At 41.1% G+C, this 54,193-nt stretch carries 52 protein-coding genes; 26 read left to right on the forward strand and 26 right to left on the reverse strand.

Features of this window, described 5'->3' with window-relative positions; translation table 11 throughout:
* The 4 genes from FNH22_RS28045 to htpG form a co-directional block, all read right to left on the reverse strand.
* Positions 1 to 712, reverse strand: a 712-nt coding sequence (locus tag FNH22_RS28045) for a transposase (RefSeq protein ID WP_143401842.1), incomplete at its 3' end; no start/stop codon positions are given.
* Between the two features lie 338 nt (positions 713 to 1,050).
* Complete coding sequence (locus FNH22_RS28050; RefSeq protein ID WP_143401891.1) at positions 1,051 to 1,626, reverse strand: toxin-antitoxin system YwqK family antitoxin; 576 nt, start codon at positions 1,624 to 1,626, stop codon at positions 1,051 to 1,053.
* A 96-nt stretch (positions 1,627 to 1,722) separates the two neighbouring features.
* Positions 1,723 to 3,009 (reverse strand): M20/M25/M40 family metallo-hydrolase, encoded by a 1,287-nt coding sequence (locus FNH22_RS28055; RefSeq protein ID WP_143401843.1) that lies wholly within the window; start codon positions 3,007 to 3,009, stop codon positions 1,723 to 1,725.
* A gap of 143 nt (positions 3,010 to 3,152) precedes the next feature.
* Positions 3,153 to 5,051 (reverse strand): molecular chaperone HtpG, encoded by a 1,899-nt coding sequence (gene htpG / locus FNH22_RS28060; protein ID WP_143401844.1) that lies wholly within the window; start codon positions 5,049 to 5,051, stop codon positions 3,153 to 3,155.
* A gap of 327 nt (positions 5,052 to 5,378) precedes the next feature.
* Between htpG and FNH22_RS28065 the strand changes: the two genes are divergently transcribed.
* Positions 5,379 to 5,822 (forward strand): hypothetical protein, encoded by a 444-nt coding sequence (locus FNH22_RS28065; protein WP_143401845.1) that lies wholly within the window; start codon positions 5,379 to 5,381, stop codon positions 5,820 to 5,822.
* A 124-nt stretch (positions 5,823 to 5,946) separates the two neighbouring features.
* Here FNH22_RS28065 and FNH22_RS28070 read toward each other — a convergent pair whose 3' ends face one another.
* Positions 5,947 to 6,423: a DUF4293 domain-containing protein gene (locus tag FNH22_RS28070; protein WP_143401846.1), complete on the reverse strand. Its 477-nt coding sequence runs from the start codon at positions 6,421 to 6,423 to the stop codon at positions 5,947 to 5,949.
* 111 nt (positions 6,424 to 6,534) lie between these two features.
* On the opposite strand from FNH22_RS28070, the gene FNH22_RS28075 reads away from it, so the two are divergent.
* The 6 genes from FNH22_RS28075 (at position 6,535) to FNH22_RS28100 (ending at position 11,846) form a co-directional block, all read left to right on the forward strand.
* A complete protein-coding gene (locus tag FNH22_RS28075) occupies positions 6,535 to 7,230 on the forward strand; it encodes an HAD family hydrolase (RefSeq protein ID WP_143401847.1) in 696 nt (231 codons plus the stop codon).
* A 44-nt stretch (positions 7,231 to 7,274) separates the two neighbouring features.
* Positions 7,275 to 8,018: a tRNA pseudouridine(38-40) synthase TruA gene (gene truA / locus FNH22_RS28080; protein ID WP_143401848.1), complete on the forward strand. Its 744-nt coding sequence runs from the start codon at positions 7,275 to 7,277 to the stop codon at positions 8,016 to 8,018.
* Between the two features lie 170 nt (positions 8,019 to 8,188).
* Entirely contained in the window at positions 8,189 to 9,961 is a 1,773-nt protein-coding gene (locus FNH22_RS28085) for an ABC transporter ATP-binding protein (protein ID WP_143401849.1), read from the forward strand.
* Positions 9,962 to 10,103: 142 nt separating this feature from the next.
* The gene (locus FNH22_RS28090; RefSeq protein ID WP_143401850.1) at positions 10,104 to 10,727 is read left to right on the forward strand and encodes a hypothetical protein; all 624 of its coding nucleotides are present in this window, start codon (positions 10,104 to 10,106) and stop codon (positions 10,725 to 10,727) included.
* Between the two features lie 15 nt (positions 10,728 to 10,742).
* Positions 10,743 to 11,333: a hypothetical protein gene (locus tag FNH22_RS28095; protein WP_143401851.1), complete on the forward strand. Its 591-nt coding sequence runs from the start codon at positions 10,743 to 10,745 to the stop codon at positions 11,331 to 11,333.
* A complete protein-coding gene (locus tag FNH22_RS28100) occupies positions 11,334 to 11,846 on the forward strand; it encodes a hypothetical protein (protein WP_143401852.1) in 513 nt (170 codons plus the stop codon).
* A 121-nt stretch (positions 11,847 to 11,967) separates the two neighbouring features.
* Here the strand turns inward: FNH22_RS28100 and FNH22_RS28105 are convergent, their stop codons facing one another.
* Together FNH22_RS28105 and FNH22_RS28110 are read right to left on the reverse strand one after the other, a co-directional pair.
* Entirely contained in the window at positions 11,968 to 12,609 is a 642-nt protein-coding gene (locus tag FNH22_RS28105; protein WP_143401853.1) for a DUF6090 family protein, read from the reverse strand.
* Between the two features lie 6 nt (positions 12,610 to 12,615).
* Positions 12,616 to 14,406: an ABC transporter ATP-binding protein gene (locus tag FNH22_RS28110; protein ID WP_143401854.1), complete on the reverse strand. Its 1,791-nt coding sequence runs from the start codon at positions 14,404 to 14,406 to the stop codon at positions 12,616 to 12,618.
* A gap of 222 nt (positions 14,407 to 14,628) precedes the next feature.
* On the opposite strand from FNH22_RS28110, the gene FNH22_RS28115 reads away from it, so the two are divergent.
* From FNH22_RS28115 to coaE, 7 genes are all read left to right on the forward strand, one after another.
* Positions 14,629 to 15,729 carry a Glu/Leu/Phe/Val dehydrogenase dimerization domain-containing protein gene (locus FNH22_RS28115; RefSeq protein WP_143401855.1) on the forward strand — a complete coding sequence of 367 codons (1,101 nt, stop codon included), beginning with the start codon at positions 14,629 to 14,631 and terminating at the stop codon, positions 15,727 to 15,729.
* A 142-nt stretch (positions 15,730 to 15,871) separates the two neighbouring features.
* Positions 15,872 to 17,011 (forward strand): transcription antitermination factor NusB, encoded by a 1,140-nt coding sequence (gene nusB / locus FNH22_RS28120; RefSeq protein WP_143401856.1) that lies wholly within the window; start codon positions 15,872 to 15,874, stop codon positions 17,009 to 17,011.
* Positions 17,012 to 17,015: 4 nt separating this feature from the next.
* Entirely contained in the window at positions 17,016 to 17,321 is a 306-nt protein-coding gene (locus tag FNH22_RS28125; RefSeq protein WP_143401857.1) for a YtxH domain-containing protein, read from the forward strand.
* Positions 17,322 to 17,400: 79 nt separating this feature from the next.
* Positions 17,401 to 17,940, forward strand: coding sequence for a DUF1573 domain-containing protein (locus FNH22_RS28130; protein ID WP_143401858.1), 540 nt, complete (start codon positions 17,401 to 17,403; stop codon positions 17,938 to 17,940).
* Positions 17,941 to 18,039: 99 nt separating this feature from the next.
* The gene (yajC, locus tag FNH22_RS28135; protein ID WP_143401859.1) at positions 18,040 to 18,363 is read left to right on the forward strand and encodes a preprotein translocase subunit YajC; all 324 of its coding nucleotides are present in this window, start codon (positions 18,040 to 18,042) and stop codon (positions 18,361 to 18,363) included.
* Entirely contained in the window at positions 18,360 to 19,319 is a 960-nt protein-coding gene (locus tag FNH22_RS28140) for a hypothetical protein (protein ID WP_143401860.1), read from the forward strand. Before yajC ends, FNH22_RS28140 begins: the two co-directional genes overlap by 4 nt.
* Positions 19,312 to 19,926 carry a dephospho-CoA kinase gene (gene coaE / locus FNH22_RS28145; protein ID WP_143401861.1) on the forward strand — a complete coding sequence of 205 codons (615 nt, stop codon included), beginning with the start codon at positions 19,312 to 19,314 and terminating at the stop codon, positions 19,924 to 19,926. Before FNH22_RS28140 ends, coaE begins: the two co-directional genes overlap by 8 nt.
* A 33-nt stretch (positions 19,927 to 19,959) precedes the next feature.
* Here the strand turns inward: coaE and FNH22_RS28150 are convergent, their stop codons facing one another.
* From FNH22_RS28150 to FNH22_RS28160, 3 genes are all read right to left on the reverse strand, one after another.
* Entirely contained in the window at positions 19,960 to 20,553 is a 594-nt protein-coding gene (locus tag FNH22_RS28150; RefSeq protein WP_143401862.1) for a T9SS type A sorting domain-containing protein, read from the reverse strand.
* Positions 20,554 to 20,925: 372 nt separating this feature from the next.
* The gene (locus FNH22_RS28155; RefSeq protein ID WP_143401863.1) at positions 20,926 to 21,969 is read right to left on the reverse strand and encodes a lysylphosphatidylglycerol synthase transmembrane domain-containing protein; all 1,044 of its coding nucleotides are present in this window, start codon (positions 21,967 to 21,969) and stop codon (positions 20,926 to 20,928) included.
* Positions 21,970 to 22,719, reverse strand: a complete 750-nt coding sequence (locus FNH22_RS28160; protein WP_143401864.1) for a ScpA family protein — start codon at positions 22,717 to 22,719, stop codon at positions 21,970 to 21,972.
* Positions 22,720 to 22,898: 179 nt separating this feature from the next.
* Here FNH22_RS28160 and dxs point away from each other — a divergent pair, with 179 nt between their 5' ends.
* Positions 22,899 to 24,818, forward strand: a complete 1,920-nt coding sequence (gene dxs / locus FNH22_RS28165; RefSeq protein ID WP_143401865.1) for a 1-deoxy-D-xylulose-5-phosphate synthase — start codon at positions 22,899 to 22,901, stop codon at positions 24,816 to 24,818.
* 16 nt (positions 24,819 to 24,834) lie between these two features.
* On the opposite strand, the gene FNH22_RS28170 is transcribed toward dxs, so the two are convergent.
* The 4 genes from FNH22_RS28170 to FNH22_RS28185 form a co-directional block, all read right to left on the reverse strand.
* The gene (locus FNH22_RS28170; protein ID WP_185154458.1) at positions 24,835 to 25,092 is read right to left on the reverse strand and encodes a SemiSWEET family sugar transporter; all 258 of its coding nucleotides are present in this window, start codon (positions 25,090 to 25,092) and stop codon (positions 24,835 to 24,837) included.
* A gap of 202 nt (positions 25,093 to 25,294) precedes the next feature.
* Complete coding sequence (locus tag FNH22_RS28175) at positions 25,295 to 26,806, reverse strand: PA14 domain-containing protein (protein WP_143401867.1); 1,512 nt, start codon at positions 26,804 to 26,806, stop codon at positions 25,295 to 25,297.
* A gap of 313 nt (positions 26,807 to 27,119) precedes the next feature.
* Positions 27,120 to 27,851: a sulfotransferase family protein gene (locus tag FNH22_RS28180; protein ID WP_143401868.1), complete on the reverse strand. Its 732-nt coding sequence runs from the start codon at positions 27,849 to 27,851 to the stop codon at positions 27,120 to 27,122.
* Complete coding sequence (locus tag FNH22_RS28185; protein WP_143401869.1) at positions 27,838 to 28,770, reverse strand: aminotransferase class IV; 933 nt, start codon at positions 28,768 to 28,770, stop codon at positions 27,838 to 27,840. Before FNH22_RS28185 ends, FNH22_RS28180 begins: the two co-directional genes overlap by 14 nt.
* A 342-nt stretch (positions 28,771 to 29,112) precedes the next feature.
* Here FNH22_RS28185 and FNH22_RS28190 point away from each other — a divergent pair, with 342 nt between their 5' ends.
* Entirely contained in the window at positions 29,113 to 31,479 is a 2,367-nt protein-coding gene (locus tag FNH22_RS28190; RefSeq protein ID WP_143401870.1) for an ABC transporter permease, read from the forward strand.
* A 40-nt stretch (positions 31,480 to 31,519) separates the two neighbouring features.
* Here FNH22_RS28190 and FNH22_RS28195 read toward each other — a convergent pair whose 3' ends face one another.
* Positions 31,520 to 33,880 (reverse strand): ABC transporter permease, encoded by a 2,361-nt coding sequence (locus FNH22_RS28195; protein ID WP_143401871.1) that lies wholly within the window; start codon positions 33,878 to 33,880, stop codon positions 31,520 to 31,522.
* 283 nt (positions 33,881 to 34,163) lie between these two features.
* On the opposite strand from FNH22_RS28195, the gene FNH22_RS28200 reads away from it, so the two are divergent.
* From FNH22_RS28200 to FNH22_RS28215, 4 genes are all read left to right on the forward strand, one after another.
* A complete protein-coding gene (locus FNH22_RS28200) occupies positions 34,164 to 35,162 on the forward strand; it encodes a substrate-binding domain-containing protein (protein ID WP_143401872.1) in 999 nt (332 codons plus the stop codon).
* Between the two features lie 285 nt (positions 35,163 to 35,447).
* Positions 35,448 to 36,545 carry an adenylate/guanylate cyclase domain-containing protein gene (locus FNH22_RS28205; RefSeq protein WP_143401873.1) on the forward strand — a complete coding sequence of 366 codons (1,098 nt, stop codon included), beginning with the start codon at positions 35,448 to 35,450 and terminating at the stop codon, positions 36,543 to 36,545.
* Positions 36,546 to 36,646: 101 nt separating this feature from the next.
* Complete coding sequence (locus FNH22_RS28210) at positions 36,647 to 37,069, forward strand: hypothetical protein (RefSeq protein WP_143401874.1); 423 nt, start codon at positions 36,647 to 36,649, stop codon at positions 37,067 to 37,069.
* Entirely contained in the window at positions 37,069 to 38,388 is a 1,320-nt protein-coding gene (locus tag FNH22_RS28215; RefSeq protein ID WP_143401875.1) for a thiol-disulfide oxidoreductase DCC family protein, read from the forward strand. The genes FNH22_RS28210 and FNH22_RS28215 overlap by 1 nt, the downstream gene beginning before the upstream one ends.
* Before the next feature lie 23 nt (positions 38,389 to 38,411).
* Here the strand turns inward: FNH22_RS28215 and FNH22_RS28220 are convergent, their stop codons facing one another.
* On the reverse strand, positions 38,412 to 39,359 hold the full coding sequence (locus tag FNH22_RS28220) for a PD40 domain-containing protein (RefSeq protein WP_185154459.1): 948 nt from the start codon (positions 39,357 to 39,359) through the stop codon (positions 38,412 to 38,414).
* Positions 39,360 to 39,481: 122 nt separating this feature from the next.
* Entirely contained in the window at positions 39,482 to 40,093 is a 612-nt protein-coding gene (locus FNH22_RS28225; RefSeq protein ID WP_143401877.1) for a DUF3592 domain-containing protein, read from the reverse strand.
* A 429-nt stretch (positions 40,094 to 40,522) separates the two neighbouring features.
* Here FNH22_RS28225 and FNH22_RS28230 point away from each other — a divergent pair, with 429 nt between their 5' ends.
* A complete protein-coding gene (locus FNH22_RS28230) occupies positions 40,523 to 41,818 on the forward strand; it encodes a M20/M25/M40 family metallo-hydrolase (protein WP_143401878.1) in 1,296 nt (431 codons plus the stop codon).
* 59 nt (positions 41,819 to 41,877) lie between these two features.
* On the opposite strand, the gene FNH22_RS28235 is transcribed toward FNH22_RS28230, so the two are convergent.
* The 3 genes from FNH22_RS28235 to FNH22_RS28245 form a co-directional block, all read right to left on the reverse strand.
* Positions 41,878 to 42,303 carry a hypothetical protein gene (locus FNH22_RS28235; protein WP_143401879.1) on the reverse strand — a complete coding sequence of 142 codons (426 nt, stop codon included), beginning with the start codon at positions 42,301 to 42,303 and terminating at the stop codon, positions 41,878 to 41,880.
* 27 nt (positions 42,304 to 42,330) lie between these two features.
* Complete coding sequence (locus tag FNH22_RS28240) at positions 42,331 to 42,792, reverse strand: MaoC family dehydratase (RefSeq protein ID WP_143401880.1); 462 nt, start codon at positions 42,790 to 42,792, stop codon at positions 42,331 to 42,333.
* Positions 42,793 to 42,874: 82 nt separating this feature from the next.
* Positions 42,875 to 43,123 carry a hypothetical protein gene (locus tag FNH22_RS28245; RefSeq protein ID WP_143401881.1) on the reverse strand — a complete coding sequence of 83 codons (249 nt, stop codon included), beginning with the start codon at positions 43,121 to 43,123 and terminating at the stop codon, positions 42,875 to 42,877.
* A 172-nt stretch (positions 43,124 to 43,295) separates the two neighbouring features.
* Here FNH22_RS28245 and FNH22_RS28250 point away from each other — a divergent pair, with 172 nt between their 5' ends.
* Positions 43,296 to 44,663, forward strand: a complete 1,368-nt coding sequence (locus FNH22_RS28250; RefSeq protein ID WP_143401882.1) for an MBL fold metallo-hydrolase — start codon at positions 43,296 to 43,298, stop codon at positions 44,661 to 44,663.
* A 200-nt stretch (positions 44,664 to 44,863) separates the two neighbouring features.
* Positions 44,864 to 45,778: an ABC transporter substrate-binding protein gene (locus FNH22_RS28255; protein ID WP_143401883.1), complete on the forward strand. Its 915-nt coding sequence runs from the start codon at positions 44,864 to 44,866 to the stop codon at positions 45,776 to 45,778.
* A 13-nt stretch (positions 45,779 to 45,791) separates the two neighbouring features.
* On the opposite strand, the gene FNH22_RS28260 is transcribed toward FNH22_RS28255, so the two are convergent.
* From FNH22_RS28260 to FNH22_RS28270, 3 genes are read right to left on the reverse strand one after another with little or no spacing between them, the layout of a single operon-like run.
* Positions 45,792 to 46,490: a DUF2490 domain-containing protein gene (locus FNH22_RS28260; RefSeq protein WP_143401884.1), complete on the reverse strand. Its 699-nt coding sequence runs from the start codon at positions 46,488 to 46,490 to the stop codon at positions 45,792 to 45,794.
* A complete protein-coding gene (locus FNH22_RS28265; RefSeq protein WP_143401885.1) occupies positions 46,487 to 47,062 on the reverse strand; it encodes a hypothetical protein in 576 nt (191 codons plus the stop codon). The genes FNH22_RS28260 and FNH22_RS28265 overlap by 4 nt, the downstream gene beginning before the upstream one ends.
* A gap of 4 nt (positions 47,063 to 47,066) precedes the next feature.
* Complete coding sequence (locus FNH22_RS28270) at positions 47,067 to 47,576, reverse strand: cupin domain-containing protein (protein WP_143401886.1); 510 nt, start codon at positions 47,574 to 47,576, stop codon at positions 47,067 to 47,069.
* 196 nt (positions 47,577 to 47,772) lie between these two features.
* Here FNH22_RS28270 and FNH22_RS28275 point away from each other — a divergent pair, with 196 nt between their 5' ends.
* The 3 genes from FNH22_RS28275 (at position 47,773) to FNH22_RS28285 (ending at position 51,072) form a co-directional block, all read left to right on the forward strand.
* Positions 47,773 to 48,228 carry a 3-oxoacyl-ACP synthase gene (locus FNH22_RS28275; protein WP_255518178.1) on the forward strand — a complete coding sequence of 152 codons (456 nt, stop codon included), beginning with the start codon at positions 47,773 to 47,775 and terminating at the stop codon, positions 48,226 to 48,228.
* A 63-nt stretch (positions 48,229 to 48,291) separates the two neighbouring features.
* The gene (locus tag FNH22_RS28280) at positions 48,292 to 50,028 is read left to right on the forward strand and encodes an ABC transporter ATP-binding protein (RefSeq protein ID WP_143401887.1); all 1,737 of its coding nucleotides are present in this window, start codon (positions 48,292 to 48,294) and stop codon (positions 50,026 to 50,028) included.
* Positions 50,029 to 50,736: 708 nt separating this feature from the next.
* A complete protein-coding gene (locus FNH22_RS28285) occupies positions 50,737 to 51,072 on the forward strand; it encodes a T9SS type A sorting domain-containing protein (protein WP_143401888.1) in 336 nt (111 codons plus the stop codon).
* A gap of 679 nt (positions 51,073 to 51,751) precedes the next feature.
* Here the strand turns inward: FNH22_RS28285 and FNH22_RS28290 are convergent.
* From FNH22_RS28290 to FNH22_RS32195, 3 genes are all read right to left on the reverse strand, one after another.
* Entirely contained in the window at positions 51,752 to 52,453 is a 702-nt protein-coding gene (locus tag FNH22_RS28290) for a hypothetical protein (protein WP_143401889.1), read from the reverse strand.
* A 74-nt stretch (positions 52,454 to 52,527) separates the two neighbouring features.
* Entirely contained in the window at positions 52,528 to 53,286 is a 759-nt protein-coding gene (locus FNH22_RS28295) for a hypothetical protein (RefSeq protein WP_143401890.1), read from the reverse strand.
* A 411-nt stretch (positions 53,287 to 53,697) separates the two neighbouring features.
* A partial coding sequence (locus FNH22_RS32195) for a hypothetical protein (RefSeq protein WP_185154460.1) occupies positions 53,698 to 54,193 on the reverse strand: 496 nt, incomplete at its 5' end.

Raw genomic sequence — 54,193 nt, forward strand, 5'->3', positions numbered from 1 at the left:
ACATCCTTACAGCCATGATATAGTTGTGCTGTTTCTCTTCTAAATAGCTGAGTAACTCTTCGGTATAAAAGCCACTATCAGCACGTACCAAGCCTACTTTCTTACCCGCTAATGCCTGATCAAAAGTTTCCTTCATAAAGGCTTTACAGCTACTACTGTCTGCGGTATTACCCGGTCTGAGCCACGCATTGGCTACCATCCGGGTTTGTCCCACAAAAGCTATCAATGGGTGATGTGAGTTCCTGCCTCGTTTATTGGGGTTGTATCCTTTCGCACTACCTTGTTGATCTCCATAACGAGTGATCACCGTACTATCAAAATCTATTGTGATGTTATCCACTCCAATCTGATCAAAAAACCAATTTTGTAGTACAGGAAATACTTCGGTGTTTCTTTTCTGAGAGAACTTACCGAAGAAACGACTATATGTGCTTTGAGAGGGCATTTCATCCCAGTTGAAAATGGACTGCAGCACTTTATCATACCGAAGCCAATCACAATGAATATAACGAGAAGCTCCAGTCCAGATGCTCAGCCAAAAAGACTCTATTATATGTTCAGGTTTATAGCCTCGATTTGAACCTGGTTCTGGTAAATCAAGCTGGCGTAGAAAGCCTCTGATACCAGTCTGATCTATAAAGCGTTTCATTAAACTCATGCCTCCATAAGGCGTCACTTGTTTATCACTGTATCCTATCGGTAGGTTAACCATTTGGGTGAATTTAAAACTCCTTCAAAATCGCCCTTTAATTCCTTTATACAAAAAATTATTGCATTTTCTGAAATCCTATTGCATAATCGCGGTTAAACCTTCACATAAATGAAACAGCACTGCCTAATTGCTGAACAAAGATCAATTCATAAAGATGGCAATAATGATAAGCAGTAAATGTTATGTAAAAGGGGTTCCGGATCCCATGCTGACGTAGAACTCCTGTCGCAGTGCTTTTGATGACTCTTATTAAAGTACCAACATAGACTAAATCCCAAAATATTACAAATATGAAAACGATCAGACCTTAAGCCTAAAAACGTCTAAGCCTTAGCTTACTATTTCTTTACCAAAGCACCATCTTCATACTTGTATTCCAAAGTGACATTACCTTCCTGATCATACCACTTTGATACACCATTAAGTTTTCCGTTAGCATAGAGGCTTTCTTCCATTATGTTACCATTATCATAATACTTCTTCACGGTACCTTCTAATTGGCCATTGTCATATCGTCGACGCTCCACCACCCTGATATTTTTGTAGGCGATATAGTCACCATGATATTGATTGTTATGATAGTGGGCTTTCAATGTAAGCCTTCCCCGGTCATCAATTTCAAGGTGTGTCCCTTCCTTTACACCTGCCACGTAAGTGGTCATGGATTTCACCAACTCATTGAGGTGATATACCGTCCATGTACCGTGCAATTTTCCATTGAGGTAATTGCCTTCCTGCATCACTCCTCCTCCTGTTTTTTCCAGGGTTACACGGACCAGGTCCGGATTATCTTCGTAAGGCTCCTTTTTAGAACCTTCCGGTGCACTGGCTAATCCGCCAATAGTGGCATCACTAAGTTCAGGAGTTTGGTTACAAGCGATGAAAATGAAAGGAATCAAAAAAAGTTTTCTCATAACTCACAAAGGTTTGATGTTAAAAAAACAAATATAGCAGATAGCTCTTTTCACTGAAATTGATCCATCTGAATTTGACGCACTTTACCTGATTATTTATCGTGTAAGCCGGTAAATGAACAGCGCCGTTCTTTTGATCAGATCATTAAAGGTAGTCAGGTCCATGTATTCATTGGGAGAATGTGCACCACCACCCATGACACCAAGCCCGTCCAGGCCGTCTACATATTCTGCTATAAAGGAGATGTCTGCTGCCCCACGTTTTCCAGGGTCATAGGCCAGCACTTCTCCCTGTTCTAAATCCAGGCTAAGCTGATTAAGTTGTTTGAGAAGGTTCAGATTTCCATCTGTCGGCGGCATGGCAGGATAGCTGTCAGTAAAAGTTATGGTAGCAGAGGTATGGGGTAAATTCTCAGCCACTATCTTTCTCATACTTTCCCTTGCTTTTTCCTTTTGCTCCTCGGAGATAAAACGTAGCCCTCCTTTAACGGTCACTTTTTGAGCAACAATATTTGACTTTCCATAAGTGGTCAGTGTGGAAGCAATGTCATCTGATTGTACCCGAGTCCCTCCCGCGATAACACCCGGATTAAAAGTCAATAATGCTTCAGAGCTTAGCGCCTCGTAAAACTTGTACAATATTCTAGAGGCTTCAAATATCGCGCCTGCGCCTACTTTTTCATTAAATATACCGGATGAATGAGCTTGCTTTCCCGTTACCTCCAGAACCCAACCACTGGAACCTCTACGTGCCACGGTAGCATAGTTAAATCCGGAAGAAGTTTCAAAACCCAATGCGATATCACTACGTTTGGCCGCTTCCACAATATCACGACGACTAATTTCGATGGGTTTTCCGGCGCTTTCCTCGTCTCCGTGCAGCGCTGCTATGATCTGTGTGTCATCCAGTACACCCGCATTGTAGAGTGCTTTAAGGGCATACAGCATCACCACATCTCCGCCTTTCATATCATTGGCGCCTGGCCCGTAAGCTATGGTATCCTGGGTGGCCCACTTTTGAAATGGACTGTCTTTGTCAAAAACGGTATCCAGGTGACCTATTAATAATAACCGCTTGCCCCTGGTCCCTTTTCTCTCTATAAAAAGGTGCCCGGCCCGGTTAACATTTTCAGGCATGTCAATCCATTGCGTTTGGAACCCTATAGCATCAAATGCTTTTTGAAAAACTTTGCCGGTTTTCTTTACGCCGTCGTGATTATACGTACCGCTATTGATATTCACCACGTCTATCAGGAACTGCAATGCCTCAGCATCAAGTTCTTCGACTTCCTGAACAATCTGTTTTTCCTTACGGGTGAGCTTCTGGCCATGAATAAAAAATACCAGTAAGAATAGGGATGTAAATAGTATAATGTGTTTCATAGTAATATTAACTGACTTTTCAAGTCAAATTAACGGGTGATCTGGTGCGGTAAAAGGCTTACTTTACAAGCGGTATAAAAAGGAAAAGCGGCAGATCATAATTGATCCACCGCTTTTACGGGTTATTGAAGCATGGTTGCTTACTACTCCGCTGCTAGCTCTACACTCCGTTTAATGAAGTTGGTCAGATCAGCGCCTGTAAGCATATTCTGTGACAACATGGCTAGGTCGTATGCCTGCTTAGCCAGCTGTTGTTTTTTCTCTTCTTTTTTGGCTCGTAAAATCTTAGCTACCACCGGATGGTTGCCGTTGATAGTTACATCAAACTGGTCAGGCATGTTACCTCCCATCATAGCGTAATAGCCACCGCCACCCGTTTTAGACATATCTTTCATTCTTCGCATGAATTCGGACATTGTGACGGTAACTGGTAACTCATCCGGTGCCAGTGACTCTATACTCACCTTCATATTCTCGTTCCCTATAGCTGTTTCAAAAATACCTTTTACCTTGGTAGACTCATCTTCACTTAATACACTCTCTACCTTTTCATCCTTGTCTATGAGCTTATCTACCGTACTGGCATCCACTCTCTTCAACTGGGTTTGTTCCAGCTTTTGCTCCATAAAGTTGATGTAGTGGCTGTCCAACATACCGTCCATCAACAATACATCATAGGTCCTTTTCTTGGCCGCTTCAATAAAAGTATGTTGCTTTCCAGGCTCAGTGGTGTAGAGATAAACGATGTTTTTATCCTTATCGGTCTGGTTTGGTTCTACTTTCTGTTTGTACTCATCAAGTGTAAAGAATTCGCTCTCCGTGTTTTTCATTAAAGCGAAGTCTTTGGCTTTCTCGTAAAATTTATCTTCGCTGAGCATGCCGTACTTTACAAATACCCCAATATCATCCCACTTTTCTTCATAGGACTTACGATCCTTTTTGAAAAGCTCACTCAGTTTATCAGCTACCTTTTTGGTAATATGTGAATTGATCTTTTTAACGTTACTATCAGACTGCAAATAACTTCTGGATACATTCAACGGAATATCCGGCGAATCAATTACACCATGTAAAAGCATAAGGAATTCAGGCACTACATCTTTAACTTCATCTGTAATGAATACCTGACGTGAATAGAGTTGTATCTTGTTTTTCTGTACCTCAAAGTCATTCTTCACCTTGGGGAAATAAAGAATGCCTGTAAGATTAAAGGGATAATCCACATTAAGGTGAATCCAGAACAGCGGATCTTCCGTCATCGGATATAATTCACGATAAAACTTAAGATAGTCTTCGTCTTTCAGGTCAGAAGGTGACTTTGTCCATAAAGGCTCCGTCTCATTAATAATTCTGTCTTTGGTGACAGTCTTATACTTAGGCTTATCTTCTTCATCTTTTCCATCTTCCACACTTTCTTCAGTGGTTCCAAACTGGATCTCAACTGGTAAGAATTTACAATACTTATCCAGGATGCCTTTAATTTTCCATTCATCCAAAAACTCTTCTGAGTCTTCGGCAATATGTAGAATGACCTCCGTTCCACGATCTTTCTTCTTGGCATCTGAAATCTCAAACTCTGTAGAGCCGTCACATACCCAACGTGCTGCTTTAGTACCTTCCTGGTATGATTTGGAAATGATCTCCACCTCTTTGGATACCATAAACGAAGAGTAAAAACCCAATCCGAATTTACCTATGATATCTTTTGCATCTCCTTTGTCCTTGAATTTTTCAACAAATTCCGTAGCACCTGAAAAAGCAATTTGATTAATATATTTTTTAATCTCATCGGCAGTCATTCCAATGCCACGGTCTTTAATAGTGATGGTTTTTTTCTTGCTATCAAAGCTTACTTCTATCCTGGTCTCTCCAATATCTTCTTTAAGTTCACCTAATGATGACAGGCGTCTCAGTTTTTGAGTCGCGTCAACAGCATTCGATACCAGTTCTCTTAGAAAGATCTCATGATCTGAATACAAGAATTTTTTAATGATCGGAAATATATTTTCCGTGTGGATGGATATCGTTCCCTTTTCCATAATGTATACTTAACGTTGGTCGTTTTAATAAATAAGTATATCTTGATTTTCAAACATCATTCCAGTTCTCCTGGAATGACAATATGTCATTAAAACGTTCTGCCCCTAGGGGATTTCCTGTATCCATACGTGGGAATAATCACTAGTGACCATCCATATTTTGACTGAATCTTCGTCAAACAGTACTTATTGGTTATGCAATTTTTCTCCATTACACACGATTTAAGCTGTTTTTGTGATGATTTCTTCAAATCAGAAATATCCTGATCCCATTTCAAACACTAATACTGACATTAGTGTTTACAAGAGAGGGAAATAAAGGGTAAGAATATGAATAACGCGAAGATAATACGTCAGATACTATTAACAAGCGCTGCATTATTTCTGGCAGCCTCTACGGGTATGGGTACTGACAAGAAACCTGAACGGGAATCTCTTGCTGTGGTCAAACAGCAAATAAGTATAATGAATCAAGAAGTCATGATCACCTGGCACGCTAAAGTAGAAGATGATCTCAAATTCTATTTAATAGAGCGTAAAGAAGGTGAGAATTTCGAAGTTTTTGGCCTTTCCATGCGAAATAGAAATCATGATCAATTTGCGATTAAAGAATATCAATTCTTTGATGAAGAACCTCAAACAGGTATCAATATTTATCGGTTAGTAGAAGTTGACTTCCAGGACAATAAGAGGTATCACGAAGAACTGAAAATAGACTATTCCAATAGTTTTGAATCAGCAGCGACGGTATCTTCTACCTCTGACCAGAATTAAAAAAGTAAAGCTATTGCCACATCTTAACATAACAAAGAGAACCTATTAATTATAATCCTAACCACTAGTGTTTAAGACATCACTCCTATTGATTCCCTGGCTTAGCATAGAATAATTTTTACTATCAGCGAATACGATCTACCGACCTAACTAGTTTTTCGTCTTTCCGTATATACCGGTTGGCCAATAAATTAAATATCAACGCCGCAGCAGGCAGAAAAAAAGCAATGCCATAATGGCCTGCTACTCCTTTTGATTTAATGAAATCGGTGGCAAAATAAGCCGCTAATATTAACGTTCCGGCAATCAGAAGGGAATTCAACGCTCCTAGTTTTATTTGCAATAGACGATTATTGTACCTGGTGATCTCCAGTGAAGCTACTGTAATCGCTGCAACCGCCATTGTGGCAATAAGAGTAAAAGGGAAGTATATTCTCACCAGTTCTTCTGATTCCAGATCAAAGCGTTCAAAATAAAAGGCAAAAAGGCCATAATATTCTACAGAATCTACTGCCTGGTATGTCCAAAACGGAAAGAACAATGTCAATAGCATCATCAATGCCACCAGCAATAGAAATACAGTTTGAATCCTTTGTAACATTCTTGTATTGGCTAATTTTGAGCTTACAAATTAAGTCAAACCTGGCACGTTTACCAAAGATAAACCTATACACTGCTGCACTAAAGTACAACCAAAAACGAATGGAAGCATATGGACATTGATAGTATAAGGGTGGTTGCCTTTGATGCGGATGATACGCTTTGGCTTAACGAAATTTACTTTCGGGAGGCAGAAGAAAAATTCTCAGAGCTTATGCAGCCCTTTTTACCGGGTAAAGAAGCTATAAACCAATTATTTTCTCATGAAATGAAGAACCTGGAACTGTATGGTTATGGCATTAAAGGTTTTACACTATCCATGGTTGAAGCGGCCCTTGAAATTTCAAAAGGAAAAATAACAGCCCCCGATTTATTGAGCATCGTAGAGCTTGGTAAGTCAATGCTCAATAAACCGGTTCGTCTGTTAGACGATGTCGATCATATTTTTACTACATTAAAAAATCGATATAGACTCATTTTAGCCACAAAAGGGGACTTACTTGACCAGGAAAGAAAACTAAAGAAATCTGGCCTGGAAGGACATTTTCATCATACGGAAGTTATGAGCGATAAGAAAGAAGCCGATTATGAGAAATTAATTCGTCATCTGGATATCGAACCTGGCCAATTTCTCATGATCGGCAATTCTATGAAATCTGATATTATTCCCGTGTTGAACATTGGTGGCAAGGCGATACATATTCCCCACGAAATTACCTGGCAGCATGAAATGGTCGAAGATAATCCTCATTTGAATGGCACTTATCACCAGTATGACCGACTTTCTGACATACTTCAAATTCTATAATATTGACACTCTCTTTGTTCCATATTTAAGTAGCCTATTGTTAAATGCCTCGTTACTTCTTTGAAATATCTTACGATGGAACACATTATCATGGGTGGCAACGCCAGGAAAATGCCATGTCCATTCAACAAAAAGTGGAAGAAGCCCTGTCATTACTTACAAGACAGCCTATGAGTATTACGGGAAGCGGGCGAACAGATACCGGGGTGCATTGTGAACAGCAATTTTTCCATTGCGATTTTGAGAAAACAGCGGATACAGCACAACTTCAACATAAGTTAAACAGCCTGTTACCTAATGATATTAGCATTAATGCCATTTTTCAGGTGGCCAATGACATTCATGCCCGGTTTACGGCTATATCCAGAAGTTATGAGTATCGAATTTCACTACGAAAAAACCCATTTCTTGAGAAATATGCGTGTCACTTTCATAAACCCCTTGACGTAACACGAATGAATGAAGCTGCCCTGGTATTATTAGAAGAAGAAGACTTCCAGGCTTTCAGTAAAGTTAAAACCGAAGTAGAAAATTTCCGTTGTTCTATCTCTACTGCAAGATGGATAGTAGGGGATGAGTTACTGACCTTTGAAATCACAGCCAATCGTTTCCTTAGAGGTATGGTCCGGGCTATAGTAGGTACATTATTGGACGTAGGTACTGCCAAAAGGCCCACTGAAGATTTCATCACCATTATTAAATCCCGGGACAGAAGGAAAGCAGGGTCGGCAGCACCGGCTCAGGGCCTTTTTTTAACTTCTGTCAAATACCCTGAAAAAGTAATGTAAAATGACGTTGAGTATACTTACTACAGCATTGAATGTGATAACTCTTCTAACCTTAAAGGGTTATGTAATCAGATTAAAAAGGATACCTTAGTCAAAAAGGACAAGTATTTGTATTAGAGAGCAACACGGTTTACGTTCATACGTACCCACTATCATCTATAAGTATATAAATGAATAAAGAGAAGGTAAATAGCGGCAGCATTGTAGATTTTAAGGTACTTAAACGTCTTTTCGATTTTGTAAAGCCGTATAGAGGACGTTTCTATTTTCTTATCCTCCTAACATTGATCATAGGCATTGCCGCTCCGCTAAGACCCCACCTTATCCAGCTCACTCTGGATAATGAAGTAGCCGCAGGCGACTACCAGGGTATGGTCAACATGATATATCTATTGGTAGGCTTACTGATATTACAGTCATTGGTCCAATATTCGCATACCTATCTTTCAGGCTGGCTGGGGCAGTACATTATTCGTGACATACGCATTAAGCTGTATGCCCATTTGGTGAAGTTAAGGTTGAAGTTCTTTGATCGCACTCCTATAGGACGACTCGTGACACGTACTGTTTCGGATGTAGAAACACTAGCCAATGTTTTTAGCGAAGGCCTTGCAGCCATGGTTGGCGATCTGTTCCAACTTATCTTTATCCTGGCCTTTATGTTTCATGAAAACTGGAGGCTGGCGCTGATCTGCCTTTCTACCTTCCCTATCCTGGTGGTGAGCACTTATATTTTTAAAGAAAAGATAAAGGTGGCCTTCAACGATGTAAGAAATGCTGTTTCAAACTTAAATTCTTTCGTACAGGAACATATCACGGGCATGAGCATTGTTCAGATATTCGGCGGCGAGAAAAGGGAGTATGCCAAGTTTAAGGAAATCAACCGCGACCACCGCAGGGCTAATTTGAAGTCCGTGCTTTATTATTCCATTTATTATCCTGTTGCAGAAGTAATTAGTGCCGCAGGCATCGGGTTGCTGATCTGGTATGGGGCGAAAGGGGTAATCCATCAGGTGGATACAGGTATTACCATGGGGATGTTGATCGCCTTCATCATGTATATCCAGATGTTTTTCCGACCGATACGCATGATTGCCGACCGCTTTAATACATTACAACTGGGCATAGTCAGTTCATCCCGTATCATGCAGCTTTTAGACAATGATGAACACCTGACCGATAGTGGTACGCTTCAACCGAAGCAATTTAAGGGTGAGGTAACATTTAAAAATGTATGGTTTGCTTATAACAAGGGAGAACATGTATTGAGAGACATTTCTTTCTCTGTGAAACAAGGCGAAACCATAGCCCTGGTAGGAGCTACCGGAGCGGGTAAGTCTTCTATTATAAATTTACTCAATCGTTTTTATGACATTAACCGTGGAGAGATACTTATCGACGGTCATGAAGTGCATGAGTATGATCTTAATAGCCTCAGAAGTAAGATTGGCGTAGTTCTTCAAGACGTATTCCTGTTTTCGGAAAGTATTTATCAAAACATCACCCTGGGCAATCCGGACATAGCAGAAGAAGATGTAATGAAAGCAGCCAAACTGGTGGGTGCCAAAAAGTTTATTGAACGACTACCCGGCGGACTCCACTACAATGTCATGGAAAGAGGGTCTACTTTATCCGTTGGTCAGCGACAGCTCATTTCTTTTGTACGTGCCATGGTCTATGACCCACGTATCATCGTGCTGGATGAAGCTACGTCATCTGTAGATACGGAAACAGAGGAAATGATCCAAAAAGCCATCGAAAAAATGATGACCGGCAGAACTTCCATTGTCATAGCGCACCGCCTTTCCACAATACAAAAAGCGGATAAAATCATTGTATTGGAAAAGGGACAGATTGTGGAAGTAGGCGATCATGAAACACTACTTAAAAAAGACGGATATTACACTCAACTGCATAAAATGCAGTACAAAGAAATTATCTAAAACTTTTGGTTGCGATTTTTCATATTCGCAACTTGCCTTTTTTAACGGTCAATTTTCTTAAATGCCTGCTCTACAAAGGTTTGCTTTAATTATATGCTTTCTTTCCGCTGTCGCTTTTCAGGCACAGTCTCAAAGGCATGTAGTGAAAAAGAATTTCAAGCATATTCGCATTTCAAAGGGAAAAGCCAGGGTAGTATGCCCGATCTTTGAAGAAAGTAAATACCCTTACCAGGGAATAGGGATCAAATTAGGAGACCCCTTTGCGCTTACCTATAAATTTTATGCTCACAAAAATTTCGCCATAGCGATTGATGGTGGTACGGCAGCCAGTGGGTTATACAATCAGTACCATCGGGGAAACTTTGAAAAATTCACCAATGCGGATACCCTTGGCGAAAGGCAAAGCATTTCTTACCTGAGCCATTTGGTAAAATCCGAATGGGTACTGGAAGGAAAATTTCTGTACCAGCAGAATGCCACTAAACTGTTAAAAGGGCTACAATGGTATATAGGTGCTGGCTGGCAATGGCGCACTTTATCCATAGAATACGAATATTTGTTAGATCTTCGGTTCAATGAAACAGAAATCGGTCGTTTCGACGTTAATAACTTAACGATGGGCCCGACAGGTGTGCTCGGCTTTGAATATGCTTACTTCCAATTACCAATCTCTGCATTCATAGAAATAGAAATGTATGCTGATGTATTAGAAGATCCGGGATGGACGCGTTTTCAAGGGGGTATAGGTCTTAGGGTCGTTTTTTAAAAAACATCTTTTTTCATGAAAATTCTAGTTAAGGCAATCGTCTGTCTTATTGGCTTTGGTTTTATTTCTTCATCTGCCTTCTCACAGCGCTTCGACCAGGGCGTGGGGTTACGTATTGGTGATGCTTTTGGCATATCTTATAAAATTTATGGCCAACGTAATACGGCTTTTGAATTTGGAATAGGAACCACTTCACGCAACCGACACGGAGCTTACTATCGTGATAAATTCAAAAACATCAATGACTTTGACGGACTACGCTATGCAGACCATGATGTGAATTACACCCTGGCTTTGCAGGGTCGGTACCTTTTACATTACGCGTTTCCGGCCAATGTAGAGGGCCGATTGGATTGGTATTGGGGGGTGGGCGCCCAGATGCGACTTTCCGGGTTAGAATACTCTTATTTTAACGAAAGCAGCATAATAGGTTCCGATGACAAAACCAATTTTGACCTGGGACCGGAAGGAATATTGGGGGTAGAATATGAACTTCAGGATTATCCCGTTGTATCCTTTGCAGAGGTGAGTTTATTGGCTGAGTTAGTTGATCAACCTTTTAAGATGCGTATTTTTGGCGCTATTGGAGTTCGATACGCATTTTAAATGAAACGATACCTTATGATAGCGCTGCTACTGTTAAGCAGCGTTTATTTTGTTTTCTTTTTTCTAAGATCATCCTCACCAGAGGTAGATTTTGCGATCACGGACCATCATCAGAGCTATTTTACAGGAGAGTACTTTCAAGGTAGCCCAAAAGCTCCTGAATTGAAAGACCTGTTTATACAACAGCGTAATAATGCACTTAAGGGACATAGGGATTTAATAGTGGTAAATTATGAATCTGATACGTTGAAAGGCGAGATCAGGCAATTTATAGGTATATCTGCTGAGGAAGTACCTGATAAACTACCAGCGTCTTCATGGCTCGAAATGCCGCCCGGAAGTTATGCCGGTGCTGAATTAATGGCCTCTGACTTAAGGCGCATAAATCCAATGGATATTAAAAATCAAGCTGTTAATTACGCCCAAACACAATCAAAAGAATTAGAGACCACCATTTCTTACGAGATTTATGAAGGCGATGAAAAACTAAGAGTATTGTTTCGTTTACGTTAGGTCATCGCTTTCAGTGGACCACTCCACGGCTAAAAAAGACCATAAGAGAGTAATAACACAAATTTTTCAGACTGGTATTTGATTCTGATAGACCATGACACATTGATTGCCTGAGGACAGGTTAGTTCTTGATATCCTCGATCTTCTTCTTATAAGCTTCTTTCAAAACTGCTGCAAAGGTTAAGGCAGTATCGATATCCTTCATCATTTTCATCCAGGCGCGCTTATCTTTTTCAGCCGATGCAACGTTTGATATTTCCTTCGTGATGCTATTGTCAAAGCTTTTCAGCCTCTTCTGGATACTGTAAATCTCAGCCAAATCACTTACTAATTCATAATCCATAGAAGAAAGCACATTCGTACGTCCTGCTGTGGTCCAGGCAACATCCGATAACTCAAACAATTCTATGAGAATGGAGATAGATTCTAAATCATCCGAAATATAGTCAGCATATTTTTGACGAAACCCTATTAACGAATCGGCTGGTTTAACAGGATCCATTTTGTCATCAACTACTTTAAGCAGTTCTACCAAAAAATCACGCAAATTTTTATTGGCCAAATAGGTAGAATCCAACTTTCTTAAATTGTTTTCCATTTCATCCTGAATGTTTACCAATACGGTTTGAATTACCCTGTCCTCTTTACGCGATTCATTCCAACTATTTAGGCCAAATGCGATCAATACGCCTAAAAGCACACTTATAAGCCCTACAAAATGATTGAGCCAGTCGATGTTATGTTTTCTATCCTTTGCAACCATAATCGATTACTCCGTTATTGTTTCTTCTGCCAGCATCTGCTTGTCATAAAGCTCTTTATAAATGCCGTTTTTCGCAAGCAATGATTCATTAGTCCCCTCTTCCACCAACTTTCCATCGTCCAGCACTATAATCTTATCAGCAAGTTTCGCGGAAGAAACCCTGTGTGAAATTATAATAGAGGTACGTCCATCCATTATCCTTTTCAAGCTATTCAAAATGGCATTTTCAGTTTTAGTGTCTACTGCAGATAAAGCATCATCCAGGATAAGTATCTTCGGGTTGCGACAGATAGCACGAGCTATAGAGACACGCTGCTTCTGGCCGCCTGACAAGGTAATGCCTCTTTCCCCCAGCTTCGTGGCAAAGCCTTCCGGAAATTCAATTATATTTTCATACACATCTGCTTCCCTGGCCGCCTGCATCACCTTTTCTTCACTTATTTCATCTGTACCGAAAGCAATGTTGTTATAAATAGTGTCGCTAAAGAGAAATACGTCCTGAGGAACATATCCTATTTGGCTTCTTAAATTGATCACATTGTATTCTTTCACTCCCCTTTTATCAATCCGTATATCCCCTGAAGAGGTATCATACATACGTGTGATCATATTGGCTATAGTGCTTTTTCCTGACCCGGTAGTACCAATAATAGCCAATGATTGTCCGGATTCCACTTCAAAAGAAACTTCATTCAATGCCTGAATACCGGAATCCGGATAGGTGAAACTTACATTACTGAACTGGATACTGCCTTTAAGATCTACCAACAAATTCTCAGTACTAACAATATCGTTGTCCGTTTTAAGAAACTCATTCAACCTTTTTTGTGATGCTGCCGCACGTTGAATAATACTACTGATCCAGCCCAACGATGTCACTGGCCAGGTAAGTAAGTTAACATATATAATGAACTCGGCAATGTTACCAAATGTCAGGTTACCCTTTAATACCTCTGTACTACCAGCATAAACTGTCAGGATAGTACTCAAACCTATCAGCCCCATGATCAGTGGAAAAAATAACGCCTGAACTTTTGTTAACCGGAGTGATTTGTATTTGTAATCGTCACTTTTGGCCGAGAACTGACGGTTGGAATCCTCTTCCCGGTTAAATGACTTTAAAACACGGATCCCTGAAAATGCCTCCTGAACAAATGTCGACAGCCCTGATTGGCTTACCTGTATCTCTTCCGACCTTTTATTCATGATGTTGTTCACATAATAAATGCTCACTGAAAGAATGGGCAGTGGAATAAGTGCGTATAACGTAAGCGTCACATTGATAGAAAGCATGTAAGGGATGAGTATAACAAACAAGGTTATCATGTTTAATCCATACATAATGGAAGGCCCCAGGTACATGCGCACTTTGCCAACGTCCTCCGATATCCGGTTCAAAATATCACCGGTATTATTTCTTCTATAAAAGCTTAGAGGCAACGACTGATAATGATCATAAATTTCATTTTTAAGGTCGTATTCCACCAATCTTGACATTACGATGATGGTCTGCCGTACCATGAATAAAAATAACCCCCGCAGTAACGCCATCACCAGGATAATAACAGCATAGATTAAAATATTCACCGTGAAAATATCATTGATGTTTTCCTGAATATCCAGTTGTTGGAATGATCGATACACATCTATGTTATCGGCTACCAGATCTATGGCATACCTTACCACAGATGCGGGTATGATCTGGAAAATATTGGAAATAATGACGAAAACCAATCCTAACAGGATATGGTATTTGTACTTAAAAAGATATTTATTGAGATAGCTAAGTTCCTTCATCCAGTGTCTTTCTGACCATGATCAAATCAAGCAGTGAAGGGCCAAAATTAACGTAATATCCATAACAACGTGGAAAGAATCCATAAGTTCTCTGCAAACGATTTCGATTTTGAAATAATATTAAAAATCACCTACTTTTGGGCCATTCAAACGGAGGGTACTTCATTTGAATTACATACTATATTATCTAATCTAGAAATAATTACTCTAAAGCGCGATAGAATGGAATTTAATGAACTGGAAAAGGTGAAAGAAAGCACTTTATTCGGGCAGGTGTCAGCACTTGGGCACGAGCAGGTAGTATTTTGTCATGATCAGGCCACGGGCCTAAAGGCAATTATTGGTATTCATAATACGGTATTAGGGCCTGCACTCGGAGGTACCCGCATGTGGAATTATGCTACGGAAAACGAAGCTTTAACAGATGTATTGCGCTTGTCCAGGGGTATGACGTATAAGGCCGCTATTACAGGGTTGAACATTGGTGGCGGCAAAGCGGTCATTATTGGCGATGCCAGCACGATGAAAACGGAAGCTTTTCTTCGCCGTTTTGGCAAATTCATTGACAGCCTTGGAGGAAAATACTGGACTGCGGAAGATGTCAATATGAAAACCCGTGATATGGAGTTCATCGGTATGGAGACACGTTATGTGACAGGACTACCTCAAACTATGGGCGGAGGTGGAGACCCTTCTCCCGTAACAGCTTATGGCACCTACCTGGGCATGAAAGCTACGGCAAAAAAAGTATATGGCAATGATGGCCTGGAAGGAAAAAAGATTGGTGTACAAGGGGTGGGTCAGGTAGGAATGTACCTGGTTGATCATCTTACTAAAGAAGGCGCTAAAGTGTTCATCACTGATATATCAGAAGAAAAATTGAGTGCGGTAGCTGGTGAAACCGGAGCAAAGGTGGTAGGTATGGAGGATATTTACGACCTGGATATGGATATTTATGCTCCCTGCGCCCTGGGCGCTACCCTGAACGACGACACTATTTCCAGGCTTAAATGCCAAATAGTAGCGGGAGCTGCCAATAACCAGCTTGCTGATGAGCAAAAACACGGCTATATGCTTATGGACAAAAGCATTACATATGCACCTGATTTTTTGATCAATGCTGGCGGATTGATCAATGTATATGAAGAATATCTCGGAGATTATAGCGAAAAGCGGACCTATACAATGGCAGAAAACATATACAGTACATGCCTTGAAATACTGAATACCGCTGAGAATGATAAGACATCTTCACAGGAAGCCGCTATTAAACTGGCAGAAAAAAGAATTGACGACATTGGCAGGTTAAAGCTATCACGTTAACAAACGTAGCAAAACATACGTCACCAGATATTTTAGCAGAATCAATTTTCTGATTGGTATTATTCACTAATTTTGCGCCTGATATCTGCAAATACTTGATATCAAAGGTCAATGAAATATCAACAATCGTTCTTTAAAATAAATGCTCAATAGGAGAACACTTAGGATTAAGGCGATGCAAACGCTGTTTGCTCTACGCCAAAGCCGGGAAGCCAATTTTGAATTAGCCAAAGCCTTTATTGATGATAGCTTTTTACCTGACCTTAACTCTATGGAGGTACAAGATAAAGAGCTGCTAAAAACTCAAAACAAAGAGGCTCTGCAGCTTTTCAGGAAAAATTATTCAAACGCCGAATTCAAAAGTGAAACATCTTCTGACGGCAAAATCGACAAGGCGGTAAATACAGCTATAGAACAATATCATAAGAACAATGAAAATGATATACGCTCTTACAAGAAAAGTATGCTCGCCGATTCGGAAAAAATATATGATCGGTATTTGCTGGCACTCAACTTACTGCTTGAATTTCATGCTGTAGCTGAAAACGATACTAAGCGGGATCATAAGCATTTTGTTAAAAATTTGTTAATCAAGGCGATTAAATCCAATTCCACTCTTGAAAATAGTAGCTTAAGGAAAAATTTGCAGTGGCAGCAATACCAAAGTGAGATTCGCCAATGGTTCAAAGAGGTAAGGTCAGACGAGACGTACCAGGAGTATATTTGTAAGGATAATCCTTCTTTTGAGGACGATAAGGAAATATTGCTGCATATCGTCAAGAACATTATTTTTAAAAGTGATGTGATTGATAAGTTCATGGAGGAAGACAACCTGAACTGGGAAGAGGACAGGGCAATTATTAAAAGCCTTGTGACGAAAACCATCAAGGAATTATCTCCTGAATGTAAAGCTGATTTTGAACTGCAACAGTTATCCTACAATTGGGAGGATGACAAAATGTTCTTTAAAAAACTGTTTGAGAATACGATTCAGGTAGAGTCAGAGTATCAAGAGCTTATTGCCAGTAAGACTAAAAACTGGGAAATAGACAGAATAGCAGCTACTGATAGAGTTATTTTGGATATGGCCATAGGAGAAATGATTAATTTCCCCAGCATCCCGGTAAAAGTGACGATTAATGAATATATTGAAGTGGCCAAGAAGTACAGTACACCTAAGAGCAAGTTATTCATTAATGGTGTACTGGATGTGATCGCTGAAGAACTTTCAGGTTCGGGAGTGATCCGTAAAAGCGGTAGAGGATTAATCGATAACAAATAATGATATGAGCAAATCTGGAAACACTTTTTTAGCTTTTCTACTTGGTGCTGCCACCGGCGCTGCTGTAGGTATTCTATATGCTCCTGATAAAGGTTCTAATACACGTGATAAGTTGAGCTACCGGCTGGACAAGTACAAAAAAATGCTTGAAGACCTGGTACAGGACCTTATCTCAGATAGTGAAGGCGTGCTTAGTCAGGCTAAGTCAAGTGGCGAACAAGTGGTTAATGATGCCCGTGAAAAGGCCGAACGCCTTCTTGAAGATGTGGACGAACTCATCAGCCACATAAAAAGCGGAGAAAAAGAATAACGAACTATTTCTTCCTTTTTTTGTTGGATATAAAATCAAAAGATACTGATTGATATTGAATGATTAAATTAAATTAAATATGAAAGGATTAACACGATCATTGTTTATAGGATTATTTGTCTTTATTGCAGCTGCATGCTCCAATAAAGATGCCGAAAAGAAAATAGCCGAGCTGGAAAGCCGACTGGCTGAGGTTGAAGGTGGCACCGCTGCCCCGGCAACTGCCAGTACGCCTGCACCCGCACCTGAAACAAAACCCGAAGGTCCGCTACCGGCTTTTGAATTTGAAGAAAACGAATTTGACTTCGGTACGATTAACGAAGGTGATGAAGTAGAGCATATGTTCAAATTCAAAAACGTTGGAGATGCTCCCTTAATTATACAAAGTGCAAGAGGATCATGCGGATGTACTGTTCCTAATCCTCCTAAAGAGCCTATTGGTGTAGGTGAAACCGGTGAGATGTTAGTGAAGTTCAACAGTAAGGGTAAACCCAATATGCAAAACAAAACCGTAACTATTACGGCAAATACCTGGCCTAAGACCACTACTGTACGAATAAAAGCTATGGTTACACCTAGCGCCAAAGCAGCCGACGGAGCCAGTGGCCCTGTAAAATAAGTATAAGAACAATACATATAACAAACATCCCAATCCTTGACAGGGTTGGGATGTTTTGTTTTTATTGGCTTATTTTGCGGGGAAAATAAACAATCTAGAATGTTCAAAACAATTTTATTACAAGCTTCCGGTGAAGGTGGAGGCTTGTCTTCATTAATACTTTTTGGAGGTATAGCGATCGTATTTTACTTTTTTATGATCCGCCCTCAGCAGAAAAAACAAAAAGACCAAAAGAAGTTTATCGAAGAGATCAAGAGAGGTGATAATGTGGTGACCATAGGTGGTATCCATGGCAAAGTACTCACTGTAGAAGATGATACGCTTTCGGTTGAAATCGATAAAGGGGTTAAAATAAAAGTACAAAAAAGTTCAATTTCATTAGACGCAACCAAGCCACCGGAAACCAAACAGAAAAAATCTTGAGCCGGATCAGCGAGATAGTAAAGATTGTCAGGCCCGTAAAAACCTATCGTTTTCGGATCATTATCCTTTGCCTTCTCGCTGCCACCATATTCTGGTTTTTTAATGCGCTGAATGAGAGCTACTCTGCCCGGGTACAGTACCCCTTGGAATTTATCTATGACACAGAAAAGTATGTAGCAGTAGATAAGCTACCCGACGAGATACAACTCAATGTGAACGGCCTTGGATGGAACCTTCTTAGAAATAACCTTGGTATAAAAGTAACCCCGGTGAGTATACCATTGGAAAGCCCTACCACCATGAAAAAGATAAGCGGGACCGCCGTACCCGTTTTTATAGCGGATCAACTGGGAGAATTTGACCTTAATTTTGTCATTACTGACACACTCTCGCTCAATATAGACCAAATAAAGCATAAGTTATTTTTCCTTAAAATTGACAGCGCTGCTATTTCGATGGAAGATAGCTATCAGATCACTTCTAACATTGACTTTTCCCCTGATACGGTACGTTTGGAGGGGCCTTCTACTGTGCTGGAAGAATTGCCCGACACCTTGCGGATAACTATAGCTCAAAAGGAATTGGATGAAGATTATAACGAAATTTTACCGATCGCTATCAACCACACCAAAGCCAGTCTTATCAACAGGAATCCACCTACGGTCAATGTTCAATTTGATGTGGAAAGATTCGTCCGTGTCAGCGTGAGTGTTCCTTTGGTCCCTGTCAACTTACCCAAAAATACTTCCATTACCCCCGAGCAGTTACTGATACAATATGAAATTCCGGAAAGTAAGGAATCGGTACCCGTTAAAGAAGACTTTGAAATACTTCTTGACTACTCCAAAATAGATGGCAATGACTCTACAATAACCCCTGAAGTAGTAAAAGCACATCCTCTAATTCGAAATGTGTCGCTGGACACCACGAAAATAAAAGTCCTCTTCAATGAATAAACCTCTACAGGTAGGGGTTACCGGAGGCATAGGCTCTGGCAAAAGCCTGGTATGCTCCATTTTTTCTATACTAAAGGCACCTGTTTATGACGCTGACAGTCGTGCCCGATGGCTGATGAATAATAATAAGTCATTAGTAGACGAAATCATACAGACCTTTGGATCGAAGTCTTACAATACTGACGGAATGTTAGATCGAAATTACCTGGCCAGCAAAGTGTTTAAACACGAACCAGAGTTAAAAAAGCTCAATGGCCTGGTACATCCAGCTGTAGGGAGTGATTACCAGCGGTGGGTTAAACAGCATGAAAGCCATCCATATGTGATCAAGGAAGCTGCACTCATGTTTGAATCCGGTTCCTACAAAGCACTGGATTATATTATTAATGTTTCAGCTTCTGAGGCTACCCGGATCACACGTGTTTTGCAGCGGGATACCTTTCGAAAGAAAGAAGAACTTGAAGCGATCATTGACCGGCAATTGTCTGAAAAAGAACGTCGCAAACGTGCCGATTTTATCATAGAGAATGATGAAAATGCTATGATCCTTCCACAGATACTGGCACTCCACAACCGATTCAAAGCCATAAAAAAAGCGACCTGCTAAATCAGGTCGCTTTTTTAAAAGATTAAAAAATAATTAAAGATCAAAAACGGACGTCTCACCGTTCACCGCTACCTCAATACTGGTATCACCTGATACTCTCTTTAGGTTAAACAGCTTGGCATAGTTTCCTTCCAAATTTTCCCAAACGGTATAAACTACCTCTTTGTTGGCATTAAGAACATTGATTTTTGCCTTCCCGGTACCTTGGTTAACAATAGTCACTTTGTACACTCTGTTCTCGCCTTCTACTTCATCCACTTTTACCAATGACAGGCGACCAGGTCGTAATTCAGATAGATGGTGATGATTGACTTGTTTGATGATCCTACTGTTTCCATCTGTAATCACGATGTTGTAAAGTCCATCACTTAACCCGGAAAAATTGTAAGGTCTGATAAATCCATTTTCATTTGAAATACGCTCGGAGAAAATTAACTTACCAGCGCCATCAAATATTCTTACGCTCACCTTTTTAGAGGATTTTTCAAGGTAAAATAGTTGATAAGTTTCGGATCTCTTCACCACCTTGACGGAGGACGTTTTTACTTCTTTTTCTTTCCCGGTTCCATGGGCAGCGATACTCAAAACTGTTAAGAGCAGCGCTAAAAAATGAGTTTTTGTTTTCATTACAAATGGTGTGCCTTGCGACGCTTCATTTTGCTTGATGCAAAGCTACTATGGCTACCACCACTTATCAGTTATGCCAGCGTCATGTGTTTGGCAAGTATTTGTTAATGAAAACTTCCAAAAAGCGCCTGGTTGTTATCATTACTTTATGAATGCCAAATATCACACAAGCATGTGTTTTGGATCATATTTTTATGCCAGGTATATTGACTACTGATTCATGTAGTGCATTGAAGAGGTTGACAAAATATTTTATTTCATTTGTTAATACTGCAAAAGATTCTTTTGTTAACAAATGCTTAATCTTTTCGTGAACATATACAAATGGCATGTTACCTCATAAATGATCAAACGTCCATTTAATATGGTTTTTTATTTTAATTTTTCTTTCCCCTTGTAAAACACACGCTTAATCCAATGAGGTAGGATCAGGGCTCCAACTATGAGATAAGGATAATATGTGATAATACGCCATAATAGTGTGGTGCCTAATGTAAAATCATTCAGGTATTCGGTAAAAAACTGAATAAAAAAGTGCTCTGCTGTCCCGCTACTACCGGGTGTTGGAGAAAGGAGCATTACAATCCACAAGATCAGGTTTTTACCCAGTATAAGTAAGTGATCGGCAAAAGAAAGCTCACCATTGTAGGCAGCTATTATAAAGTTAAGAATAGCATAACGGCAGACCCAGGCAATGATCGTGGCTAAAATGATCTGAAACCAGTATCGTTTCTTCTTCCCTTTTATCAGAGAAGCTGCCCACATTATTTCATTTCCATGTTGGTAGGCAGAATAGCGCCACCTTCTCAGGAAACCAACTGAACTTATCTTAATGATCACCCATTTGAACAGGCGTGGCTTCCAAAGTAATGCCATGGCCATAACCAGTGTATATAAGGCGATAAGGCTATAGCTGGAAACAAAAATTCCTCTTACAGCACGCCCCGAGTCCGGAAAAATGTCAATCCCTATCAATAGTATTACTAGGGGTGCGGCCACTACAAAAAAGAGGTTATCCAATATGGCTGTAAGCGTCACATACGACATAGATTTGCCAAGATTGATCTTCTCTTTAAGTAAAATGAATATCGCTACCGCTGTACCTCCCACCACAGAAGGGGTTACGGCAGAAGCAAATTCCCATAACATGATCACATACACACTGCTTGACCAGCTCAGGTCATTATTAGTAAGTATTCTTATGCGATAGATATATGCCGCTTCCTTTAGGAGTAATATGGCGAAAGCCATGGTCAGCGGCAGGTAGTTGGCCTGAAATATGAGATTGAATTTTTGCGGTGTAAAATCTTCATCAGACAGTACGATGTATACTACAAAACCCAGGCTAATAACCGCTGGCAGCCAAACCTTGTTAGGATTAAGGGTTTTAAGTATTTTCTGCGAGTTGAGATTCATCTATTCTGCCGAAACCTCTTCTAGCTTTTCAATCCAAAAATTATTGAACCCTTCTCCAAGATGCATCATGATATACCTCATTTGCAGCAACTCCAGGATAGCGAGAAAGTTGAAAATAACGGCAATTTTAGAAGGCTCTTGTTCAATTACTTCTGTAAAAGACAGGCGGGGCTTATTAGAAAGCTCATTGATGATAAAGGTCCGTTGTCCGGCGATGGTGTAAGGGTATTGTACCACTTCATGCCTGGGCTTGTTCTTCTCAATTTCATACCGCTCCATGACCTTGCCAAACACCTTAAGCAGCTTGTAAAGGTCCACATCCTGAAGCTCTGATTCTACATTTACACTTTCCGAAAGAAATTTTACCTCTTTCACCAGGTTACCCCTTTTTTCTTTATCTATTTCCGCTGCTTCCATATCCTGGAGCTGTGCAAGTACCGATTTATACTTTTTGTATTCCAGCAAGTGTTTCACCAGCTCTTCCCTTGGATCTATCTCATTGCCCTCCTCATCCAACTGGGGCCTGGGCAGCAGCAGTTTTGATTTGATCCGCATTAGAGTAGCAGCTACCAGGATAAACTCACTGGCCACTTCAATATTCAACTGCTCCAGCTCATGCAGGTAACTCAGGAAATCTTCTGTAATTTTAGAAATGGGAATATCATTGATATCCAGCTCGTCCCGTTCTATAAAAAACAAGAGCAGATCAAAGGGGCCTTCAAAAAGAGGAAGTTTAATCTCAAAACTCAAGACATCAAAAAATTTAACCTATCTTACGAATGAACAACTTCAAAGATATTACTCTCTAGGCTAAAACTATCTGCCTAATGAAAAAAAGTGTAGTTTTACGTTTTACTGAACTGTCGTTCAATACGAAACACTTAAGCTTGAGTGTTGTTTAATACGCAGTATCAAATGAATCTGTCAAAATGCTAATCCAGCCAGGTAAACTACTTTCCAATATAAATTCGCCGGAGGATCTCAAAAAACTGGATAAAACCCAGTTAGTCCGGTTATGTGATGAACTAAGGCACTACATTATAGATAATGTATCCGTCTACGGAGGGCACTTTGGTGCCAGTTTGGGCGTAGTAGAGCTTACTGTGGCATTACATTACGTTTTTAACACACCTAAAGATCAACTGGTATGGGACGTAGGCCATCAGGCGTATGGTCATAAAATACTTACCGGTCGCAGAGATGATTTTCATACCAACAGGGTATATAAAGGACTATCCGGGTTTCCCAAAAGAAAGGAAAGCGAGTATGACACGTTTGGTGTAGGCCATTCCTCTACTTCCATTTCGGCAGCAGTAGGTATGGCAGTGGCAAGCAAGTATCAAAAAGAAGAAGATAAGCATCATATAGCAGTAATCGGTGATGGGGCCATGACCGGTGGACAGGCCTTTGAAGGAATGAACCATGCCGGGGTATCCAATAGTAACCTGTTGATCATTCTGAACGACAATTGCATGTCGATAGACCCGAATGTAGGTGCATTAAAAGACTATTTGACGGATGTTACCACCTCTCACACCTATAATAAGGCAAAAGATGAGGTATGGAGAATATTGGGTAAATTCAGCAAATTCGGGCCTCATGCCCGAGACGTTATCGCCAGGGTTGAAAATACCATAAAGTCGTTCCTACTCAGCCAGAGTAACATGTTCGAGTCGCTCAACCTTCGGTATTTTGGCCCGGTAGACGGACATGACATCGACCATCTGGTGCATGTATTAGATGACATGAAAGATATAAAAGGTCCGAAGATACTCCACTGTGTAACCGTGAAAGGCAAGGGATACGGTCCTTCTGAAAACGGAAATAAAACTACCTGGCACGCACCCGGTAAGTTTGATAAAGTGACAGGTGAGATCCATAAAAAAGTACAGGACACACCTCAACCACCCAAATACCAGGATGTTTTCGGACATACACTGGTAGAACTGGCAAAAGAAAATGATAAAATAATGGGAGTAACTCCCGCCATGCCTTCTGGCTCTTCTATGAACATTATGATGAAAGAGATGCCGGACAGGGCTTTTGATGTAGGCATTGCTGAACAGCATGCCGTCACATTTTCAGCCGGGCTGGCTACACAAGGTCTGACGCCTTTTTGTAATATCTATAGCACTTTCATGCAGCGTGCCTATGACCAGGTGATCCATGATGTATGCATTCAGGACTTGCCTGTGGTTTTTTGCCTGGACAGAGCCGGGTTTGCAGGTGCAGACGGGCCAACACATCACGGTGCCTATGACCTCGCTTATATGCGGTGTATCCCTAATATGATCGTAGCAGCTCCAATGAACGAACAGGAGTTGCGCAACATGATGTACACCTCGCAGTTACCGCGTAAGGGACAGGCCTTCACCATTCGCTATCCACGCGGACAGGGTGTAATGCCTGACTGGAAGACACCCTTTGAAGAAATAAAAATAGGCCAGGGCCGCATGGTCCATGATGGTGAAGATGTAGCCATCCTCACTATTGGCCACATCGGTAATTATGCGGTTAAAGCATGTGAAAGCCTGGCCGGAGAAGATATCCATCCTGCACTTTTTGATATGCGCTTCGTAAAACCGTTGGATGAAAGCTTGCTGCACAACGTATTCTCCCGATTCAAAAAAGTGATCACCGTCGAAGATGGATGCGTAATGGGTGGTTTTGGTAGTGCTGTATTGGAATTTATGTCAGAAAACAATTATTCAGCACAGGTAAAGCGACTGGGCATCCCGGACAGGATCGTTGAGCATGGTGAACAGATACAGTTACACGCCGAATGTAACTTTGACCCGGCAGGAATTCAACATGCTGTAATACAAATGTTGGAATACGAAAAGGTCTGATCTGCTGATAGCTCGTTTATCGCTTAAACGTAAATTTAAAGTATAGCAGCAGCAGACTCAAAAAACAAATGATGGTATTGGCAATGATCACTGGCCATAGGTTTAGCGATATTCCATAGATCAACCACACGATCGTACTGATGAATACAATGATCATCATGGTCAGGCTCAGGTCACCGACACTTTTGCTTTTCCAGGCTTTATATACTTGTGGAATAAAAGTAATACTGCTCATTATTCCTCCCATGTGTCCGGCTATTTCAATCCAGTTCATATCCATAATTTGAGCCGTAAAGAAGCACATTGTAATACGAAAAATTCTTGCTGTTAACGAATATTATTGTTCAGGCGTAAATTTCGTATCGTATTGTTTAATTCAGCACCATTTCAATTCTGACGAAACAAGGAAGAAACAACCTCCTGATCACCGGACGTAGATCGAATCCATATAAGTTTACTTGATAAAGGTCGCTGACTTACTTAACTGATTTTCTCCAAAACCTATTGTAATCCAAAGGCTGAGGACGCTCTTTGGGCAACTTGGAAAAAAGATTGATCTCTGCACCACCCTGGTGTTGAAAATATTCAAACCTTACAGGGTGGAGGCCTTGTTCTAAATACAAAACCGTTGATTTACTTTTGTAAGTAGAATGCCGCCAATCATGATTGATCATCAATTTGTCATGAATATAAAATTTGATCCCATCATCAGAGGAAATTGAAAAGTAATGATAGCCGCTTTCTTTGGCTTCAAAAAAACCTTCGAAGACACATCCGAATTTTTCTTTCTTTGGCAGGGAGTTTAGGTCGATACGATCAATCATAGCTCCTTGTTTTATCATCTTTAACGTATCGAAATCCGGCAGTTTGTTCCAGTCTCCTTCATAGTAGGTATAATTAAGACCCGGAGCATAGTTCCTCTTTTTTTTGAGGCCTTTTAACTTTTCTCCTTTGCTAAACTCTCCCTCAAACGCAGGACGCAGCTTACTTCTTTTCAGAGGGATTTTGATTTTCAAGGTAGCCGGCTCGGATAGGGTAAGGGAATCCCGAAATACTTCTGACTCGAAGCCTGGCTCTGACCCATCCAAAGTATATTTCATCAGCTTTGTGTCCGATTGCAAAAAGACAGATACTGGCTCCCCGGGAACCACTTCACCACTGTGAGGAATAAATTCTATAGCACTATTTCGAAAATCCTGTGAAATAAATTTTATGCCGTCATAATTTAATTTGTAGGTTACACTATTGTGCGTCTCATCTTCATAGGCCACAGTTTTCCAATCCAGGTCATCAGGAGCATGTTCTTCTAGTACCTTTTCCATCGAGGCAATACCCATGCTTTTGTAAGCATTTCCTTCACGCCCTCCTATAAATAACACTTTTCCACTCTCTATTGCCGGTAATTTCTCCTTTGCCATTTGCACCAATAGTTCATCGCCATACCAAAAAGAGGGATCGCTTACCAGGTAGGCATCAAAATATTCCGGATGCTTTAAGAAAGCATACATCACACAAAACCCTCCAAAGGAATGTCCGGCAAAGGTATTGTAGCCGGAGGTCTTATATTTTTCTTCTATAAAAGGTTTTACTTCCCTGCCTATAAAGTCTATAAACTTATCAGCGTTACCTCCGGTTGGAGTTCCTTCGCTTTTTATAGGCAACATATCCGAATTTCTATCCGGACTTACGATCCCTACGAGGATCGTCCTGGGGGTCATTCCGTTATTTCTTAAAAATTCCAGTAATGACTTACGTTGCTTCATATTCCAGACCGGATCCAACATGTATTGTACATCATAGTTAGTCCATGTATTGTATCCATCGGGCAATGCTACCTGTACTTCACGCTCACTTCCCATGTATTCCGATTTGATGGTAAATGACTCTCCTGGCATATCCTGACCAACCAGATGAAGGTTGATAAATAGCAAGCAAATACAGAGCAGTATTCTTAGACTAGTGTCAAACGGTACATTGGATTTTTTCATAGCGCAAGTTTTGTTATCTGTTTAAGTATTATTCAAGGGCCTGTTCCAACATCATTCTAATTATGAAATGAAGTATGTTCTTTATCACCGTCAAATGCTGGTGCTGTATGGGGACTTAACGCAATACTCATGAAAAACAGTAATAGGGTTGAAGCATTTTTCCCATAAGGCCACAACCTATTTATAAAGTTACATTCTAAATGAAAAAAAGGTGAAAGAACTGGAAAAGACCAGTCAAACGGCTTAACGAACAGAGGTATGTTTTGCGTGGATGATTACACATAAACTGCCCAAATACCAGTTGATTATAGTACTACCCTAACGACAATTCCAACAATTCCTGATAGCACGGCTCACACAAAGCAAGTAAGGGTCTGAGCCTGTCGGGAAAAGGTTCTGTTTTAACTTTATACTTTAAAAACCCTGTCGATTTATGCAAGCTACCGTACCAGTACTTTGCCCATACGCCATCTTCAGGACGCGGGCCGGCTTTCCATGCCAGCATGCTTTTGTCGAAAGGAATATCTATGACTTCGCACACCGATTTCAGCAACTTCCCAGGGTCAAGCAATACCTTTTTAGCGTCCAGGATAATGTGTTCAATGTCATGCTTCCGAAAATATTCCAGCAACTCGATATGTAAAGCATAACCTACATCCTCCATAGTAGGCATCTCTATTACTTTCGCAAAGGAAGGCAACATTTCTGAAGGGTCCCTGGTGAGAATGATGTTAACCGTGTCTTTCATAAAGTCACGATCCAGGTCAAGCAAATGATGCGTCATATTCTTAAAGAATACCACAGGTTTAGCATGCTCACCCATCATCATTTCTATGACTTTCCGGCCATCATGTTCCAAGGAAGCCATAATCTCTTCTGCTCCCGGGTGATAATGCCTGGCTTCTGTCGTTCTTAAGTAATGACCATAAAGAGGCTCATCATAAACCTGTGTATCCGGGCGTTGTGCAAATGAATACATTAGTGTAGTAGAAATATTTCTAGGCCCGGACCAAAGGCAAATGCGTTTGTGATTATTTTTTAGCACTGGATTTAACTCGTTTAACTTCCTGCTTTATAAGCTTTTCATAGCGCGTGCTCAATTGCCCAGTTATTTTTCCGCATTTCCCTTTACCAATTTTCCTTCCATCAATTTTTATGACAGGGGTGAGTCCTCCAAAAGAGCCTGTAACAAAGGCCTCATCTGCTCCATAGACATCAAAAAGGGAAAAATTCTTTTCGTGGCACGCTATATTATAACGTTTACATATAGAGATTATCCGTCCCCTGGTGATCCCATTCATACAATACTGACCCGTAGAAGTCCATACTTCCCCATCTTTTACCATAAAGAAATTAGTAGCATTACAAGTAGATACAAATCCATGAATATCAAGCATAAGTGCCTCGTCAGCACCTGCTTCTATGGCTTGCAGCAGAGCCTGAACTTCATGAAGTTTGCTATGGCAGTTCAGGCGGGGGTCGAGGTAATCAGGAGAACCTCTTCGGATGGTGCTGGTAAAAAGCGTAATTCCTTTTTCCTTGGTTTCAATAGCGGCCTGTTTATGTTCTGCTATAATGACGACATTGGGCCCGGATATAGTAAGTCTTGGGTCCTGAGACGGGGTTTTTTTGAAACCCCTGGTCACCATGATACGCACGTGCACATCATCATGCATCTCATTGGCTTTAATGGTTTTCCAAATGTTTTCTGTCAACTCCTCACGCGTAAAGGGGAGTTTGATGCCTATAACACCCGCCGACTGCCAGAGCCTGTCGAGATGCAGGTCCAGAAAAACCAGCACATCATTATGGAGACGTAACGCCTCCCACACTCCGTCTCCTACCAGGTAACCACTATCAAAAACGGAGATCCTGGCCTCATTGCGCGGCAATAGCTCATCATTGATAAAGATCTTGATCCCGGCGTTTCTGTCATCATCTACAGCATTATGAGTTCCATGCATGAATTACTTCTTTTTAAGGTATTGCATTAAGCTTTCAATCAGAAGCCTATAAGGTGCAATTTCCAAAAAATTAACGTACAAGAACAATTTCTTCAGACAGATTTTACTTCCCTTAATAAGGCCTGTTGATTTAATCCCGGATACATCGGCATGGAACAACAAATTCAGTACCAGCATTGGCACCAGTTAATACTATAATTGCGAAAGAGCCCATGAACATTGCTGCCCCTGGTTCTATCCTCCTAAACGACCTGGTTTGAAGACACACATCTTATTTTTTTCAATTCGGTGCAACCTATTGTTGTTTGTTATAGTCTTATCGACTAAATATCAAGTATTAACATGGTCAAAAACTTTATCAAAACTGCCTTCAGGAGCCTGGTGAAAAATGGTCTCCTTTCTTTTATCAATATTTTTGGTCTGTCGCTCGCCATCGGTTGTACCCTGGTGGTTTATATTTTTGTGGACTTTGCTTTTAGCCAGGATGATTTTCATGAAAACCGTGAGCATATTTTCTTATTGAACAACGTAGTATCTCGCGACGGTAAGGAGCAGGTTTGGGGTGATTCCCCGGCTCCCATCGGTGAAATGATGGAGTCGGATTTTCCACAGATAGAGTATAGTGTTAGATTAGATGGCCGTGGTGCAGTAATGAAATATGAAGATAAAGTATTCAAAGAGTATGTTCGGTTTGCAGACCCGGAATTCCTCAATATGTTCACATTTCCACTGGAAACGGGCACAAAAGATGCGCTGAATAGTCTGTCCAGGGTGATCATAAGCAAATCTATAGCTGAAAAATACTTTGGCGATCTTAACCCGATAGATGAACAAATTGTGCTTGTGATCAATGGCCGGAAAGAGTCATTTACTATCGGGGGAGTAGCAAAGCCTTTTCCTAAAACAGCCAGTTTCCGTTTTGACCTGTTACTAAACTTTGATAAAAAACTTAGTTTCTACCCTAAAGAAAGTACGGAGGACTGGACCAAATTCATTGGTGCTACCTTTATTAAGCTTCACAGACCGGAAGATATAAACGCGATAAGCTCGGGCATGGATAAGTACGTAAAACTACAAAATGCCGCTGACGAAGACTGGCCAGCAAATGCCTACATTTTTGAGCCTCTGACTACGTTATCACAAAATTCTTATAAAATTCGAGGGGATATATCGGGCGGCGATGATCCTGTTGGCCGTATTGTATTGCTCACCATTGCTGCTTTTATGATGTCTTTGGCATGTTTCAACTATATGAACATCTCCATTTCATCGTCTACCAAAAGATTAAAAGAGATAGGGGTAAGAAAAGTAATTGGAGGTACAAAACGGCAGTTGGTACTACAATTTATTGGTGAAAACCTCATCATTTGTTTCTTCGCTCTGGCGCTAGGTGCTGTTTGGGCACGCACCTTATTTGCCCCCTGGTTTGATTCACAGTTTTCCATTGGCCTGGAATTGGACTTTTATCAAAATATCAGGGCCTGGGGGTTTTTAATTGGTTTGCTGCTCGTAGCAGGAGTTGCATCAGGGGCTTACCCCGCTTTTTATATTGCCTCCTTCAAACCGGTCAATATATTCAGAGGAAGGCAGAAGTTTGGAAAGAAAAATGTTTTCACCAAGGTATTTTTAACCATTCAGTTTATTCTATCTCTCGTTACTATTGTATTTGGAGTAGCCATAATTCAGAACACGGAATATCAGAAAGGGCGTGATTGGGGATATGATCAGCAACAAACACTTGTAGTACCGGTAGCCGATGAAAAAGGATACACCGCATTGAAAAATGACTTATTGCTACATCCCGACATCACACAAATGGCCGGTTCTGCCAATCATATTGGTAAATCCGTGGGGTTAAGTGTAATAGACCTCAATGACACTAAGTATGAGATAAGGCATATAGGTGTGGGTTATGGATACCTCGAAACACTGGACTTGCGTTTGAAACAAGGCCGATTTTTTGATGACAAGCTATTGACCGACCAGGATGGCAGTGTTGTGATCAACCAGACATTCGCAACGGACATGGGCTGGGATAACCCACTTGGCCGGTACTTTGATGTGGACAGCCTGACCTATCAGGTGGTTGGTGTGGTAGAAGATTTCCATTATCACAACTTCTTTGATGAGATTGAACCTACCTTCTTTAAAATGGCCAAAGAAGAGAAATTCAAGTTCTTATCCTTACGTATAAGGCAAGGAAAGGCAGCCACTACAGAAGCCCGGGTGAAAGAGCTATGGAAGAAACATGAACCGGACATGCCTTATACCGCTTTTTTTCAGGATGAAGTATTTGACGATTATTTCAACGCTATAAACGGCCATGCCAGGATAATGGGATTTACAGCCATGCTGGCCACCATCTTATCCTGCATGGGTTTATTCGGGCTGGTATCGCTCAATGTGATGGCCCGAATCAAGGAATTCAGCATTAGAAAAGTGCTGGGGGCAGGCATCGCTTCTATTTTCAACTGTATGAATCAGCAATACATACTTCTTATAGCTATTGCCTGCATTATTGGCTTACCTGCAAGCTACTTTTTGCTGAAACTTTTTTTCAACGAAGCCTATAAATATCATATCCCCATTACGGCCACACCATTACTGATCAGTACTGCTTTTCTTCTTCTGATGGCATTAATCACCGTATCTAGTCAGCTTTACAAGGTACTGGTAACTAACCCGGCTGAAACTTTGAAAAATGAATGATCCGTAAGACACAGTATTTTTTACCAGGATGCCTGGACCATCATTCGTCTTTGAGGCATCGTGCCGGGTTAATACTGGCAGCCTTCACAGCTTGAGAACCGACGGTGAGCCAGGCAATAATAAGTGCAATTACTCCTGACAGGATGAAAAACCATAGTTCTAATTCTATTCGAAAGGCAAAACGCTGTAACCAAATGTCGATCAGATAATAGCTTATCGGAAGGGCGAGTATAATGGAGATCAATACCATTTTAGTAAAATCACTGGACATAAGATAAATGATACCCCATGAAGTAGACCCTAATGCCTTTCGAATACCTATCTCTTTCAACCGACGCTCTGCAGTGAAAGCCGCCAAACCAAACAACCCCAAACAAGAAATGATAATGGCAAACCCCGCAAAGTACTGAGACAGGACGGACACACGCTGTTCAGCCGCATAAAGCTTCTGAAAATCTTCATCTAAAAACCTGTATTCAAATGAAAATCCGGCGTTGTATTCTTCATAAAAATCCTTCAGGCGATCAAGCGTCTGTTTCTCCTGCCCCCCCTCTATCCGTGCCATTATATTCCAGGTTTGGTTAGGCCTTAATCTAAAGAACAAGGGTTTCACCTCGTCATGCAAGGATTCAAAATGAAAGTCTTTGACGACGCCTACTATTTCATAATCATACTCTCCCCAAAGCTTAACTGTTCTGCCAACAGGGTCTTCTTCAAATCCCATGATCTTTATCGCTGTTTCGTTGAGTATAATTTTCGAACTATCTGCCTTGAAATCATCTGAAAATGAACGCCCTTCCTTAATTTCCATACTTAAGGTTTCCAGAAAACCAGGGCTTACACGGACATGTTCAAAGAGAATAAGGTCATCCGGGTTTTTACCCTCCCAATCCAATCCACTGGTATTATTCTGACGACCGGTAAGGTTATGAGCTATACCACATGCTCTAAGCACACCCGGTATCTGTTCCATTTCATTCAAAAAAGTTTCCAGGTTCTTTTCCACCCTTCCTTCAGAAGCAAAGAAAATGACGTTATCATTGTCATACCCCATGTTTTTATCCTGAACGAACTGTATTTGCTTGAAAATAACGATGACGGCAACAATTAAAATGACCGAAAGCGTGAACTGGAAAATGACAAGGCCTCTTCGTGCCCAAAGTTCACCCACAGAACCTCGTACCTCTCCTTTCAATACTTTTGCAGGCCGGAACCGCGCAAGATATAGTGCAGGATAACTTCCCGCCAACAGACCGGCTACCGTTGTAATACCGATCAGGGATAAGGTCAACCTTAGGTTGGTCAGATCAAGTTGAATTTGCTTTTCAGTAATGATATTGAATTGCGGCAAAATGAGCCATACCAGCAACAATGCTACCAGCAGCGAAATAAATGAGATCAATAATGATTCCGATAAATACTGAAAGATCAGCTCTCCCTGATGAGCGCCAACAGATTTTTTTATGCCCACTTCTTTCGCTCTTCGTGAAGCCTGTGCTGTTGAGAGGTTCATGAAGTTAATACAGGCAATGATCAGTATAAATATAGCTATCGCTCCGAATAATCGTACATACTCAATACGTCCGCCCACTTCTTTCCCATTTTCATAGCGCCCGTAGAGGTAAGCATCTGAGTAAGGCTTCAGGAAAAGTGTAACGTGACTTTCTTCATGATATTTTTTGACAAAATCAGCAATCTTCAGGCTAAACTCCTTGCCATTACTTCCTTCTGAAAGCACTATATAAGTCCTGGGACCATTATTCCCCCATTCCAGCACCCAATCATTATCGTCCTTGTATTCTTCAAAAGACAATGCATAATCAAATTGAATAGATGAATGCTTAGGTGTACCCTTGAAAATGCCTGTAACCTGAAACGTTTTTTCATGTTGATACTCAAGTTGCCGACCCAATACATCTTCAGTGGTATTAAATAACTTCAGCGCCAGCTCTTCTGAAATAACAATACCTGTCTTATCCATAAGTACCTTATCAGCACTACCCTGTAGTAGCTCAAATGAAAAAATGTTGAAAAAATCAGGCCCCACATGAAAGCCCTCGGCCCTTACGTTATGATCGTCAATAGAAAGCGTGACAGGATCCACCCATGTAGTGGTGGCTGCATATTCCACCTCGGTAAATTCCTCTTTTAGTGTTTCAGCCAGGATACCAGGTGTAGAATTAGTGGTCATGATCTCTCCGGCGTATTGCTGGTGCTCCATGACCCGGTACAATCGATCATCCTTTTCATAGAACTTATCCATCTTTAACTCATCATCTACCCATAAGAATATAAAGATAGCGCAGGTGAGGCCGGTAGAAAGACCCACGAGGTTAATGAGAAATGAGTTAGAAAATCGTCTGAAATTCCGGTAGGCGACAAGGATATTGTGTTTAAACATGTTGTTGATTTGAGTTGAGATATGCTAAAGACCTATTATAGATAAATATGTTGCATGGTAATTATGTTACATGAATACTTTCTCTTTTAAAAAAAGTTACAGCTTATGAAAATTATTCCGATCCATATATCAATTCTACATATACATCTGATAAACAGTCACTTATTTTCAGCTTAGTTTCAAAATGGGTTTTAACTATCTGTTTGGGTAAAACAAGGAGGTGGATTAAACTCCTTTTTTGGCCGAATTACTTGTAAATTGTAGTGGATAAACGCTTAAAGCTATGAAACGATCTTTTATCATTAAGTGCCTGTTATTGTATTGTATTCTTCTGGTTGGTGTAAAAGCCCATGCTCAAAAAGTAGGTTTGTTAATGGACAGCTATGTAATGGATAGATGGCAGTCTGACCAAAAATTGTTTTGCGATAAGATAACTGAACTAAACGGCGAATATGTAGTAGAAGTAGCCTACGGAGATGCCAAGGAGCAAACCCGGTTAGCCCAAAAATTAATAGAAGAAGGGGTGAAAGTTTTAGTATTGGTACCGGTAGATGCAAAAGAAGCGGCTAACATCGCTGCCATTTGTAAAAAAGCTAGTGTACCCCTGATATCTTACGATCGCCTTGTGTCTAGTAAAGATGTTTCCCTGTACCTTTCCTATGATAATGAAAAGGTTGGCATATTACAGGCAACTGCCGCCGTGAACGCAGTTCCTAAGGGGAATTTTTTACTTGTAAATGGCCCCGTTTCAGATAACAATGCCATCCTTTTTAGAAGAGGGCAGCTTAAAGTGTTAGACCCTTTAATGAAAAAAGGAAAGGTCAACATATTAAAAGACATAGTACTACAAGACTGGGGTCAATTACCCGCGTTGATGGCAATGACAGAATTCAATTCAGCTAATGACAAAAAAATAGATTGTGTGATTGCTGCTAACGATGCCGTGGCTATTGGTGTGATCTCAGCAATGAACGATCAGGATGAAAGTAAAAATATATTCATTACAGGGCAGGATGCCGACCATGAAGCCCTTATTAACATCATTAAAGGATATCAAAACATGACGGTATATAAACCGATCAAACCTCTGGCTGAATTGGCAGCCCAATGTGCTCTAAAAATGGCCAGGGGAGAAACCGTGGAAAATACCACTTCACTGACCAGCGGAGGAGTGACTGTAAAAGCCATTTTACTAGACCCTGTGAAAGTTGACAAGTCCAATTATAAAAGTACTGTAGTCAAAGACGGTCATATTGAACTATCAGAATTAATGGACCATTAAGCAAAAAAATGTAATAAGCTATTGATAATAAAGATATTGAGCAAATTAATAGTACACCGATCAAACGTATATATCTTTAGAAGATCAATCACCTGCCCCTATAGATAAGAATAAACATACATCTCACTCACAACCTATATTTAGTTAAAGTCGTTGGTAATTATATGCCAAGTAAGACGATGATGTTCAGTGGGTGTGAATGGAGAAACGGCCATGATCCATCATCATTTGACCAATGCCTGAAACCACGAGTTCTTTAATGATTTAAAAGTTTTCTCAGTATTTATGAACAAGTTAAAAATTTACTTCCTGATCATTTTGTATTGGGTGGTAATACTAAATCTGGTTGCCTATTTCGCTTTGGTAAATGTACTGGGCTTCATAGATGTTACAGGATTGAATCTGGATGAATTACAAAATCCGCTGGCTAAATATTGGACTTCCCCCATACAGCTGGTTGAATCAACACTTTTTGGACTGCTGTTCGGGATACTATTTGTAGCAATCAATGAATTATCGGAAAAATTTAAAGTAGAGCGGTTCAGTTTCGGGTACGTTATCCTTTTCAAAAGCCTTATTTATCTGGTTGGTTTTTTTGTTTCATTTGCTTTAGTTTATTTCATTATCGGGGGTGTTGGCGTACTGCCTGAAGGAGCACTTCAGGCAGCGCTTGTGTCTCAGACTTCCCTGAAATTGATATTTTTCTCATTTGTATTCTTATTCGTACAGGTGATCGTGCTCAATTTTTTCGTTCAGACCATCAAAAAATTCGGATATAAGAACATCACCAATTTTTTAATGGGTAAGTACCAAAACCCGGTCATTGAAGACAGGGCTTTTCTATTTATGGATTTAAAATCATCTACCGCCTATGCCGAGACACTGGGTAACATAAAGTATTCAAAACTGATCAAAGATTGTGTTCTTGAAATCAATCAATTAGTAGATAAATTTGACGCTGAAATCTACCAGTATGTTGGAGATGAAGTCGTACTTACCTGGGAAATGGATAAGCTGGAAAATACCTACAAATGCATCGATACGTTCTATACTTTTAAGCACCGCCTGGAAAAAAGGGAGGATTATTACATGAAAAAATATGGAGTAGTGCCCCAATTTAAAGCCGGCCTGCATTGTGGACGTGTTACCGTGGCGGAGATAGGCAATATTAAGCGTGATATTGCCTACCATGGCGATGTGCTTAACACTGCTTCCAGGATACAATCTATTTGCAATGAGTACCAGGAACGGCTGTTGGTATCAGGAGCACTTTTGGGTAAAGCTGGTGATTTGAATGGATATAAAGTTGAATCTATTGGTGATGTACAGCTCAAGGGAAAGCAGAAAATAATTGATGTACATGCTGTAAGAGAAGGCCTGTAGAATGCAAGGTTTCATTTAAACGACCTTCAGATTTTTACTACCTTTAAAGGCTAATTTCAACAATACACTCTTCTTAGTATAAACCTTTAACAGCATATCAAATGAAAGGCCGATTTGCTTACTACTTTATACCCGTTTTTATCATTATCTATTTTGCAATCAGCTTTTATCCTATTATTAGAATGACAAATGCAGAGGTCATTCCTTTCTTTTCCTTTAAGCTATATTCCAAAATTCCCAATGGATTTGAGCGATACGATGTTGCATTCAACCTGGGAGAAAAAGACGAGCATTTCTTATTATATCAAAATACCCATCTGAATGGGCTCCAGTGGCGGCGTTATGCTGCCGAGTTAAGGCAAATTACCAACGCATACGAAAACAATATGACCGTGAAATTAGATAAGCTTGAAGATGCTTTTCCAAAAAACCAGACTGCCACACTGGTGCGATTTAAAGGTGATTATATTGAGGCTGTCAGAGACAGAAAGTACCAGTTGGAGGTGGTAGAACAACTGAGGTAATGCTTACGGTTATCCATTCATTTTGGCAACGGACCATTGTTAACGGTGAGTCCTTTCTGGTAAAAGAAGGGCAAAAAAAGTTCAAGCGGGCAAAGTCAATTGTTGGCATCTATTATTTTATCATCTTTTGTATTGCTCTTCAATGCTTTGGAATAAATCATCTCACCCCCGACTGGAAAGTGTTACGTGATTCGGAATCATTATTTTCTCCTCTTTGGACGGTTAGATGGCTGGTCTATCTTGATTGGGAATTAGCCATTCGCCTTGTGCTACTCTTCTTTTTTTCTGCCTCACTTTTAAACCTGATATTTTGGCAGCGTTATCGTTTAGTAAGGGTCCTCGTTTTTCTATCTCACCTGTTTTATCTTTCACTGATATCATCCTTTGGGAAAATAGACCACTTCATGCATATGATGGTGCTATCTTCTTTTATGCTCATTTTTCTACCGAACCTGAAGCAAGGTGCCCTTGAAAACCCCACGCCGTTTTTACGGGTATTTTTTGGGAACCAACTTCTTATACTTCTTTCGTATTCTTCATCAGGTCTTTTCAAGCTATATGGTATCCTGGACCAGGAGTTAAGAGGCTTGAATTCAGCCCTTTCCCCTACAGCTTTCGGGCAAAACATTGCTAAAACCAGTTTTGCTTCAAACCAGGAGTTTTTCTTTAGTTCATTTATCCTTGAAAATCCCGGTTTCGTTTTTTCTGTCCTGCTCGTACTGGGTTATCTTATAGAGTTTCTATCAGCGTACATCGCCTTTAAGCCAAAGGTTCATCGTACCTGGGGTTTAAGCCTGATACTACTGCACAGTGGAATTTTAATGACAGTGGGCCCCGATTTCACACATCAGATACTTGTAGTGGGATTATTCATATTTTTTAGCCCATTCAACCTAAACAAACATAGCGTTTGGGGTGACTTTATTACCATTTTCAATGGTATCAGGAATACATTCAATAAAGTACCATCACCTTATAAAAAAGTAACCGTGTTTTATGATGGAGAATGTTTGCTCTGCCATCGTTTTATCCGTTACTTCTCCATGTTTGACCTACCCGATGAATTTAGTGTTGCTCCACAATCCGGAGAGGCTTTTAATACGTTTTTAACAAAGTACCCTGCTTTAGAAAAAGTGGATTCGATAATGGTATTGGAAATACGAAACGATGGCACCGAGATCATCCGGATTAAATCAGGTGCCGTTTTATGGATTGTAGGTCAGTTAAAATGGATATTCAGGATATTATGGCTTTTCTATGCTATTTCACCACTTTTTGCAGACATGGTTTATGACCTATTCGCTAAACACAGGAAGTAAAACGTTTACAAAGACCAATGCGTTCACTTATCTGGAAACACCTCTTTACCTACCGAAATTTTATAGATTCTGCTAAGACCATTTTCATAACGATTGATTTCATCCATAAATGCTGTCAACGACCTAAAACTATCTACATTACGGATAGCACTCCTTCTACTGGTAAAATACAATGTCATGGTGCTCGTGTCAAGGAAGGGGCAATAGTCCATGTACTTTGAATTTATTCCTTCACCCAAATTTCGGGCTACGCTCCAGTCTTGATTCTCATCCCTGAAGCTGATGTACAGATCACCACTGCCCAATCCATCTTCTCTGTTATAACCACTAAAAATAAGATAGGACTCATCGGACGAAACATAGGCATTAAATTCGTACCCTTCCGTATTTATAGCTTCACCCATGGGTATTGGCGATGTATATTCTGACCCATTCCAGGTACTTAAAAAAATATCATCCTTACCTTTCGCCGCTGGTGCGTCAGAGGTAAAGTATAAGTTATTATTGCTGGCCAATGTTGGATAAAATTCATTATACTCGGAATTAACCGGCCATCCAAGGTTCACAGGCACTCCCCAATCTGCTTTGTCATTGTCGCGTACCACATACCAGATATCAAAATCTTTCACAGCGGAATCGACCGTTGTGACCGGTCGGTTAGATACAAAATAAAGTCGAAGGCCATCGGGTAATAAGAACGGTTCCAGGTCTTTGTATTTTCCTGAAAAGGACACTATTTCCGGCATTGTCCAATCCCCAGCGTTTTTTGTGATCCTTGCCAGAACAGATATTTCCTCTAATGGACTTTGCACTGTGATATAGCCTTCTTTTCCCGTAGCAGAAAGCGTAAAATCCCTGACTTTGGGAAACCCCTTCAGTATTTCAATAGCTGGTTCCACAGAAGTATACTGCTGCCCTTGAACGGCCAGGATCGAAGTAATAAAAATGACAAGGAAAAAATTACTTTTCATACAGATTATACGGCACACGTGATAAGATAGCTCTTTGAAGTAATCCGTAAAACGAAGTATTTCCATAGTGCTTCCCAACCAGTAGCCGGTCTGACCCTCCGTTTTTCCAGTATCTGTCCTATTCAAATCTTACGAAAAACCACAAATGAAACTATCCCGATCGTAAAAAACACAGCTCCCATGCCTCCCAACAATACTCCTAAAAACCATCGCTCCATGAATGTATTAACGAGTGTATTGTAAGGGTTTTCGGGATGAACGAACATTTCCACTTCCTCCCCCAGGTGATAACTGGGAGGGTCGGAAGAAGTACTTGAATAATAATATAGCGTATCACCATTAACTACATATTCAAATGTAGGCTGATAAGGGTCTTCTACCACAGTGGCTGTAACCGTTATACCTATGTTGGCCAATTCCTGGTTAGTGACCATATCATTAATAGCAATAGAAAGCATTACAATCCCTACAAGTGAGAATATCACGCCTACCATTTTTGATGCTCCCTTACCTGAACTTTTTGTTGATCTTTTACCTGAAGTTTTTAATCGCGCTGATTTGGAGCGGCGGACATATTCATGGTCTTCAATGTCATCATCAATTAATTCTACGAGCTTTTGGGCATCTTTTAATCCCAGGTTAAAATTATCGCTGACATATTTAATGGCCTCGATTTTTTTATCCTTAACAAGTAGCGCACGAACGTGTTGTTTTTCTTGATCTGTAACTGCCATATTTCAATATAGTTATATTTTTGAAATTGGCGAATTAACCATCTATTTGGTATAAATTTACTTTTTAAAGAATGTGCTATTAGAGCTTCAAAAATGGGCGGAGTTCATCTTCCGGTTTACACCAAAAGATAATTTAAACCCTTTATTAAACTACTCCACCCATTTAGCACATTTCACGGACTTACTTTGTGACCGTAATGATTCATTTTATACAACGAAACCCTGTATTTTTCTCTTTCTACTTATAATTTACAACAAATTCATGTTTAAACTCATATTGATTTAAAAGAATGACAACCAGATTTTCCAAAGGTTTCTTCTCTTTATTATTATCGCCTCTTACTAATAAACACTATTTGATCCACATTAATTCTGTTGGGAAAAAGCCAGGAATTAGTTAAACTTCGTCACATTCAAAAAAACCTGTTCATGCGTATAATTCTAATTTCGTTATTGTTGTTTCCGTTTATCGTTCAGGCACAGGTATCAGGAGTAGAAAAGAAAATTATCAAATCTGTTGACAAACACAATGCCGCTGCTGAAGCCTTGCTTAAGCATGTAGTAAATATGAATAGTGGTTCTATGAACTTTGAGGGGGTAAAGCGCGTGGGTAGGGTGTTCAAAGAAAAATTTGATGAATTGGGGTTCAACACTACCTGGGTCGACGGCAAAGCATTCAACCGGGCAGGGCATTTGGTAGCCGTACATAAAGGTAAAGATGATGCTTTAAAGCTTTTATTGATCGGTCATCTGGATACCGTTTTTGAGCCGGAAAGTCCTAACCAGGAATATACAATGGTCAACGACACCATAATGAAAGGACCTGGTGTAGTAGATATGAAAGGAGGTGACGTAATCATACTTCATGCTGTACAAGCACTCAAAGACGCCGGAGTATTGGATAAACTCACCATAGAGGTGGTAATGACGGGTGATGAAGAAAAAAGCGGCAGTCCGATACACCTGTCCAAACAGGCCATTACAGCAGCAGCCAAACGAGCAGATATAGCCCTGGGGTTTGAAAACGGGGACAGCAATTTCCGCACAGCAGTAATTTCCCGTAGAGGTTCTACCCGTTGGCAATTGAAAGTAACAGGGGAAGCAGCACATTCGTCGCAAATATTTTCAGAAAAAATTGGTGCCGGAGCAATTTATGAGGCCTCACGCATCCTGACGGAGTTTTATAAGCAGCTATCCTCTGAAAAATACCTTACTTTCAATCCGGGATTAATGTTGGCAGGGTCCTCTGTGGAATATACTCATGGCAGTGACGGAGGTAGCGCCGGTGGAAAAAACAATGTAGTTGCTAAAGATGCCCTGGTCACGGGAGACATTCGCGCTGTCTCTCCTGAACAGTTAGAACGCGCCAAAAAGGTCATGCAAAACATAGTGGCCAAAAACTATCCTAAAACTTCCGCTATTTTGACGTTTAGCGAATCCGGATATCCACCCTTGGCACCTTCTGAAGGCAATAAAAAACTACTGGAAATTTACAGTAAAACCAGTGAAGATCTGGGCTTTGGAAAGGTAACGCCGGTACATCCTATTAACGCTGGCGCTGCTGATGTTTCATTTACCTCCGGATTAGTAGAAGCAGCCATGGATGGCATTGGCTTAAGTGGAGGAAAAGATCACACCATCGATGAGTTTGGCGAATTACATCGACTACCCGTGCTTACAAAAAGAGCAGCTGTTTTTATGTATCGCCTGACTTTGACAAAATAATACCCTGCTGTACATGTCCGGACTAACTAACGGTCAATTTGTACGTTTTGTATTCAATGTCAATATCCTTGTATCATTTTGCTGCTATCCAATACCGTTGTAATCAATACAACACCATCTTTCGCCGTTCCACCGTAAATAGCAGTTGCTGAAGCAGGTCTTAAAAAATGAATGGTCTTAATTGCTTCTTTTGACAGATGCGCAGGTAAAACCGCAAAGACTTTACCATCCACTACATAAAGCGGATTCTGTTCCAAATTTACCAAGCTGGTATCCTGTCTGTTTTGTATCCATGAATTACCTTCTTTGAGACGCTGCTCAATGACCTGATGTAAGCTGTCAGGTGCTACTTGTGCATGAATACTTTCATGGCAAAACATGATCCAAATGGCTGCAATTGCTAGGATACGGTGTATGGGGCGAGTCATTTTTCTTATTTCTTTTCCATGGAACAGCAGAAAATAATCCTGAGTTCTATGTGACAATAAGAAATAGCTAAAAGATGATCGAAGCTACTTGAAGTGATAAAGAAAAATAAGCGTGGCGGTATATGCAGGCTTTGGATTATCCTTTATTTCCAGGGTAATGTCGAGCTGGGCTTTGGTTATGCCTCGTAAATTCATTAAAGTATTCAAGTATGCCTTAAGCCTTACCTGGCTGCCAACTTTGACGGGTTGATTGAATTTTAATTTTTCAATACCGTAGTTGATCATCATTTTCAGGTTACGGATTTCAGCAATCTGTTTCCAAAGATAAGGTGCAATGGAAAGGGTAAGGTAGCCATGCGCAATGGTGCCTCCAAAAGGACCCTCTTTGGCTTTTTCTTCATCCAGATGTATCCATTGATGGTCCAGCGTTGCATCTGCAAATGTCGCCACCTGGTTTTGAGTAATCTCCAACCAGTCTGATACACCCAGTTCCTGGCCCAGGTATTTTTCAAATTCTTCGTAGCTTCCTATGATGAGTTGGGGCATGTGTGTTGTTTTGCCCGGGAAGTTAGCTATTTTCCAAAAATAACCAGATTGAGTAAGGTAAAATATGAAACGATTAAAGGTACTATCTCAGTTTGCGTTCCCAATCTGCCGCTATACGCTCCTTTTTGATCCTTTTTTGCGTCTCCTCTTCTTGCAATATCGCTGCCAAAGGGGCTTTACTTGTAAAATGCCACCCTCCACAATGATCACACTGATATACATTGGTCGGGCCATTATTTTCACCATGATGAAAATGAATATGGTGCTGTATTAAAGCTTCTTCAGACTGTTCCCGGGATACGTAAGCTCTTTTATGTGAAGGACATGACATGACCACAAAAATAATATACTTGTAGACATAACTTTAATCTGAAACTCGTTGTTCAGTATATCGATGATTTCCAAGGCCCGGGTTTTATCTTTTAAAAGAAACAACTAATGAAGTGCCGGAAAAAATAAATGATATTTTTGTCCCTGGGAATGTGCATGGAAGCTAAGCTGCGATGAGTACTACATTACAATTTTTGGGAGCCACTAAACAAGTCACCGGTAGTAAATTTCTATTGGAAACCCATGGTTTAAGAATACTTGTAGACTGTGGTATGGATATGGAACAACGTGATGATGAACTATCACAATCTTTTCATTTTAACCCCAAAAGTATTGATGTACTGCTACTCACCCATGCCCACATTGATCACAGCGGGTTGATCCCTCTTTTAGTGAAAGAAGGTTTCGAAGGGCAAATCTATTGCACTTATGCTACTTACCATTTGACTGAAATACTCCTTTTTGATATCGCCAGGATCAACCTCAAGAAGGCCAAAAGCAGAAAAAAACGGTTTAGAATTGATTTTTACGGGCCACGTGAAGTAGAAGATTGCCTGGACTACTTTCAACCTATAGATGTGGAACAGAAAACGGCCCTTAATCAGGAGGTGTCCTTTTATTTTCGAACCGCAGGGCATCTGCTAGGAGCTGCACATATCGTGGTGGAAGCAGGTGAAAAAACCATTGTTTTCTCCGGTGACGTTGGTCGTTCAAATTATCCTCTGCTTAAAAACCCGGTCCCCGTACCGGTAGCTGACTATATAATCTGCGAAACCACTTATGGCATGCGGGTGCATCAGGATAAAAACCCCGAGAAGATAATAGGAAAAATCATCCATGACTCCTGCGTTGCTGTGCCAGGACGCCTTATCATACCATCGTTCAGCGTCGGACGTACACAAACCTTACTCTATATATTACATAAACTTCAGGTTGCCGGCAATTTACCTCCTATCAAAATTTTTACGGACAGCCCTTTAGCCAGGAAGAGTACACATGTGTACCAGGATTTTGCAGCGTACCTCAATTCCAAAGCGCGCCATTTCCAGGACGAACAAGGGTCATTGTTTAATTTTGACAATCTCTTTTACATGGATGATATGAACAGTGCCGAAGAAATTGACAACTACAACGAACCCTGCATTATTATCACATCATCGGGTATGGTGAAAGGTGGGAAATCTGAAGACCATGTATTCAGAAACCTCAAGAACAGCTACTGCACGCTTCTTTTCATCGGGTACTGTTCGGAGGGTACCCTGGGCCGGCAATTGATGGATGGTGTAAAAACTTTTCGTCGTAACGGACAGATATACAATGTAAGTGCAAGAGTACTTAGCACAGATGTACTAAGTGGACATGGTGACTTCAACAACCTCATGGACTTCTTCAAAACACAGGACAAGCAACGCTTACAAAAGGTTTTCTTAGTACATGGAGATGAAGATGCCATGCAAAATTTCAAAGAATCGCTTGAACACCAAGGCGTTAATAAGGTTATTATTCCTGAATTCGGAGAACGGATCAGCTTAAGTGCTTAACTTGGTCATAAACAAAATGGTAGATGTATATCAAAAGGTGCGATAGGTTAATTTGATGGATCGCAGTCACACAGCTTTAGAAAACGTATTTTTGTTAAAAGATAATTAGATAGCCCGTTTTCTTTCCTTCTTACTTAGCACCAATTGTTTAAATTACACACTTGAAATAGTAATCAACCTATTAACATATTACCCTCATTATGAAAGAAATGAAACTCGCGTTAGATTGGACCCCTAATACTAACCACACGGGTTTTTATGTAGCCCGGTCCAAAGGCATGTACAGAAATCATGGCATTGATCTGGAAATTATATCACCGGAAGAAGACGACTATTCCGTTACCCCGGTGAAAAAACTTGAGTTGGGGCAGGTGGATTTTGCCATCGCTCCTTCCGAAAGTGTTATCAGCTTAAACACAAAAGCCCGTCCGGCAGCAGCCAGAGCTATAGCTGCCATTTTTGAAGAAGATCTCAGCGCCATTGTAGCACTGTCATCCAGCGGCATAGAAAGACCTGCCGATCTGGATGGCAAAATTTACGCCTCTTATCAAGCCCGGTATGAAGATACCATAGTAAAGCATATGATCATTAATGATGGCGGTAAGGGCGATGTTAACATTGATTATCCAAAGAAACTTGGCATTTGGGATACATTGCTGGCAAAGAAAGCAGATGCCACCTGGATCTTTCTGAACTGGGAAGGTATAGAAGCCAAAGGTAAAGGAGTGTCACTGAATAAATTCAAAATGGATGATTTCAATATCCCTTATGGATACTCGCCTGTAATAGTAGCGTTAGACGAAAACATTAAAGGACAAGAGAAAGATATACGAAATTTCTTAAAGGCAACTAAAGAAGGTTTTCTCTATGCGAAAGAACATCCTGAACAGTCTTCCAGTATATTAAGCCCATATATTTCCAAAAGAGACCTGGACAATATTGACTTGATGGCCAGCCAAAAATATACGTCCAGGCATTATGGTGGAAGTAGCACATGGGGTGTTATGCGTAAAGAACGTATCGTTCAGTTCTGCCAATGGCTTAACAAAAATCAGTTAGAGACTTCGGAAATCCCAATGAATGAACTATTTACCAATGACTTATTAGAAAACTAAGTGAACCTAATGATCATTTTAAGTTCACATAAAATGAGGTGAGCACAAATACCCGATGATCTATCTTTCCGTACAGATCACCCGAACGCAGTTGCAGGTCCATCTGCAGCTTAAGTTTACGGGTCCATAGTTTACCTGCTCCCACTGAAACCCTATTTTCAAGGCTATCACCACCCTCATCCGGAAATGCGGTTACTAATTCGTTAGCGGTAATAAAATAATACTCGCCAATATCCAGTTTTTCTCCACTAAACGGACGGTCCATTGACAAACGATATCGGATGCGGTATTCAAAAAACTCATTCCCCCAGCGTTGTTCCGTCTGTAACCTGCTGGCCAGGCGTGATGCCGTACGTAAATGGACATAACTAAGCTGTTGTATCAACCGGTTTTCGTAAAGCCCTTTCCCTTCGAAAGGTTCTCTCCTGCGATGACGATAGCCAAGAGATAAAGACAATCGCTGATTTACGCGCCGGGATATGTACTGCGTAACCTCCAGGAAGTTGGAGAAAAACTGAATACCATCACCTGCGTCATTTCGATCGTAAAAACCATTACGACCCGTAAGCGTAGTATTCATATGCCATTGATCGTTGATCTTATAACTAATAGGGACGCCCATCTCCCAATGAGCCACCAGGTCACCCGATTGGGCTTGTAAAGATTGAAAGAACAGCCCTAAAATACCAGCTAACAGAACCCGACGTATCAATACAATAAATTATCTTGAGCTCGGTTAATAATACGTCTTTTGGACAAAAAACGACCTTTTTGATCAAAAAGGTATTCTTCACTATACCAGCTTTTTTCCTTGAGGACATCTATCTCCAGTTCATAAAAAACAGGACCTTCCCACTTCTCACTCAATACCTGGTCCAATGTATTATAAGGGCTGGCGCCTTCATGACGGTATTGTTGCTGGCATTTTATGATATCAAATGATTTGAATTTAGAGGCCAAATAACTTTCCAGACTGTCGCGAACTGATTCGGGCATGTATGTATATTTTTGAGTGATCTCTATATCTTCCAGAATGCCTGTAGTACTAAACTCCACACTAAATCTTCTACCCCTGTACAGGAATTTTGCCTCATATGAGGTCCTGGTACCATCCGTTTCCTGGAAGTAACGTAATTTTCTCCACTTGGGAATAAAAGCTTCCATGGCCTTCATAGCTGTCTGAGGCATCTCATCAGGAGAAATTCTTCTTTCGCTTTCTCTCTTTTCCTGAGCAGCCAATGAAAAGGCCAGGCAGCACATAAGAAGTAAGATAAAAGCTTTCATATCTCTAGGCTCTCGTTAATTGTGTAATCAATGTTTTATGCTGCGGATACTCTTTCACAAGGGCCTTTCTTCCGGCCATTTCAAAGTCTTGGAAATCGAAGCCCGGAGCTACTGTACAGCCTGCCAGTGCAAAACCTTCTTCTTGCTCCACTCTTGAAGCAAACCAACAACCGGCAGGCACAACGGCCTGTAGTACCTCACCCTCTTTGATATTTCTTCCCAGCTTGATCACCCGAAGCAAAGCATCCGGATAAATAACATATACTGACAAGTCCGTGCCGTCATAAAAGTGCCACATTTCATCCGACTTGATCCTGTGAAAAGCAGAAAAATGCCCATGCTGCAAAAGATAATAAATACCGGTGCATACGTTCCGAGGTCCCTCAAACGAAGCTAATTCCACCGTATCGTTTCCCCTGTACGTCTCTTTATAAAAACCGCCCTCCGGATGTGGAATCAAATTCAGGTGATCTACATAATCCTGAGGGCCGGGAACTTGATCATCTTTAGGCATAATTATCATCTGTAAATCAACCATTTATTCAATAAAAATAACACCTTCCATGTACATGGTAACCATGCCCACTTAATAAGCTAGTGTAAAACTAATCAATAAACGAGGCTCCACACCTAAATCGTTGTCATTAAGCAGCAATAATTCAAAAAGTAAAACAGACTGGATTACCTTTACCCACTTTTACAGAACGTGAATGAAAAAGGAAATCAAGCTACAGCTGTATCAATTGTGCCGGGAACAGATTGAAGAACGCATAAAAAATATCATCCATGCTATTCAATTGGCCAAAGAGTCAGCAGAAGGAGAAACCAAAAGCTCTGCAGGAGATAAATATGAGACCGGGCGAGCTATGATGCAGCAAGAAATAGAAAACCAGTCACGGCAGCTGGTGGAATCAAAGAAACTGCAGCAAGCCCTGAGCAGTATAGACGTTAAAACAAATACGGATGTGGCAGCGTTAGGAAGTTTGGTGATTACGGATGGCGCCGCTTTCTATTTATCTGTCAGTTTGGGCAGGCTGAAAGTGGAAGGGGAAGATTACTTCGCCATTTCGCCCTTATCACCCATCGGAGCTTTGCTGTCAGGTAAAAAGAAAGGGGATACTTTCAGTTTCAATGGAAAGCAAATCCGGATTACTGACATTATTTAGCAGGTCAATAAACCTCTGAAAATCAAGTGTCACTTATCTTCTATATTTCCGTTAAGCAAGAGTATGAGTAAATCAAAAGTGACCATAGGCTATGTATTCAAAACGATCATTTGGCCTAGAAGAAAATTTGTTTTTATCGGGCTCATCCTGATCGTGATCAGTCGTATGGCCAACCTGGTGCTACCTTATGCCAGTAAAATATTAATAGATGATATCATTCCTGTCAATGATATGGAGCAGCTGAAGATCCTGCTCATAGTAGTGGTGACAGCCGTTAGTGTGCAAGCCATTACTTCATTTTTACTCACACAGATCCTTAGCGTAGAGGCGCAGCACCTGATAGCCCAACTCCGGGCTAAGGTACAACGGCATATCCTGCAACTGCCCATCTGCTTTTTTGATAATACGAAAACGGGAGAACTGGTATCACGGATCATGACCGATGTAGAAGGCGTAAGAAACCTGGTGGGCACAGGACTCCTGCAACTTTTTGGAGGCATTCTCACTGCTATCGTATCTCTGGTTTTACTGATCAGTATCAGCCCGATGATGACCCTTTATGTACTGGTACCTGTGGCTATTTTTGGCATGATATCGCTCAAAGCATTTGGATACATCCGTCCGATATTCCGGGAACGGGGCAAAATAAATGCCGAGGTGACCGGCAGGCTGACAGAAACCCTGGGAGGTGTACGGGTGATCAAGGGTTTTAATGCGGAAGCACAGGAAATCAGAACATTCGAAGATGGGGTTGACCGCCTTTTTCAAAATGTCAAAAAGAGTCTTACATCTACCAGCATTGTCACCAGTTCAGCAACCTTTTTATTAGGGCTGGCCTCTACAGGAATTATGGGTATCGGGGGCTATATGATTATGAAAGGTGATCTTTCTTTTGGGGAATTCCTTTCCTTTACCTTGTACCTGGGGTTTATGATTGCACCTATCGTGCAGATGAGTAACATAGGAAGCCAGCTTACGGAGGCTTTTGCAGGGCTGGACCGTACCGAAGAGATCATGAACACTCCCCTGGAGGCAGACCACAAAGACCGGAAAGTAAAGCTGGAAGCTACAAAAGGACACATAAATTTCGAGAACGTTTCATTTGCTTATGAAAAGGACAAGCCCGTAGTAAAAGATGTGAATTTCGAAGCTCCGGCAGGCTCTGTAACTGCACTGGTAGGTACCTCGGGTAGTGGAAAAACCACCATAGCAGGGCTGGCCGCCTCTTTTTTGAATCCGGATGAAGGGCGCATCACTATTGATGGCATTGACCTTGCCAAAGTCACTTTAGAAAGCTTTAGAAGTGGGTTGGGAGTGGTACTCCAGGATGATTTTTTGTTTGAAGGCACTATCCGGGAAAATATTATGTTCCCCCGGCCTAATGCCACCCGGGAGCAACTGGACCTGGCCGTAAAAGCTGCTTATGTTCATGAGTTTACTGATCGTTTTGAAGAGGGGCTGGATACATTGATCGGAGAAAGAGGCGTTAAATTATCAGGCGGACAGCGTCAAAGGATCGCCATAGCACGCGCCATACTGGCTGACCCTCGTATACTGATATTAGACGAAGCTACTTCTAACCTGGATACGGAAAGTGAGACTTTCATACAGGCCAGTTTGAAAGAGTTGATGGCAGGACGTACTACTTTCGTAATTGCTCACAGACTAAGTACCATCCGGCAGGCAGACCAGATATTGGTCATAGAAGATGGAAATATTGTAGAGCGCGGAAAACATGATGAACTCATTGAAAAAGAGGGCCGGTACTTTCAGCTTTATACTTATCAAGCCAGAATTTAGGTCTGCGACGGTCTGCCGGCATTTCACCTGATATTACCGTAATCCTGCTAGCAAACGGAAACGTTCTGATAAATTAACGAACGGCATGACAATAGTCCATACCTACACCTTATATACAGTGTTTCCTCTCAGTCGCTTGGGTTTCCGAGTGACGACTATCAATTAGGCCTCCGGCCGGTTTTAGTAATTAAAACTTCAAATGTCATCTTTCATCACACTGGTTTAGGGCGTCCGCCCGGTGGGTATAAAGAGGTTTAGATGGCATGGGAATAGGCGTATAACAAACTTTTCAGGCTTTTCAATTTCCACACCATGACCACGGTATTAGCCTGGCTGTACTTCGGCCTTGCTATTACCAACAACACCGGTTAGGTCTATCTATCCACATAGTAAAGTACAGAAGACAAGATCAAAAAGAAGTAAACCTTAGTCCATAGCTATAGAAAATACTGCCGTAAATGACGCCCGAGCGGATGCTCTATCCCATGGTAGGTCGTAGGAACGCTGCGCTTAACCTACGACCAGTTCAATATGGGAGCATCGACAAAACCTAGTTTATTACCGAAATAACGGCCTTTCCGGTAATCTACCGTAGCACCGCCTAAGCAAAACTGCGTAGTAAAAATTACGCTTTTTAGCTCTTATATAGCCACCCTCAGTACCCTAACTTTGTATTGTTGATTTGAAAGAAACGAAACAGAGAGTAAGATGAAAAATATACTAATAGTAGCTGCCCTGATGATAGTAAGTGTGAGTACTGTTAAAGCGAATGTAAACAGCTTGACCCCACCCACTTCCGTAGAGCACTTTCAGGCTGAAGCCAAGGAGAATACCATTACATTAACCTGGGAAATCGCCGGTACGGACAGCACTGAGGAAGTGGTGATCAACATCACCAATTTAGAAGGTACAGTGGTATACGAAACTACCGCGAAAGGTTACGCTGCTACACTGGCACTTGACGGTAAATTAGAGGCAGGAGTATACATGGCTCAGATAAGCGTAGGAAACGTTCAAAAAACCAAGCGGGTAGTGATCCGATAAAAATATAGTTGATTTTGTGGAGAAGGGATAAAAGCCTGATCGTGTTAGCGGTCGGGCTTTTTTGCTTCTTCAGAAGTCTGTCCCTTCATATACGCTGCGAACGACTGGATAAAATACCTTGTGAATACTCTCCCTGGTCTTTGGATAAGTGCAGCAGTCTTTAATCCTCAGGGTCCTCTACGAGAGACCCTGAGGACGTGAGAAGGTCCATCCACATGATAACGTAAAAACAGTATCGAAAGGAAGTAAACCCGAATGGTGCCTCGGGTAATCACATCATAGATACACCCTCTACCTGGAGAGATATCCGGAATATTCACTTCGGTCCACAGATAGAAAATGCTGCCATAAATGAAGCCCGAGCGGACGCTCTATCCCATTGTAGGTCGTAGGAACACTGCGCTTAACCTACGACCAGGTAAGGGCTTAATCATAACTACAGATCGACATTGCGAGCCTTCGGTGGGCCATGCGTGAGGAAAGGCGCGGCAATCTCCCCGTTTAAAGAGATGGCCTGCCTTTGCCGCTCCAAACCTACCTATTTGCATAACCGGTATGGTGATGACGTCCTAAGAAAGGGGTGGGAGACCCTGAGTAGGTGAATTGTGCTGATTGCCAGTATTTTATGCATTTGCCTAATTTGATCAATCTAAAAATCCTTTAAAAGTGGAATCTCATCCTAGAAGCTTTGAAAATAGTAGCGTAGGCCTATTGAGGTATTGAAGTTGTTTAAGCGGTGGTTGAATTCTTCACTAAAATCTTTTTCAGGATCCGTGAACGAAAGGTTTATTCGGGTAGTAGCACTTTTAGTCAAGGTGAGGTTGAAGGATGACCGCCACACGAGCGCCAAACGTGGATGAATAAACTTAGTTTCGAGGTCCACACCTACCGCCAAGGAGAGGTTAACCTTGTTCCATTCTCTGTTGGGCACACTTGTTACTGTTAATGTATCCGAAACAGTAGTACCTTCTTGTCTAAGTATAATTCTTTGACCTTCTGGATATTTAACTTCATTGACAACACTAGCGAGCACTCCAAGACTTGGCGTGAAATGAAAGTGGTTTTGAAGGAACGTAAATGGATATCTGCGCCCGTAAGATATATTGATATTGGTAGCACTGATATTTAAGTTAAAAACCCGGACCCAATAGTCATCATGAGGTTGATACTCGTAGCTGAATAGGGGGAAATAGTCTTCAAAGAATAAGGTTGCCTTTACCACGTGTTTGTCTTGAATAACAGTACCAATGCTTAACGGCACTACACCTGAAAATCCGGTTAAACTGGAAATCTGTTTGGTACCGGAGCCAGAGGGCCTGGTAACGGTAAAGCCTGCACCAACCTGTATGAAGTGAGGTGGTTTGCGTAAAGAATCTAGCACATGCATTCGGTTTTGTGCTGATAGGGAATCAATTAAAGATAGTAGGAGCCAGGCAGCCAAGAATATTTTTTTGCTCATAACTTTTGCTTGCCTTTTGTTTTCAACGGAAAAAGGTAGCCTATGCTCATTTGCATAAATGAGCCATTTGATTTGATTGTATAGCCTCTGTCGCGATCTACGAATTCTCGAAATGATGTGCGGGTGCCAACGCCCAAACTCCCACGTAGTGTTAGAAGTTTTTTGTTTGGGAGTTTTACGGCTAGCGATACTCCTGCTGAAGGCATAACGCTGATCCACTTGCCATCGTCATAGTTCGGCCCTCCTTGTTGTGATGTTAAGCTGTCCGTGTTTGTGGTTAAGTTAAGAGAGCCATTGTTCAGGCTTGACTTCGCCCCGTTTCCAAGGTACACCAAAGGGCCTAACTCAAAGAACAGTTGGGCAGGAAATCGCTTTTTGATCACAATTTTTTTGACTTCATAGCTTGCTATGAGCGAGAAATGCCAAATACCGAATGTAGTCAATGATCGTCTTCTTCTTTTATATCTACCGCTTATTTGATACCTGCTGTACTTCCAGGAGACGGGTTGAGCCCTTGCACCCAGGTACATCCAAAACCGGGGTGATAACTGTTTTGTAAATAGCAATTGAAAGTTAGGTGAGGCCTGAGAGATATGTTGGAGTCGAATTTCATTTTTATTGGGCTTGTTTCCTTCCCAGAAAGAATGTGTAGCAGAAACACCCAATTCAAGACCCAGGTAACCATTGTATTTTTGACCGAGTAAACTCGTCTTGCTCAATAATACTATAAAGCCATAAATGACAACTCTCTTCATGTTTAGATATCCTTAACGTCAGACTCGGACATGTATTATCTATTGAATGCGTTTAGAAGTAGTGCTGCTGCATGGACCTTTGATTAAAAGGGCAAAAATCCAGAGAATTCACTTTTGAAATTAACAAAGTTCATATCAAGCAATTTAAGTACTTTATGATCATCTCCTGATTTTGAAAAAATGCTAATCAAAGGCAATAAGGATCGTTTTTACACAGAAATTATTTTTCATGAGTGGCCTAAATGAAGTCCGAGCGGAGGCTCTATCTCGTTATAGGTCATAGGAATGCTACGCTTAATCCAAGACCAAATTCAGGAACTTTTCAGCCTTTTTAATTTCCTGCCATCACCACAGTTTAAATCCTGTAAAAGCTTAAACACCCAGCCACACGGCCAGGTGTTCACACTTCTCTTAAGCTGGCTGTACTACGCCGAGTACTTCCAGGTATTGGGACTCACTTTCCAGGGCTATGCGGGATACGGCGATGAAGTCGGCCAGCCAGCTTTGCAGGGCGTCGAAGGCTTCGTCACGGCGCTGGGTGGCAGCCTGGGCTTCGCCTTTTTCGCGCAGCTGCCGGTTAAAGGCCTGCTCTACACCCAGTACCTGTAGCTGAGCGGCGGTGAGTTTGGCCTCGGTAATGCCGAAGCCGGCCAGGGCGGCGAGCAGGTCAGCATTGGCCAGGGCGTTCGCATAAAAGGCTTTGGCCTGCTTTAGCCAGCCGGAGAGGGTACGCTTACGATCACCGGAAAGCTGCAGGCTTTCGAAAGCGCCGCGGTCCTTGCGGGCAGCGATGCGGGCTATTTTTACGTGCTTCATGTATTCACGATTAGCCTGGGCTTTGGTGGTGTTAAGGGTGTCTGTGGCTGTGAATTGGTCGCCGTATTCCTTTTGCTGCTTGAGCTGTAGG

The sequence above is a fragment of the Fulvivirga sp. M361 genome (assembly GCF_007097395.1).
GTDB lineage: Bacteria > Bacteroidota > Bacteroidia > Cytophagales > Cyclobacteriaceae > Fulvivirga.

Coding starts and splice junctions, on each gene's coding strand:
- FNH22_RS28050 (WP_143401891.1), bottom strand. CDS start 1,626: ATGAGAAAACTTTTTTTGATTCCTTTCATTTTCATCGCTTGTAACCAA.
- FNH22_RS28055 (WP_143401843.1), bottom strand. CDS start 3,009: ATGAAACACATTATACTATTTACATCCCTATTCTTACTGGTATTTTTT.
- FNH22_RS28065 (WP_143401845.1), top strand. CDS start 5,379: ATGAATAACGCGAAGATAATACGTCAGATACTATTAACAAGCGCTGCA.
- FNH22_RS28070 (WP_143401846.1), bottom strand. CDS start 6,423: ATGTTACAAAGGATTCAAACTGTATTTCTATTGCTGGTGGCATTGATG.
- FNH22_RS28075 (WP_143401847.1), top strand. CDS start 6,535: ATGGACATTGATAGTATAAGGGTGGTTGCCTTTGATGCGGATGATACG.
- truA (WP_143401848.1), top strand. CDS start 7,275: ATGCCTCGTTACTTCTTTGAAATATCTTACGATGGAACACATTATCAT.
- FNH22_RS28085 (WP_143401849.1), top strand. CDS start 8,189: ATGAATAAAGAGAAGGTAAATAGCGGCAGCATTGTAGATTTTAAGGTA.
- FNH22_RS28095 (WP_143401851.1), top strand. CDS start 10,743: ATGAAAATTCTAGTTAAGGCAATCGTCTGTCTTATTGGCTTTGGTTTT.
- FNH22_RS28100 (WP_143401852.1), top strand. CDS start 11,334: ATGAAACGATACCTTATGATAGCGCTGCTACTGTTAAGCAGCGTTTAT.
- FNH22_RS28105 (WP_143401853.1), bottom strand. CDS start 12,609: ATGGTTGCAAAGGATAGAAAACATAACATCGACTGGCTCAATCATTTT.
- FNH22_RS28110 (WP_143401854.1), bottom strand. CDS start 14,406: ATGAAGGAACTTAGCTATCTCAATAAATATCTTTTTAAGTACAAATAC.
- FNH22_RS28115 (WP_143401855.1), top strand. CDS start 14,629: ATGGAATTTAATGAACTGGAAAAGGTGAAAGAAAGCACTTTATTCGGG.
- nusB (WP_143401856.1), top strand. CDS start 15,872: ATGCTCAATAGGAGAACACTTAGGATTAAGGCGATGCAAACGCTGTTT.
- FNH22_RS28125 (WP_143401857.1), top strand. CDS start 17,016: ATGAGCAAATCTGGAAACACTTTTTTAGCTTTTCTACTTGGTGCTGCC.
- FNH22_RS28130 (WP_143401858.1), top strand. CDS start 17,401: ATGAAAGGATTAACACGATCATTGTTTATAGGATTATTTGTCTTTATT.
- yajC (WP_143401859.1), top strand. CDS start 18,040: ATGTTCAAAACAATTTTATTACAAGCTTCCGGTGAAGGTGGAGGCTTG.
- coaE (WP_143401861.1), top strand. CDS start 19,312: ATGAATAAACCTCTACAGGTAGGGGTTACCGGAGGCATAGGCTCTGGC.
- FNH22_RS28150 (WP_143401862.1), bottom strand. CDS start 20,553: ATGAAAACAAAAACTCATTTTTTAGCGCTGCTCTTAACAGTTTTGAGT.
- FNH22_RS28155 (WP_143401863.1), bottom strand. CDS start 21,969: ATGAATCTCAACTCGCAGAAAATACTTAAAACCCTTAATCCTAACAAG.
- dxs (WP_143401865.1), top strand. CDS start 22,899: ATGCTAATCCAGCCAGGTAAACTACTTTCCAATATAAATTCGCCGGAG.
- FNH22_RS28170 (WP_185154458.1), bottom strand. CDS start 25,092: ATGAACTGGATTGAAATAGCCGGACACATGGGAGGAATAATGAGCAGT.
- FNH22_RS28175 (WP_143401867.1), bottom strand. CDS start 26,806: ATGAAAAAATCCAATGTACCGTTTGACACTAGTCTAAGAATACTGCTC.
- FNH22_RS28185 (WP_143401869.1), bottom strand. CDS start 28,770: ATGCATGGAACTCATAATGCTGTAGATGATGACAGAAACGCCGGGATC.
- FNH22_RS28190 (WP_143401870.1), top strand. CDS start 29,113: ATGGTCAAAAACTTTATCAAAACTGCCTTCAGGAGCCTGGTGAAAAAT.
- FNH22_RS28195 (WP_143401871.1), bottom strand. CDS start 33,880: ATGTTTAAACACAATATCCTTGTCGCCTACCGGAATTTCAGACGATTT.
- FNH22_RS28200 (WP_143401872.1), top strand. CDS start 34,164: ATGAAACGATCTTTTATCATTAAGTGCCTGTTATTGTATTGTATTCTT.
- FNH22_RS28205 (WP_143401873.1), top strand. CDS start 35,448: ATGAACAAGTTAAAAATTTACTTCCTGATCATTTTGTATTGGGTGGTA.
- FNH22_RS28210 (WP_143401874.1), top strand. CDS start 36,647: ATGAAAGGCCGATTTGCTTACTACTTTATACCCGTTTTTATCATTATC.
- FNH22_RS28215 (WP_143401875.1), top strand. CDS start 37,069: ATGCTTACGGTTATCCATTCATTTTGGCAACGGACCATTGTTAACGGT.
- FNH22_RS28220 (WP_185154459.1), bottom strand. CDS start 39,359: ATGAAAAGTAATTTTTTCCTTGTCATTTTTATTACTTCGATCCTGGCC.
- FNH22_RS28225 (WP_143401877.1), bottom strand. CDS start 40,093: ATGGCAGTTACAGATCAAGAAAAACAACACGTTCGTGCGCTACTTGTT.
- FNH22_RS28230 (WP_143401878.1), top strand. CDS start 40,523: ATGCGTATAATTCTAATTTCGTTATTGTTGTTTCCGTTTATCGTTCAG.
- FNH22_RS28240 (WP_143401880.1), bottom strand. CDS start 42,792: ATGCCCCAACTCATCATAGGAAGCTACGAAGAATTTGAAAAATACCTG.
- FNH22_RS28245 (WP_143401881.1), bottom strand. CDS start 43,123: ATGTCATGTCCTTCACATAAAAGAGCTTACGTATCCCGGGAACAGTCT.
- FNH22_RS28250 (WP_143401882.1), top strand. CDS start 43,296: ATGAGTACTACATTACAATTTTTGGGAGCCACTAAACAAGTCACCGGT.
- FNH22_RS28255 (WP_143401883.1), top strand. CDS start 44,864: ATGAAAGAAATGAAACTCGCGTTAGATTGGACCCCTAATACTAACCAC.
- FNH22_RS28265 (WP_143401885.1), bottom strand. CDS start 47,062: ATGAAAGCTTTTATCTTACTTCTTATGTGCTGCCTGGCCTTTTCATTG.
- FNH22_RS28270 (WP_143401886.1), bottom strand. CDS start 47,576: ATGCCTAAAGATGATCAAGTTCCCGGCCCTCAGGATTATGTAGATCAC.
- FNH22_RS28275 (WP_255518178.1), top strand. CDS start 47,773: ATGAAAAAGGAAATCAAGCTACAGCTGTATCAATTGTGCCGGGAACAG.
- FNH22_RS28280 (WP_143401887.1), top strand. CDS start 48,292: ATGAGTAAATCAAAAGTGACCATAGGCTATGTATTCAAAACGATCATT.
- FNH22_RS28285 (WP_143401888.1), top strand. CDS start 50,737: ATGAAAAATATACTAATAGTAGCTGCCCTGATGATAGTAAGTGTGAGT.
- FNH22_RS28295 (WP_143401890.1), bottom strand. CDS start 53,286: ATGAAGAGAGTTGTCATTTATGGCTTTATAGTATTATTGAGCAAGACG.